Origin of the sequence: Stutzerimonas kunmingensis (genome assembly GCF_002929225.1) — a bacterium.
Lineage (GTDB): Bacteria > Pseudomonadota > Gammaproteobacteria > Pseudomonadales > Pseudomonadaceae > Stutzerimonas.
On sequence record NZ_PISM01000004.1, the window covers coordinates 736,475 to 791,960 of the forward strand.

Genomic DNA, 55,486 nt, shown 5'->3' on the forward strand with positions numbered 1-55,486 from the left:
GCCGCCCTGGTGCATAGAATGAGGCGGCAGGTAGGGAAATGCCGCGGCGCGGTCAGCATCGCTGATCGTAGGGATTGGCGTGCGCGGCTCCTGTCCAGTGCCAACGCCGGTGACCGGTGGGTGAGCCATTGAACTGTGATCCATGCTGCTGTGATCGCGATGATCCATGCCGCCTTGGTTCATGGGCTCATGGTTCATCTGGCTGTGATCCATCTGCCCAGGATCCACCTGGCGCTGGTCCGCTGGCGCAGCGTGCCCGGCGTGTCCGGAATGATCCATGGCCTGCTGCGCCTGGCTCGCCGTCGCAGCCAGTGCGAGGGCGATGGCGACCGGCAGTGTCTTAATGATCATGCGGCTTGCCTTGTTCGGGGCCCTTTGGCAGGTCCTTCTGCATCTTTCCGTTGCCCATGCTGCCGTGATCCATGTGGTCGGAACCCATATGCTGGTCGTGCATGTCCTGCATCTTGTCGTGGTCCATGCCCTGCATCATGTCGCCCTGCTTTTGTCCGGGCTTGGGCTGGCTGGCCTGCGGCGCGGCCTGTTCGGCTGGCGCGTTGGCGGGATGATGACCATCGTGCTCACTCTGCGCGTAGACAGTGTTGAGGCCGAACGTCGCAGCCAGGCCGAAGGCGAGCAGGGCGGTGCGCTTGATTGTCTTCATGGTTTTCTCCGTCATTCTTCTACGCGGACTTCGCGGAACATCCCGAGGTCCATGTGCATCAGCATGTGGCAGTGGTAGGCCCAGCGACCGAGGGCGTCGGCGGTGACGCGATAGCTGCGTTTCGAACCCGGTGGCATGTCGATGGTGTGCTTGCGCACCTGGAAATTGCCGTGTTCGTCCTCCAGATCGCTCCACAGCCCGTGCAGGTGGATGGGGTGGTGCATCATGGTGTCGTTGACCAGGACGAAGCGCACCCGCTCGCCGTACTTGAGGCGGATTGGCTCGGCGTCGGCGAAGGGAATGCCGTCGAATGACCAGGCGAAGCGTTCCATATGGCCGGTCAGGTGCAGTTCGATGGTGCGCGTCGGCTCACGGCCGTCCGGATCGGCGAAGGTGCTGTGCAGGTCGGCATAGGTCAGCACGCGCCGGCCGTTATCGCGCAGGCCTATGCCGGGATCGTCCAGCTTGGGCACCGGCATCATGGTCTGCATGTCCACCAGCGGGTTGTCGGTTTCGCTGGCCGGATGCGTCTGCATGCCGCCGCCGGACGAGCCGTGGCCCATGGTGGCGTGGTCCATCTGGCCATTCATCTCATTCTGATTCATCGCGCCGTGATTCATGTCGCCATGCCCGGCGTGAGGATCGTCGCTCGGCGCAGGCGCAGCAGCCTGGCCGTGGGCGGCATGATCACCGTGGCCCATGTCCTCCATGCTCAGTTCAGGGCGCGGGTCGGGTGCGGGCACCGGCGCTTGCAGACCATCTTGCACGGCCAGGGTGCCGCGGGCGTAGCCGCTGCGGTCCATGGACTGGGCGAACAGGGTGTAGGCGTCCTGGCTGCCGTCCGGCTCGGCGATCACGTCGAGGGTTTCCGCCACGGCCAGGCGCACTTCGTCCACCTGCACCGGTTCGATGTTCTGCCCATCTGCGGCGACCACGGTGAGCTTGAGACCGGGAATGCGGAAGTCGAAATAACTCATCGCCGAGCCATTGATCAGGCGCAGGCGGATGCGCTCGCCTGGCTGGAAGAGGCCGGTCCAGTTGCCGTCCGGCGCCTGGCCGTTGAGCAGGTAGGTGTAGGTGGCACCGCTGATGTCGGCGAGATCGGTCGGCGACATGTTCATCTTCGCCCAGGCCCAGCGCTCGCTGACGGTGTCACTCCAGCCGTTGTCGGCGACATCGTCGATGAAATCGCCAAGGGTGCGCCGGCCCTGGTTGTAGTAGTCCGAGCGCTTTTTCAGCTTGGCCAGTACCCGCGCCGGGCTTTCGTCGGTCCAGTCGGAAAGGAACACCACATAGTCGCGATCGTAGCTGAAAGGCTCCGGCTCCTTGGGATCGATGATCAGCGCGCCATAGACGCCCAGCTGTTCCTGAAAACCGGAGTGGCTGTGGTACCAGTAGGTGCCGCTCTGGACGACCTTGAAGCGGTATTCGTACATGCCATCCGGCGCGATGCCGGCGAAGCTGAAGCCGGGTACGCCGTCCATGTTGGCCGGCAGCAGGATGCCGTGCCAATGGATGGAGGTGTCGTGGGGCAGCCGGTTGCGCACGCGCAAGGTCACGGTGTCGCCCTCGCGCCAGCGCAACAATGGGCCGGGGATGCTGCCGTTGATGGCCATGGCAGTGCGGCGCTTGCCGGTGAAGTCCACGCTCATGGAGTCGATGGTGAGGTCGAACTCGGTGCCGCTGAGCACCGTCGGCTGACCTGGGCTGGTCAGCGCCCAGACGGGCTGTTGCCACAGCCCGAGGCCAGCGACGGCGCCGCCGGCAGCCAGGCTTTTGACGAAGGTGCGCCGAGAACTGGTCAATTGCATGCGGGTCCTGTTCGGTCGATCGAATTGTTGGTTTGCCGCCGCGCAGGCGCGACGTTGCAACGCTTGTGACAAGCACCATAGCGCGGTGCATCTGTCAGCGACCTGAAGCGAAAATTACGATTTTGTCAGCTGGCAGCGTGGCCAGCCCCAATCGGGCTGGCCCTGCCGGAGATGCCGAGCGGCATCGCGTATCCTGATGGCAGCGCGGCTTAGCGAACCGGCTGCGCGCCGAGATAGTCGCGGAGCACCAGATCGCGGCCCTTGGTGGTCAGGCCGATCACCTGGTACTGCTGGTGCGGCTGGCCATAATCCATGCCCGGCGAGCCCGCCGGCATGCCCGGTACGGCAACACCGGCGAGATCGTCGCGCTTCTGCAGCTCATGAATCGCCGCAACCGGAACGTGGCCTTCGACAAACTTGCCGTCAATCACACCGGTGTGGCATGAGCCCAGGCGAGGCGCGACACCCAGCTTCTGCTTGACCGCCGACATGTTGCTTTCGACGTGATCGCGCACCTCGAAACCGTTGGCCTCCAGGTACTTGATCCAGTCCTTGCAGCAGCCGCAGTTGGCATCGCGGTGCACATCGATGACATCCGCGGCGTGGGCCATGCCGGACATCAGCAGAGCGGCGAGTGCGGTGAGGTAGAGTTTCATGGGCTTCTCCAGAGCGATGTTCAGTTGCAGCCGCAACCGCATCCGGTTTTGCGGGGCGTCGGGGCAGGCGAGTCGGTGGTGACCTCGGCAGGGTAACCGGCTTCGTCGAGTGCGGCGATCAGCTCCGCGCTATCGGCCGAGCCGTCTATCCGGGCGACCCCGGCGGCCAGATCGACCTCGACGCGCTCGACACCCGCCAAGGGCTGTAGCGCCGCGGTTACATGCCGAACGCACGCGCCGCAGGTCATGCCGGATACCTTGAGTTGAATGCTGGTCATGGGATGGTCCTCGGTTAGCCAGTTTGGTAGCACTGGCTTGATGCTCAACCTTGACGCGATGGCAAGGTCAAGCCTCATTTTTCTGGGTACCACGCTAACCCCGGCGGCCTGACAAGAGGCTGATCGTAAGATTACTTTTTTGTCAGCTTCGTGGCGTCCCAGCTGCGGGCACTGCCACACTTGCGGCGTCGCCACCGAAGGAACTCGCCGCCATGAAATTGCTGGTCGCTGAAGACGAACCGAAAACCGGCATGTACCTGCAGCAGGGGCTGAGCGAGGCCGGCTTCACCGTCGACCGCGTCACCAGCGGCACCGACGCGCTGCAGCATGTGCTGAGTGCGCCTTATGACCTGCTGATTCTCGACGTGATGATGCCGGGCCTGGATGGCTGGGAAGTGCTGCGCCTGGTGCGGGCGTCGGGCAACGAGGTGCCGGTGCTGTTTCTGACCGCGCGCGATCGCGTCGAGGATCGCGTCAAGGGGCTGGAGCTGGGCGCCGACGATTATCTGGTCAAGCCGTTCGCTTTCTCCGAACTGCTGGCGCGCGTGCGCACCCTGCTGCGACGAGGCAACGCGGCGGCCTTGCAGACCCAGTTGAAGATCGCCGATCTGGAGGTCGATCTGCTCAAGCGTCGCGCGGTGCGGGCCGGCCAGCGTATTGACCTGACTGCCAAGGAATTCGCCCTGCTGGAACTGCTGCTGCGTCGGCGCGGCGAGGTGCTGCCCAAGTCGCTGATCGCTTCCCAGGTGTGGGACATGAATTTCGACAGTGACACCAACGTCATCGAGGTGGCAATCCGTCGCTTGCGTGTGAAGATCGACGATGGTTTCGAGCCCAAGCTGATCCACACCGCACGGGGCATGGGTTACATGCTCGACGAGCCGGACGCGCCATGAAGCGGCTGTCGCTGACCGCGCGGCTGAGCCTGATGTTCATGCTCGCGGTGACCGGCGTGCTGGCGGCGGCCGGCTATTTCTTCAGCCAGCTCAGTGAGCATCACTTCGACGAATTGGACCGCCATACGCTGCACGAAAAGCTCGAGGCAAGCCGACGCCTGCTAGGGGAGCTGGACGACCTGCAGAACTTCGAGCGCGTTCGCCCACAGCTGCAGGCGCTGCTCGGCGGGCACAGCGAGATGCGCGGTTTCATTTTCGATGAACGCGGTGCACAGCTGTTTCCTCAGCCGGGCGTTGATGAAGCGGAACCGCCGTTACTCGAGCTGATCGGCCGGGAGGCGGGAGAGCTGACACTGGACGGCCACGTCTGGCGTGGCGAGGCCGGGCATGTCGCGATCGGCGCGCAGCGGCTGACCTTGCTGATCCTGCTCGATGTCACCGCGCACAAGGCCTTCTTCCATACGTTCAGCGGCTGGCTATGGTCGGCGCTGGTGCTCTGTGCCTTGCTCAGCGGGCTGCTCGGCTGGCTGCTGGTGCGCAGCGGCTTGCGACCGTTGCGCGAGGTGACCCAGGTGGCCGCCTCCGTCTCGGCCAAGTCGCTGCGCGAGCGCATCCCCGAAGAGTCGACACCGGCCGAGCTGCAGCAGCTGGTGCAGGCGTTCAACGCCATGCTGGCGCGACTGGAGGACGCCTTCGTGCGGCTGTCGAACTTCTCCGCCGACATCGCCCACGAGCTGCGCACACCGCTGAGCAACCTGATGACCCACACCGAGGTGGCGCTGACCCGCGCGCGTACGGTGGATCAGTACCAGGACAACCTGCATTCGAATCTGGAGGAGCTGCAGCGCATGTCCCGGATGATCGACGACATGCTGTTCCTCGCCAAGGCAGATAACGGGCTGATCGTGCCGGACGCCAAGCCCGTCGCGCTGGAGGCGTTGTGCGCGCAGCTGCTGGACTATTACCAGCTCTCGGCGGACGAGCGCGGGGTGCGCTTCGAGCTTTCCGGTGCCGGCACCATTCAGGGCGATCTGTTGATGCTGCGCCGGGCGCTGTCGAACCTGCTGTCCAATGCGCTGCGTTACACGCCAGATGATGGAGTGATCCGGGTGCAGATCGAGGGCGCCGTCGACAAGGTGGCGCTCAGCGTGGCCAACCCCGGCGCTATGATCGAGCCAGAGCATCTGGAGCGACTGTTCGACCGCTTCTACCGGGTCGACCCGGCGCGCCGCGAAGGCAGCCCGAGCAATGCCGGCCTGGGCTTGGCAATTACCCGCTCCATCGTCCAGGCCCATCAGGGCCGAATCCACTGCAGCTCCGCGCAGGGCTGGACGACCTTCCGCCTGGAATTCCCTGGCTAAGCGCGTGCTCAGCGCTGCAGCGGCACCGTCAGCGATACGCGCAGGCCGCCGGCTTGGCTGTCGAAGATGAGGGTGCAGTCGAAGCGTTGCGCGATCGCCTGGACAATGGCCAGGCCCAGGCCGCTGCCACTGCTGGCGGCGTGTCGCCAGAAGCGGCGGGTCAGGTGCTCGAGATGCTCGGCGGCGATGCCCGGGCCCTGGTCGCGTACTTCGAAGCGTACTCGCTCGGCTTCAGGCTGCAGGGTCAGCGTGACGGCGCTGCCCGGCGCGGTGTGGCGCTGGGCATTTTCCAGCAGGTTGCGCAGCGCGGCGATGGCCAGCACCGGCGGCATGGCCAGCGGCGTGTCGGGCAGGTCTGCCGGGACCTGCAACAGGATTGGCGCGCCGTCACCGCCACTGGCGTCCTGAATCGCCAGCCGCGCGACCTCGGCGGCCGTGCACTGCAGGCCATCGTCGAAATCCAGACTGCCTTCTACCCGGGCCAGCAACAGCAACTGCTCGAGCGTGCGCTGCAGGCGGTCGGCGCCGGCCTCGGCGTTCGCCAGCGCCTGTTCGGCGGCGGCGCCTTCGGTCATGCGTGCTACCTGCAGGTGGGTCTTGATCGCCGTCAGCGGGCTGCGCAGTTCGTGGGCGGCGTCGCCGGTCAGCCGGCGTTCGCGTTCGATGGCCTGGGCGATGCGCTGGAACAGCTGGTTCTGCGTCTGCACCAGCGGCAGCAGTTCCGGCGGCAGGCCTTCGACCGGCAAGGGTTCGAGGGAGTCGGCGCTGCGTCGGGTCAGTGCCTCGCGAATCCGCCGCACGGGCGCCAGCCCTCGGCCCAGGCCAAGCCAGAGCAGACCCAGGCTGCCGAGCAGGGCGACCGCCACCGGCAGCGCCGCCGCCAGCAACACCGAGCGTTTCAGCGCGGCACGCTCATCCAGGCGGTCGGCCGTGGTGATGCGCAGCTCGCCTTGCACCAGGGTGAAGCTGCGCCAGGGCACGCCGTCGATCAACTGGTCGCGAAAGCCGTTCTGCTCGGCGTCCAGCTGCTGGTCGGGCGCACTGTGGCTGCGCGCCAGCACCCCGCCACGCAGCGAGCTGACCTGGCAGGCCAGGCCGTTGGGGATGCCCAGTTGCTCGGCGCTCAGACGCTGCGGCGGGCCGTCGCCGGGCACCGGCTGCGGCAACTGCACCAGCAGACCGGCGACCATGCGCGCCGAGGCCGCCAGGCGCTGGTCGAGCGAGAGCATCATCTGGCTGCGAAGATCGACCAGCATCCAGGTCGCAGCCAATGCCCAGAGCAGCACGAAGGCCGAGCCGAGCATCAGGGTCAGGCGCAGACGCAGGCTCATGGCGCGTCCTCGTCGCCTGCGAGGCCGAGGCGATAGCCGAGGCCTCGGACGGTTTCGACGATGCCGCTGCCGAGCTTGCGGCGCAGATGGTGGATATGCACGTTCAGCGCGTTGCTCTCGACGTCGTCGGCAAAACCGTAGACCGCGTCCTTGAGCTGCTCGCTGCTGAGCACCCGGCCCTGGTTGTTGAGCAGCGCCTGCAGCAGTGCCTGTTCGCGGCGCGACAGGTCGACGAGGCGGCCGTCCAGGCGTGCTTCGCAGCGGCTCGGGTCGTAGCTCAACCGGCCATGTTCGATGAGGTTGACGCTGCGGCCGGACATGCGCCGCATCAGCGTGTGCAGGCGCGCGGCCAGCTCGCGCAGGTCGAACGGCTTGAGCAGGTAGTCGTCGGCACCCGCCTGCAGGCCGGTGACCCGGTCGCTGACCGCATCGCGCGCGGTGAGCACCAGCACCGGTAGTTCCAGACCCTGTTGGCGCAGGCGTCGCAGCAGGGTGATGCCGTCTTCGTCGGGCAGGCCGAGGTCGAGGATCAGCACATCGAAGTGCGCCGCACGCAGCAGGGCTTCGGCATCCGCCGCGGTCGCAGCATGGTCGACGATCAAGCCCTGGGCATTGAGCCCGGCGACGATGCCGCTGGCGATCAGTACATCGTCTTCGGCAAGCAGCACGTGCATGGGTAGGGTCCGCAGAAAAAGCTCAAGGGTGGACCTTAGCGATTAAGGCAGCGTTATGCAGCCCGTACCACGGTGTTAATGGCGCGTTAATCCCGTCGCGGCATGCTGCGCGGCAGTCATTTCTCGGCCAGGACTCTCATGCGCATATTGGTTCTTCTGCTGTTTCTGTTGGCGCCCGGATTGGCGCTGCCGGCCGGTGGGCTGTTTGGCGGCAACTCGCAGGATGATTTTCTGCCGGTGGACGAGGCGTTCGCGCTGACGGTCAGCCCGCAGGAGAACGGCGCGACGCGGCTGCACTGGCGGATCGCACCGGGCTATTACCTCTATCAGCAGCGCCTGCAGTTCGACGGCCTGCCGCCGAAGCGCCAGCCGCCCCTGCCCGAGGGCGAGGCCTACAGCGACGAGTTCTTCGGCGACTCGCAGATCTACCGCGACAGCCTCGAACTGCTGATCCCGCCGGGCGCGGAGAACAGTGTGCGTCTCGGCTGGCAGGGCTGCGCCGATGCCGGGCTCTGCTATCCGCCGCAGACCCGCGAGGTGTCGTTGACTGGCAACGGCACGGCGGCAGCGCCTGGGCTGGCCGAAGATCAGGCACTGGTCAGCGGCCTCGAAAATCAGGCACTGGCCTGGAGCCTGCTGGTCTTCTTCGGCCTCGGCTTGCTGCTGGCCTTCACCCCCTGTTCGCTGCCGATGCTGCCGATCCTGGCGGGCATCGTGGTCGGCAGCGGTGCCACCTCGCGCCGTGGTTTTGCCCTGGCGGTGACCTACGTAGTCAGCATGGCGCTGGTCTACGCCGGGCTCGGTGTACTGGCGGCGCTGCTCGGCGCCAACCTGCAGGCGGCGCTGCAGCAGCCCTGGCTGCTGACCAGTTTCGCCGTGCTGTTCGTGTTGCTGGCGCTGCCGATGTTCGGTTTGTTCGAGCTGCAATTGCCGGTGGCGCTGCGGGATCGCCTGCAGCGTGTCGGTGATCGCCAGCGCGGGGGCAGCCTCGCGGGGGCCGGCGCGCTGGGCGTGCTCTCCGGCCTGCTGGTCGGCCCCTGCATGACCGCGCCACTGGCCGCCGCGCTGCTGTTCATCGCACAGAGCGGCAGTGCGCTGCAGGGTGGCCTGGTGCTGTTCGCGCTGGGCCTCGGCATCGGCACGCCGTTGCTGTTGCTGGTGACGGTCGGCCAGCGTTTTCTGCCCAAGCCGGGCGCCTGGATGGACCGGGTCAAGGTGGTATTCGGCTTTCTCTTCCTCGCGGCCGCGCTGTTCGTTGCGCGTCCGTTGCTGGCCGACTGGCTATGGCTGGGCCTGTGGGGGGCGCTGCTGGTGGTGCTCGCCACCGCCTTGCTGCATGTGGCGCAGGCAGTGCGACGCCAGCGCGTGCTCTGTCAGGCCAGCGGCATTCTGCTGGGCCTGTGGGGCGCAGCGATGCTGCTCGGTGCCGCCGGCGGTGCGGACGATCCACGCCGGCCGCTGGCGATCTATGCCGGCGGTGGGGCGGGTGCCATCTCCGCCGACGCTCACGCGCTCGGTTTCAGCGATCCGTCCGTGCTGGATCGTGAGCTGGCAGCGGCCAAAGCGCAGGGCCAGTGGGTGCTGATCGATTACTACGCCGACTGGTGCGTCTCCTGTAAGGTCATGGAGAAGGAGGTCTTCGGCAATGCCGAGGTGCAGGCGAGCCTGGACGGCGTGCGCGTGCTGCGCCCCGACGTGACCCGCAGCGACGCCGCAAGCCGCGAATTGCTGGACCGTTACCAGGTGCTCGGCCCGCCGACGCTGCTGTGGATCGGCCCGGATGGCGTCGAGCGCCGCGAACGCCGCATCACCGGTGAGGTCGGTGCCGGGGACTTTCTGCAGAACTGGAACCAGACCCGGGAGCGAGGTTGATGCTGACTGTGAATATCGGGCCGCTGGCCCTGGCGGTGCCCCATGTATTGCTGCTAGGCAGCCTGCTGCTGGCGACCCTGACCGGCTGGTGGGTCGGCCGCCGCAGCGAGCGCAACCCGGAGCGGCAGCTGTTTCGCCTACTGCTGGTGGCGCTGCTGGTGGCTCGCCTGGCCTTTGTCGCGCTGTACTGGGCGTACTACCGGGATGACTGGCTAAGCGTCATCGATATCCGTGACGGTGGCTTCATCGCCTGGCCCGGGCTGGTCGCTGCGCTGGCGTTGGGCATCTGGTGGGGCTGGCGCGACCGCGAACTGCGCAAGCCGCTGGGTATCGCGCTGACGGTGGGAATCCTCAGCTGGGGCTTCAGTAACCTGGCCTGGCACTCCTTCGAGCAGGGCACGCGGCTGCCGGGAATGGCCCTGCGCGACAACCAGGGGCGTCCGGTGGCGCTGGAGGATTATTCAGGTCAGCCACTGGTCATCAATCTCTGGGCGACCTGGTGCCCGCCGTGCCGGCGCGAGATGCCGGTACTCGCCGACGCCCAGGCACGGGAAAGCGACACCCTGTTTCTCTTCGTCAATCAGGGCGAGGGGGAGGGGGAGATCAACCGCTTCCTGGAAACCGCAGGGCTGAGTCTCGATAACGTCCTGCTCGACAGTGGCGGGCGTCTCGGGCAGCACGTGGGCTCCACGGCGCTGCCGACCACGCTGTTCTACAACGCCGATGGCCGCCAGGTCAGCAGCCATCTTGGTGAACTCTCGCACGCCAGCCTGGCGCGCGCGCTGGAAAAACTGAAAGAGGAAGCTGCGCAGTGATTCGATTCAAGCCGTTACCCTACCTGCTGGCCGGCGTCAGCCTGCTGGCCCTGCCCATGGCGCAGGCCGAGGAATTGCCGGAGGCGATCAAGGCCGTCGAGGCGCGTGGCGCCGAGGTCGTCGGCCGTTTCGAGGCACCCGGCGGGCTCAAGGGCTATGCCGCGCGTTACAACGGGCAGGGCATGGCGCTGTATCTCACCCCGGATGGCGAGCACGTGCTGATCGGTAGCCTGCTCGATGCAAAAGGCGATGACCTGACCCGCGCGCACCTGGAGAAGCTGGTCTACGAACCCCTGGGCAAGGAAATGTGGACGCGCATGGAGAACAGCACCTGGATCGCCGACGGCAAGGCCGACGCGCCGCGCATTATCTACATGTTCAGCGACCCTAATTGTCCGTACTGCAATATGTTCTGGAAGCAGGCCCGGCCCTGGGTCGAGTCCGGCAAGGTGCAGTTGCGGCACATCATGGTCGGCATGCTGCGCGCCGACAGCGCCGGCAAATCCGCCGCGCTGCTCAGTGCCAAGGATCCTCAGGCAGCGCTCAACGAGCACGAGGCGGCCGGCAAGGCGAGCAAGCTCAAGGCGCTGGTTAAGATCCCGGCAGAACTGGAAGAACAGCTCACCAACAACCTGATGCTGATGAGCGAACTGGGTGCCCAGGCGACTCCGGCGATCTTCTATCTCGACGACAACGACCGTCTGCAGCAGCACCAGGGTGCACCGCAGCCGGATGCGCTGGCGCAGATCATGGGGCCACGCTGAAGGACTGCTGTGGGCAAGGGAAGGCTGGTCGCTGAGCTGTTTCGCGGCACATCCGCTTCAGCACGGGGCGGCGTTTCACAGCGAAGCGACTATCCGCTGTAGACATCATTGGGTGGGGCGCCATCAGAACAGATGGCGTGGCAGCCAGACGATCATCACCGCGCAGAAGACGCTGAGACCGATGCAGAACCACAGGAAGCGCCGCTGCCGGCGCTCCGGGGCGCTGTCGGCGTGTTCCGGCAGCGGCATGCCGCAGTTGCCGCATTCGGCTTGCTTCGGCGGGTTGTCCTGCTGGCAGTACAGGCATCTGGGCATGGCGGTGCTCCTCTCGGTCGGTAAAGCCTGACACGGCGGAAAAATCGCAGGCTTTGACGACGATCAACTCACTCGAACTGCTCGAGCCGCTGGCGATCGAGGATAGCGATCTGCCGGCCTTCCTGGGTGATGATGCTCTCGTCGATCAGTCGCCGAATGATCCGCGAAAACGTCTCCGGCTGGATCGACAGGTGCCCGGCCACCAGCTGCTTGGCCATCGGTAGCTCGAAGCTGTTGCTGCCGTCCTTCACTCGCGCCAATTGCGTCAGCAGATAGCGCACCACGCGGTGGGTGGCGTTCTTCAGCGACAGCGTTTCGATCTCGTTGATGCGCTGGTGCAGGCGCACGCAGAGCTTGCCGAGCAGGGCGAAGGTGAGGCGCTGGTTGGCTTCCAGCAGGCGCATGTAGGCCGCGTTGGAGAACCGGTAGACCTGCGACGGGCAGACCGCCTGGGCCGAGGCCACATAGTTGGGCGTGTCCATCAGCATCATGGCTTCGGCAAAGGTCTGGCGGTTGCCGATGACCTCGAAGACCTTCTCCTGGCCGTCGGGCGTCAGGCGGTAGACCTTAACCGCACCGGAGATGACGAAGTAGAAGTTGTGTGCCGGCTCGCCCTGGTGGAACAGGTTGTCACCCTTGTCGAGGTTGAGCAGTTGGCTGGCATTGAGCAGTTCTTCCATCTGCTCTTCATTCAGCGGTTCGAACAGGTGGTGGCTGCGGAGAATCTGGTGGTGTACGCGGTGAAGCACCATGCAAGGCGTCCTGTTTCAATTGAACAACAACAAACGTCGGCCTTCAGCCTAGCGCATGTGATGGGCGATGACGCAGGTTAGAAGTTGATGACGGTCATGATCTGGCCATACGCGGCTCGGTACCGCGTCGGCGATCAGTGCAGATGAGCGACGAATCCGTCACGCCATACCGGCTCGGCAAACAGCTGCGGATAACGTTCCAGTGCGTCGAAAATGCGCTGCAGGCCCTGTTCACGCTGCTCGGCATCGGACAGCGCCTCGGCGCCCTTGAGCAGGTCGATCAACAGGCCATGCAGCGCATTGTCAGCGGCTTCCGGCAACTTGCAGTTGGCGATGAGGTAGCTGGTCGCCGCTTCGATGTCGCGTTGCAGCGCGGCCGCCGACTCGTCACTGACCGGCTGGCCGGGGGCACTTGGCATGCTGCGTTGCACGGCTTCGTGGATACGGGTCATGCCTTCGCGCAGAGCGGCGTCGGTGGCCCAGCGCTCGCCTGGCGTAGCTTGGGCGGCGACGGGCGTTGGGTGGCTGTGATCGTGTGCAGTGGCCGCCTGCGCTGTGCCGACGGCCATGCTCAGGGCGAAGCTGCTGGCCAGAGCGACGACCGAGGCCATTGCCACGCCCCAGGCGATAGGTTGCAGATACTGTTTCATGACTGAGCCACCTCGATACGTTGTACGCCTTCGTCGCTCGCTGTCGGCGCGGTCATTTCCGCGTTACGGAACAGCACGTTGTTCTCCAGGTGGATGTGCTGCATCAGGTCGCTGCGCATCTCCTCCAGCCCGCGATACAACGCGCGCCAGGTATTGCATGCGTTGGCCGGCGGGGTGATGTCGTTGGTCAGCGCCGCCAGCTGCTCCAGCGCATTGCCGTGCTCCTGATGCTCGTAGCGCATTACCGAGATCGGCCCCTGTGCCTGCGGGAAGCGCATGCCGCGCTGTAGCATCGGGAAGAGAATCTGTTCCTCCTTCAGCATGTGGCTTTCCAGCTCCTGCTGCATATGCCACAGGTGTTCGGCGAGACCGTTGGGGCATTCGGGGCGGCTGCCATGGACCTGTTCGACCCGGCTGGCCAGGCGAATCAGCTCCGGGAACTGGTCGCGATGCCGCTCATGGAAGCGCGCCAGGATGTATTCGATCAGCTGGCCAGCGGGCTCGGCGCGCCAGTCCTTCTCGGATTCTTCCGGCTCGAGGGCGAGCAGGGCGCCGGCGATGATGTGCGGATCGACATCGATTCGCGCCGCGGCGTCGCGCAGCGGCAGGTCGCCACCGCAGCAGAAGTCCAGGCGGAACTGGCGGAATACCCGGGTGGCACCCGGCACCGAACAGGCGAGATTGCCGAGGGTCTGGTCGATTAGGTCGGTGGTCATGGCAGTGGTCCTGATGGATATGACCAGTCCATCGCAACAGCCGTGCCAGGCACCGACACCGCGGAAACTGGCGACTGCGACACGCTGCTGGTGGAAATTACCCGAAGCGGTTATGGTTCGAAAAACCATGAGGGTATCCAGCACCATGATGGCTGACGCACTGCTTGCCGACCTGACCACCGAATTGCCCAACGCGGTGCGCCTGCAACGTCTGGTGCACACCCTGCACCAGCACTTTCGCTGCGGTGCCGTCGTGCTGCTGCGCCTCGACGAGGACAGCCTGCGCCCGCTGGCGGCGGTAGGGCTGGTGCAGGAGGCGCTGGGCCGGCGCTTCGTCGTGGCGCAGCATCCGCGTTTAGCGGCGATCCTCTCCCAGCGCGAGCCGACCTGGTTCGAGCCCGACAGCCGCCTGCCGGACCCCTATGACGGTTTGCTCGACGAGCACATCGGCGAGCCGTTGCCGGTGCATGACTGCATGGGCGTCAGCCTCTACGTCGAAGGCAAGCTGTGGGGTGCGCTGACACTGGATGCGTTGCATGCCGGCACCTTTGGCGATGATGCCCGCTGCGACCTGCAGCGCTACACGCTGGTGATCGAGGCCGCGGTGCGGGTTACCCGGCTGGAGCATGAGAATCGCGGTCTGCGCCTGGCGCGTAGCGATGTGATGGAAGCCGCACTCGATCATGGTGATGGCGAAATTCTCGGTCAGAGCGATGTGATCCGCGAACTGCTGCGCGAATTGCAGGTGGTGGCCGATTCCGAATTGCCAGTGCTGCTGCTGGGCGAGACCGGTGTCGGCAAGGAGCTGTTCGCGCGCTGGCTGCATCGGCATTCGCGGCGGCGCAACAAGCCGCTGGTGCACGTCAATTGCGCGGCACTGCCGGAATCCCTGGCCGAGAGCGAACTCTTCGGCCATGTCAAAGGCGCGTTCTCCGGTGCCACCACCGATCGGCCCGGTCGTTTCGACGCTGCCAATGGCGGCACGCTGCTGCTCGACGAGGTTGGCGAGCTGCCGCTGACGGTGCAGGCCAAGCTGCTGCGCACCTTGCAGAATGGCGAGATCCAGCGCCTCGGTGCGGACAAGCCGCGCCAGGTCGATGTGCGCATCATCGCCGCGACCAACCGCAACCTGCGCGAAAGCGTGCGTGACGGGCATTTCCGCGCCGATCTCTATCACCGGCTGTCGGTCTATCCGGCGCCGATTCCACCCTTGCGCGAGCGTGGCAACGACGTGCTGATCCTCGCCGGGCACTTCCTCGAACTCAATCGCGCGCGGCTGGGGCTGCGCAGCATGCGACTGTCGCCGGCCGCCGAGCGCGCTCTGCTGGCCTATTCCTGGCCGGGCAACGTGCGCGAGCTGGAGCATGTGGTCAGCCGCGCGGCGCTGCGCCTGCTCAGCCGTGGCGCGTCGCGCAGCGAGATCCTGACGCTGGAGCCCGATCTGCTGGATCTGGACAGCCATGCCGTCGGTGTGGTCGCGGCGCAGGTGGCCGATGAGCCGGTAGTCGCCGACGAGGTGCTGCCGCTGCGCTACACCGTCGATGCTGCCCAGCGCCAGGCCATCGTCCGGGCGTTGGAGGCCAGCGGCGAGAGCTGGGCGCAGGCCGCCCGCCTGCTGGATGTCGACCCGAGCAACCTGCACAAACTGGCGCGACGGCTAAAGCTCAAGTAGCGCCCGTCGGCCAGCGAGAGTCGCAGACGACCAGCCATGGTCTAACCTCACATCACCACGCGAGGAGAGCTCCATGGCACTGGACCAGAACGAATTCGAAGCGCTGTTGAGCGAGGCGCAGGCCTTCGCCGAGCGCGCCGCCAGCGAAAACAATCCGCTGCACTATCGCGACGCCTTCGCTGCGAGCCTGAAGGCCATACGCCTGCTTGGTGAGGAGTCCGGCGCGTGGCGGCAGATGGTCGCCCGTGCCACCGAGGAATTCGAGGGCGACGAGGGCATTTGAGGCAATTGCTCGCCAGCCATGGCACGGCTGGCGCGCACCTTCCGCTGCATTTCGTCGCAGTCGCGACGTCCGAGCAAACTTGACCCCTATCAATGCTGGCCAATGGTCAGCTGCCTAGACTGCCGGCTGTTTTCCGTTCAGCCGAACGACCGCCACGCCATCGGTGCGTGGCGCGCATGTACCCGAATGTCTAGGAGTTGTCATGCACCTGGTCTGCCCGGCAGGAAGCCTGCCCGCGCTCAAGGCCGCCGTCCAGCAGGGCGCCGATGCCATCTATGTCGGATTTCGCGACGACACCAACGCCCGCCATTTCGCCGGCCTCAATCTCGATGAAAAGCAGCTCGACAAGGGTCTGCAGCTGATCCGCGAGAAGGGCCGGCAGCTGTATATTGCCGTCAACACCTATGCCCAGCCGGACGGCTGGAATCGCTGGCAGCGCGCCGTGGATCAGGCCGCCGACATGGGCGTGGATGCGCTGATCGCGGCCGACCCCGGCGTGCTCGGCTATGCCAGCAAGCGCCATCCCAAACTCAATCTGCATCTGTCGGTGCAGGGGTCGGCTACCAGTGCCGCCGCGCTGGGCTTCTATCAGCAGCGCTACGGAATCAGCCGCGCTGTGCTGCCGCGGGTGCTTTCGCTCAAGCAGGTCAAGCAGGTCGCGGCGAGCAGTCCGGTGCCGATCGAAGTGTTCGCCTTTGGCAGCCTGTGCATCATGGCCGAGGGTCGTTGCCATCTGTCTTCGTACCTTACCGGCGAATCACCCAATCTCTGTGGCGTCTGCTCGCCGGCCAAGGCGGTGCGCTGGAGCGAGGAGCCGGAAGGGCTGACCTCGCGCCTCAACAATGTGCTGATCGACCGCTACGCCGAAGGCGAATCGGCTGGTTACCCGACGCTGTGCAAAGGTCGCTTCATGGTCAATGGCCAGCGCTTCCACGCGCTGGAAGAACCCACCAGCCTGAACACCCTGGATCTGATCCCCGAGCTGTCCGCCATCGGCGTCACCGCGATGAAGATCGAGGGCCGCCAGCGCAGCCCGGCCTATGTCGAGCAGGTCACTCGGGTCTGGCGCGCGGCGCTGGACAGCTATCTCAAGGCGCCGCAGCGCTACGTGGTCGAACCCGGCTGGCGGCAGGTGCTGGATGGCCTCTCCGAAGGCTCTCAAACCACCCTGGGTGCCTACCACCGGGCCTGGCAATGAACGAGGAGTCACCCATGAAACTTTCTCTGGGCCCGGTGCTGTTCTACTGGGATCGCCAGCAGACGCTGGACTTCTACGCCAACATGGCCAGCCAGCCGCTGGATGTTATCTACCTCGGCGAAACCGTTTGCTCCAAGCGCCGCGCGCTGATGCTCGATGACTGGCTTGGTCTGGCCCGTGATCTGGCTGAGGCCTCCTCGGCGCAACTGGTCTTGTCCGGCCTGACCCTGGTCGAAGCCGCTTCCGAGCTATCAAGCCTGCGTCGCCTGTGCGACAACGGCGAGCTGCTGGTGGAAGCCAACGACATGGGCGCGGTGCAGCTGATGTCCGAGCGCAAGCTGCCCTTCGTTGGCGGCCCGGCGCTGAATCTCTACAACGGCCACGCCCTGGCCGAGCTGGTGGCCAGCGGCATGACCCGCTGGGTGCCGCCGGTGGAAGCCTCCGGCAAGCTGATCAAGAGTGCCCGCGCGCAACTGCAGGAGCTGGGCGTGGCGCTGCCGGAAATCGAGATATTCGCCTACGGTCATCTGCCGCTCGCCTATTCGGCGCGCTGCTTCACCGCCCGTGCCGAGAACCGGCCGAAGGACGACTGCCAGTTCTGCTGCCAGAACTATCCCGAGGGCATTCCGCTGCTGAGCCAGGAGGGTGAGGCGCTGTTCACCATCAACGGTATCCAGACCATGTCCGCAGCGGTCAGCAACCTGCTCGCCGACTACGCGGGCCTGGTCGACAGCGGTGCCGATCTGCTGCGCCTGAGCCCGCGTGCTGCCGGTATGGACGAGGTGATCGCTGCCTTCGATGCGGTGCGCAAGGGCGCGCTGCCGCCGCTGGCGGTGGACGGTTGCAATGGGTATTGGCATGGCCAGCCGGGCATGCTACGCGCCGAGGAGGCCGGATTATGCTGAATCCACGTGCCCATCTGGTGAATCTCGGCGGGCGGCTGTTGCCGCTTGCGGCCAAGACGCCATTCCTGCTCCAGCGCCTGGCGCTGGAGCGCAGCCTCAATCAGGTATTCGCCGAAGCACTGAGCGACGGCGCCTTCGATGTGCTTGACGGCCACTGGATGAAGCTCGAAGTCGCCGACCTCGGCCTTGCCTGGTGCCTGACCTGCGAGCGCGAGCAGCTGCGCATTGCGGCGCAGGCACCGGTGGAGGTGACCATTCGCGGCAACTGGCGCGAATTCCTGCTGTTGGCCAGCCGTCAGGAAGACCCGGACACGCTGTTCTTCCGCCGCCGGCTGGTTATCGAGGGTGATACCGAGCTGGGCCTGGCGATCAAGAATCTGATCGACAGTCTCGACCCCGACACGCTGCCGAGCTGGCTGTGGAAACTGCTGCAGGGTGCCGGTGAGGAGGTAGCGGCGGCCGGCCGGGCACAGGCGGCCAGAGCCTGACCGATTGTTCCGCCCGCAGCCGTCGCAAACTGCCTGCGCCCGCAAGGCTCAGGCTGGCGGACCGCCCCGACGATTCGCTGTAGCAGCGAGCCTGCTTTGGATAGCGTCCGGAGGCGGGCCGAGGTATTGGCACCGACCCCGGCGCGGCGCAACAGTGCGGGGGACGGCAGGGCGCGCTACCCGCTGGAACGAACTGTTCTGCGATTCCAGCGACACGCTCAGTCCGTGGGTTTCAGGCCGTGCGCAGCTGCATCCGGTCACTAGCGATAATGTCTTTCATGTCATCGAACAGCGCGCTGATCTCCTCCTCGCTGCAGTCTTCCCGATAACGCTTGCGCAAGCCGTAGCTGCTGAGGGTGATGTGCACGTCGGGTGTCACGCCGTGCTGCGCGAGGCAGGCTCGGGCGCAATGCATCGGGCAGCCGTCGATGGCGAGAATGGGGCGGCCGGAGTTGGCTTTCTTCACCAGCGCTGCAACGCGCCCGCCGACGCCGGCGATGCAGGACATTTCCGCCAGCCCGGCGCGATCGAGGCGCACCGCCAGGGTGTTGGCCAGCTGCGCGACATTCGAGCAACCGGAGCATGAATAGACCAGGGGCGCAGGCGTTGTGGTGATCATCGCGTTTTCCTGACGGTGGCGTGACGCGGGTCATTTTCCAAGGCGCGCCGTCGACTGGCTTTGACAGCAATCAAGATCACTGGGGCGTTCTGCCGCAGGTCACTCGTCATAGGCGGCGAGCTTGCGGTTGTCGAGAATCTCGATGCGTCGCCGCTGGACCGATATGGTCCCGGCGTCGATCAGCCGATGCAGGATGCGCGAGAAGGTTTCCGGCTGAATGCCCAGTTTCGACGCGATCAAGCGTTTCGGCACATCGAGCACCACCACGCCGCTGTCGTCCTGCTGCGATTGCGCGAGAAAGCGCACCACTCGATGGCTGGCGTTGGCCAGGGTGAGGGTGTCGATCTCGGTCATACGCTGGTGCAGCCGAATGCTCAGGGTGGCGAGGATGTCCAGGCAGATATCCGGGTGCTGCTCGAGAATGCGCCGGTAATGCGGCCCGTTCAGGCTCGCCACCAGGCTGGCCTTTAGCGCGGTGGCGCTGACCGGATAGCTCGGCGTGCCCTTGAACAACAGCGCTTCGGCGAACGATTCACCGGCACGCATCACTTCCACCAGCTTCTCTTGCCCGTCGCAGACTACGCGGTGCAGCTTGATCTGGCCGCTGAAGAGGAAATAGAAGCGGTCGGCCTTATCGCCCTGATGAAACAGCGAGGCCCCCGCAGGCAGGCGCTTCAGGTTGGCAGAGGTGCACACCTCCTGTAACGCCGCCTCGGGCAGTCGGCTGAACAGATGGTGGCGGCGCAATTCCGCGACCAGGGTTTTTTCAGTGAGCATGTGTCCTCCCCCGGACTGAACCGGGTTTATCAGCCTGCATCCTAGGAGCCCGGTGTCCGCCGCTTCCTTGATCACGGACAAGAGTGTCGGCCATGAGCCGTCGGCGCCGTCCGGCGATCACTTGCCCGTGCTTGACGATGATCAATTCGGTAATGAGGTTCCACCTCTAAAGTCACGCCATATTGTGTTTTCGGTGAATAAATTCACTACATATGGTTATGGAGGCGTTGATGCCCAGGCAGGCAGAGGTGGCGAAACCGGTTTCACTGCGCAAGCGCGATGGCCGACTGGCGGCGTTCGAAGTGGACAAGATCGAGCGCGCCATCGCGGCGGCAGGCGCGGCGACCGGCGAGTTCGAGGTGGCAATGGCGCAGGCATTGGCCGAGGCCGTTCGTCAGCAACTGGCCCATCGCACGGCGGTGGAGGTAGAGCAGGTGCAGGACGGCGTCGAGCGTGCCCTGATGGCAGCCGGCTACTTCGATACCGCCCGGGCCTACATCGTCTACCGCGAACGCCATGCGCGTCTGCGCCGAGATCGCAAGGTGGTGGTCGACGTCGCCGCCTCGATGAACGAATACCTCTCCCGCGAAGACTGGCGGGTGCGCGCCAACGCCAACCAGGGCTACTCACTCGGCGGGCTGATCCTCAATGTGTCTGGCAAGGTCACCGCCAACTACTGGCTGGACGAGGTCTACAGCCCGGAGATCGGCACGGCGCATCGCGAAGGCGATCTGCATATCCATGACCTGGACATGCTCGCCGGCTATTGCGCTGGCTGGTCACTGCGGACCCTGCTCAATGAGGGCTTCAACGGGATTCCGGGGCGGGTTGAGGCCGGCCCGCCCAAGCATCTGTCCAGCGCGCTGGGGCAGATGGTCAATTTTCTCGGCACGCTGCAGAACGAGTGGGCCGGCGCGCAGGCGTTCAGCAGCTTCGATACCTACCTCGCACCGTTCGTGCGCAAGGACAACCTTGGCTTCGCCGAAATCCGCCAGGCCATTCAGGAGTTCATCTACAACCTCAACGTGCCGTCGCGCTGGGGCACGCAGACCCCGTTCACCAACCTGACCTTCGACTGGGTCTGCCCGGAAGACCTGCGCGAACAGATCCCCTACATCGGCGGCGAGGAGATGCCCTTCGCCTACGGTGAGCTGCAGGCCGAGATGGAGCTGATCAACCGTGCCTATATAGAAGTGATGCAGGCCGGTGACGGCCTCGGCCGGGTTTTCACCTTCCCGATCCCGACCTACAACATCACCCACGATTTTCCCTGGGACAGCGAGAACGCCGAGCGCCTGTTCGAGATGACCGCGCGCTACGGGCTGCCGTACTTCCAGAACTTCCTCAATTCGGACATGCAGCCGAACCAGGTGCGTTCGATGTGCTGCCGCCTGCAGTTGGACGTGCGCGAGCTGCTCAAGCGCGGTGGTGGGCTGTTCGGCTCTGCCGAGCAGACCGGTTCGCTGGGCGTGGTGACGGTGAACTGTGCACGCCTGGGCTATCTCTTGCGCGGTGACAAGGCGGCGCTGCTCGAGCAGCTGGATGCGCTGCTGGACATGGCGCGGCAGAGTCTGGAGGTCAAGCGCAAGGTCATCCAGCACCATATGGATGCCGGGCTCTACCCCTACACCAAGCGTTATCTGGGCACACTGCGCAATCACTTCTCCACCATCGGGGTGAACGGTCTGCACGAGATGGTGCGCAATTTCACCGACGACACCGAGGGGCTGCAGACCGCTGCCGGTCGCGCGCTGGCGATCGAGGTGCTCGACCACGTGCGGGCGCGGCTGGTGCAGTTCCAGGAAGACACCGGGCACCTCTACAACCTTGAGGCGACGCCGGCCGAAGGCACCACCTATCGTTTCGCCAAGGAAGACCGCAAGCGCTTCCCCGACATCCTCCAGGCGGGTTCGGCCGAGGCGCCGTACTACACCAACTCCTCGCAACTGCCGGTCGGCTTCACCGACGACCCCTTCGAGGCCCTGGAGCTGCAGGACGAGCTGCAGTGCAAGTACACCGGCGGCACTGTGCTGCACCTGTACATGGCCGAGCAGATTTCCTCGGCCGAGGCCTGCAAGAAGCTGGTACGCAATGCGTTGTCGCGCTACCGCCTGCCGTACCTGACGGTAACGCCCACCTTCTCGATCTGCCCGGTGCACGGTTATCTCGCTGGCGAGCACGAGTTCTGCCCGAAGTGCGATGAGGCGCTGCTGCACAAGCAGCAAGCCGAAGCGGCCGTGGCGGTCTGAGCTGCGATCCCGTGTCACGCCGCTCCAAGAGGTGCGGCGCCGCATAATCAACCCTAAGCAAAAGGAGCGTCACCATGAACCCAGCCAGCCAACTGCCCCAGGACCAGCGCCAACGTTGCGAAGTCTGGACCCGCGTGATGGGCTATCACCGCCCGGTTACCGCATTCAATCCGGGCAAGCAGTCCGAGCATCGCGAGCGCCTGCATTTCACTGAAGCAGCGGCGCGGTGACCGCAGCACTTCGCGTCGGGGGGCTGGTCCCCCTGACCACGCTGGATTTCCCAGACCATCTGGCCTGCGTGCTGTTCTGCCAGGGTTGCGGCTGGCGCTGCCGCTACTGCCACAACCCGCAGCTGATCCCCGCCTGCGGCAGTGAGGAAAAGCCCTGGCCGGAGATTCTCGCCTTTCTCGAACAGCGCGTCGGCCTGCTCGAGGCGGTGGTGTTCAGCGGTGGCGAGCCGACCCTGCAGACCGCGCTGCCCGAGGCCATCGCCCAGGTGCGGGCGCTGGGCTACAAGGTCGGCCTGCACAGCGCCGGCATCAAGCCGAAGCTGTTCGCCAACATCCTGCCGCTGGTGGATTGGGTCGGTTTCGACATCAAGGCGCTACCCGAGCACAGCAGCGCGATCACCGGCGTGGATGGCAGCGGCAAGGCCAACTGGAAGAGTCTCGAACACCTGCTGGAAAGCGGCGTCGAGCATGAGTGCCGGACCACCGTGCACTGGCAACTGTTCGACGCCAACATGCTGTGGGACATGGCTCAGCGCCTGCGCCGGCTGGGTGTCGAACGCTTCGCCGTGCAGTGCGTGCGCACCGCGCGCATGCTCGACGACAGCCTCGCCGAGAGCCGCGCACCCTACGATCAGCAGCGCCTGTGGGAACGGCTGGACCAGCTGTTCCCTTCGTTCGTTTTGCGAGGTTAGGTGTATGTGGGCCGCAGCGGGCGGCCCACTCAATGCCTCATCGACCTCAGCTCCAGCCCCAGAACTGTAGCCACCAGCCATAGCCCACCAGCGCGCAACCGGCGTTGACGCAGGCGAACGCCACTAGCCGGCGCAGGCCGTTGCCGCCGTGACGGCTGATCACGTTCCAGGCCAGGTACAGACTCCACGCCACGGCGCCGATCAGCAGCGCGGCGCGAGCCGGTTGCGCCCAGGCCAGCAGGAAGCCCTCGTAGCGCAGCAGCTTGACCGTGGTGGCGGACAGGCCGAGAAACAGCCCGGCGCCACCCAGCGGCACCAGTGCCAATGCGAGGTGCTGGAACACATTGTCGCCACGGCGCATCACCCGCACGGCCGCACGCAGCAGCAGCCACAGCGCGCCGCCAACGAGCAACGAGGCACCGAAGATGTAGGTGAGGATCACGGCGCCATCGAGCCAGGTGAAGGCATCGTTGGCCTGCGGATAATGGGTCAGCAGCCACCAGGGCGCGTTGGCTTCCAGCGGCCAGAAGATGTCGCGATCTACCAGCCATTCCGCCGCGGCCTGCTTGAGGGTGATGAACCAGGGACTGACCGTCCACTGGAAGGCGCCCATGGCCAGACCGATCACGCCGAACAGCAACAGGGTGCTGTCCCAGTGATCGCTTTGCTGCTGACCGCCGACGATGAGGATTTCAGAATTGGGCGAACGGGCGCTCAGCTGCACTGCACCGCGCTGGCTGCTGCAGCGGCCACAGGCATGGCAATCGGCATTGCCCTGCATGCGACGGATGTCAATCAGCGGGGCGCAGTTGGGTGTCGGCAGGTGCGGTTCGCGATTTTCCAGCCAGCGCTGTTCGTCGACCTTGTAGTGCACCGGCGCCAAGCGGGCGAGCAGGGCGAACACGCCGCTGACGGGGCACAGATGGCGGCACCAGACCCGCTTGCCGCGGCCGTAGAGAAAGCCCACCAGCATCGCCGCGACGGTGGAGCCGCCGAGGATCAGCAGTGCCGCCTGGGCATAGTCATAGACGCTGATCAGCTGGCCGTAGACAGTGGTGAGGATAAAGGCGATGGTCGGCCAGCCGCTCCAGCGTACCCAGCGCGGGGTGCGTTTGTTCAGCCCGCGCCAGCTGATCCACTCGCTGAGCGAGCCTTCGGGGCAGAGCACGCCGCACCACAGGCGGCCGAAGAAGATCATCGACAGCAGCACGAAGGGCCACCACAGGCCCCAGAAGATGAACTGCGCCAGTACCGTCAGGTTGTCGAGCATGCCGGCTTGGGCCGGCGGCAGATCAAGAAAGGCGGGGATCACCAGCAGCGTCAGGTAGAACCCCACCACCAGCCATTGCAGCGTGCGAATGGCTTTCGCATGCTGGCGCAGCAGGTCACCGAGTCGCGCCAGCCACGGCGCCTGGGTGATCATGCTGGCCTCGCAGCGAGCTGCACCTGTGCCCGCGGTTTGAGCCATGCCCACGCGGCGAGCCAGTAAAGGCCCAGAACTACCGCGGCGGCCAGCGAAGGCATGGCGCGATAGCCGGTGAGGCCGGCCAGGGTGCCGCCGAGCGCGCCGCCATCATCCAGCAGGGCCGAGGTATCCCAGAGCGGATCGCCGAACACCGTGTACAGCACTTCCGGTACGTCCATACCCATCAGCTGGCCGCTGAAGCGATCCAGCGCGGCCATCAGCAATGCGCCGCCGAGCAGCAGCAACATCACTTCGCTGACCTGGAAAAAACGCCGCCAGCTGAAGTAGCGGCTGCCGGCCTGCAGGGCTGCATAGCTGAGTAGGGCGAGGACGAAACCGAGTACACCGCCGATGACGAAGCGGGTGAGGTCCATACCCGCCTGCTGGTTACCGATGCCGTAGAGGAACACCACCGTCTCGCTGCCTTCGCGACCGACGGCGAGCATGGCCAGCAGCAACAGGCCGATGCCGCTGCCCTGGCTGAGCTTTTCCGCGGCGCTGTTCTGCAGGCTGCTCTTCAGCGTGCGGCCATGCTGATGCATCCAGCCGACCATGTGCAGAATCAGCAGGCTGGCTACCAGCAGCATCGCGCACTGGAACCATTCGCCACCGCTGCCCGCCAGCCAGTCGCCGGCCTGCAGTACGCCCCAGCCCAGCGCAGCGGCCAGACCGAGGCCGGCAGCGACACCGGCCCAGAGCATGCGCAGCGCATTGGCCGCGCCTGGTTGCTGGCGCAGCCAGGCATGCAGGATGCCGATGACCAGCAGGGCCTCGACGCTTTCGCGCCAGACGATGAACATGGATTGGCCCATGGGACTCTCCTCAGAAAAGCAACTACTTGGCGACGATCTCGCCTTCGGGAAGATCCATATGGAATTCGTCGAAGAATGGATAGCGGCCCGGCTTCAGCGGGTGGATCACGACGAAGGAGGTCACCCCGGGGGACAGCACCTTCTCGACGCGTAGCGGGGTGCTCTCGAACTCGGTCGGCCCGCTGCCGGCGTTGTGCACGATGATCTTGAAGCGCTGGCGGGCAGGGACTTCGATGGTCGCTGGCTCGAAGTGGCCGTCACGTATGGTCAGCTCGTACGTCGGCAGCGCGGCCTGCGCCGGGCTCGCGAGCCCGACCAGTAGCGGCAGCACGCCGAGCAGCGATTGCCCGGCGCGACGCATCAGTAGCCCCCTTTCTTGCCGATGCCGGCGTAGGTGAATTCGTACGTCAGCTCGCAGCCTTCGAACCAGGGGGCGACGCCGGTTTCCTTGTCGGTGTGGCGACCGAACATGGCGTGCCCCGAGCCTGGCGGCAGGATCTTGTAGGTCAACTGGTACTTGCCTGGGCCGAGCAGCTTGACGTTGTCACCGTAGTGCGGGCCGTCGTTTGCCACCATCGGATGGAAATCGCCTTCGACGACTTCGTCGGAACCCTTCTTGCGCAGCGTGTAGTGGATGCTCAGGTATGGCACGAAGCTGCCTTCCTGCCAGCCGTTGCGGTTGTCTTCGGTGGCGCTGATATCGGCTTCGAGATGTACGTCGGACTCGGCCGCGGCACGCATCATGCCCGGTGGGTCCATTTCGACCGGCTGCAGATACACCGCGCCGACCTCCATGCCGCCGCACTGCTGCGGTTCGCCGATGGGGTATTCCTTCGCCTGGGCGAGCGGGGTGAGCAGCAGGGTGGTGATGGCCAGTGTGGCGGGGATGCGCATTGGGAATTCTCCGGAAACAGAAAAGGACGGAGCGAAGATTGCACTTGCGCTTCCGAATGATAATGATTCGCGTCAATTTCCCAAGAAATATTTTGTTACCAGTGCCTGAATGCAAAGCTGTATGCCGCTGCAGACGGCTGTTTGCGGGCGCTGCAGGCTAACTGCGACAGGTCGTCACAGTGGCACTTGGTGTGGGTGTGCAGGGTGCAGCGACCCGAACCGGCGCCGAACGAATCCTCTAAGATGGTGCACCTTTCGTATCCGGGGACTTCATGCAACCGCCCGTCTCACTCGACGCCCGTACCGCGCGGATTTTGCCGTGGCTGGTGGCCATCGCCTTCTTCATGCAGACGCTGGACGGCACCATTCTCAATACCGCGCTGCCCGCCATGGCGCGCGATCTGGCGGAAAACCCGCTGCGTATGCAGGGCGTTGTGATCGCCTACATGCTCACGGTGGCGTTGCTGATTCCGGCATCCGGCTGGATTGCTGACCGCTTCGGTAGCCGGCGGATCTTCGTGACCGCCATCGTGCTGTTTTCCGTGGGCTCGCTGTTGTGCGCGTTGTCTACCAGCTTCAACCAGCTGGTGGCTTCCCGCGTGCTGCAGGCGCTGGGCGGAGCGCTGATGCTGCCGGTGGGGCGGCTGGTGGTGCTGCGGGCATTTCCGCGCAGCGACTTCGTGCGGATCATGGCCTTTATCGCGCTGCCAGGACTGGTCGGCCCGTTGCTCGGGCCAACCCTGGGTGGCTGGTTGGTGGAGTACGCCTCCTGGCACTGGATATTCCTGATCAATCTGCCGGTGGGCGTGATTGGCTGCATCGCCGCGCTGCGCTTCATGCCCGATCTCAAAGGGCCCGAGCGGGTGCGCTTCGATACCCTCGGCTTCCTGCTGTTCGGCGCAGCGATGGTGCTGGTCACCATCGCGCTGGAGGGGCTCGGCCAGATGCACATGTCGCATGCCCGCGTGATGCTGCTGCTGTTCGGCGGCGCAGCGTGCATGGCGGCCTACTGGCTGCGCGCCGGGCGCATCGATGCGCCGCTGTTCAGCCCCAAGCTGTTCCATACGCGCAGCTTTGCGGTGGGCATCTTCGGCAACCTGTTTGCCCGGCTGGGTGGTGGCGCGCTGCCGTTCCTGTTGCCATTGCTGCTGCAGGTGGCGCTTGGCTATTCGCCGGCACAGGCCGGGATGAGCATGATTCCGCTGGCCTTGGGTGCGATGGCAGTGAAATCGATGGCCAAGCCGATTATCGACCGTCTCGGTTATCGCCGCCTGCTGATCGGCAACACCCTGTTGCTTGGCGGCCTTATCGCCAGCCTGGCGACGATCGATACGCAAACGCCGACCTGGCTACTGCTGGTGCATCTGGGTCTGATCGGCATGGTCAACTCGATGCAGTTCACCGCGATGAACACCGTCACCCTGGTCGGTCTTAGTCATGCCGACGCCAGTAGCGGCAACAGCCTGCTGTCGGTGGTGGTGCAGCTATCAATGAGCCTTGGCGTCGCCACCGCCGGTGCGCTGCTGGGAGGCTTCACCGTGGACGACGCGCAGGGCAGCGAGGTGCTGCGGGCATTTCAGCTGACGTTTCTCTGCGTCGGCGGTATGGCGATGCTCGCTGCCGCATTGTTCCTGCAGCTGGAACATCGCGACCCTGGCCATGACGACGATGTGCGGCGACCGGTGGACGTCGGCGAGTAATCCTCTGTCGACCTGTAAGGAATCACGATAGGTGGTCGCAGTGTCGCTGCGTCATGCTGGCACATCGCCGGGCGGCCTGCGTGGTCTATAGCCGTCCTTCACTAGCAGATGGCGGCAATGACCTGCTGCAAATGTTTACCTGTGCAAGTAAACATTATCGACCTGTCGTCATAAGCTACATATCGTTGAGCCTCTGGAAGCGGCATTGCGCCGCAAGCAAAGGAGCGAAACGATGAGTGCAATGAGCCTCGCCTGGCTGCTGATCGGCACCTCGCTGTGCGGCGTGATGGTGCTACTGGTACTGCTCTGGCTGCTATGGATGGGCCGGCAGAGCCAATGCCGAGAACTGGAAGTGCTGCGCGAACTGCTGGATGGCCTTGGTCAGGTGATCGTGCGCCTGGAGCAGGACAAGGCTGAGTTGACTTCCGGGCTGCGGGCGGAAAAGGCGCAAGCCGCCCAGCTACGTCGTCAGCTAGAACTGCTACGTCGTTGAGGGTGGTGATTTTGTTGTTTTAACAAACATATTTCTTCGAAATCGTCCCGCTCGTCGTTATGATGCCGCCTGATTTTTTATAAAAACTACAAATCAGGAGGTTTTCATGCATCCCGTAGTGGTCGAAGTCACCCAGCGCCTGATCGAGCGTAGCCGGCCTACGCGCGAAGCCTATCTCGCCATGGTTCGCGGCGCTGCCAGTGCCGGGCCTGCTCGCAACGGCGCGCAATGCGCGAACTTCGCCCATGGCGTTGCCGGTTGCGGCGCGCAGGACAAGCAGCGCCTGCGGCTGCCGGATGCGGCCAACATCGCCATCGTCACGGCCTACAACGACATGCTCTCGGCGCATCAGCCCTATGAGGACTACCCTGAGCTCCTGCGCCAGGCGCTGCGCGATATCGGCTCGGTGGGGCAGGTGGCCGGCGGTGTGCCGGCGATGTGTGACGGTGTCACCCAGGGCGAGCCGGGCATGGAGCTGGCCATTGCCAGTCGCGAGGTGATCGCCATGAGCACCGCGGTGGCGCTGTCGCACAACCTGTTCGATGGGGCGCTGCTGCTCGGCATCTGCGACAAGATCGTTCCCGGACTGCTGATCGGTGCGCTGCGCTTCGGGCATCTGCCCGCTGTGTTCGTGCCGGCCGGGCCGATGCCGTCCGGCCTGGCCAACAAGGACAAGGCCGCGGTGCGCCAGCGCTATGCCGAAGGCAAGGCAGGTCGCGATGAGCTGCTGGCGGCGGAAATGCAGGCCTATCACAGCCCTGGCACCTGTACCTTCTACGGCACCGCCAACACCAACCAGATGCTGATGGAGGTCATGGGCCTGCACTTGCCGGGCTCTTCCTTCGTCAACCCGGGCACGCCATTGCGCGATGCGCTGACCGCCGAGGCCGCGCGGCAGGTCACTCGACTGACGCCACAGGGCGGCAGCTTCACGCCGCTCGGTGAGCTCGTCGACGAGCGCGTATTGATCAACGCCATCGTCGCGCTGCATGCCACCGGCGGCTCGACCAATCACACCCTGCACATGCCGGCCATCGCCCAGGCGGCGGGCATCCAGCTGACCTGGCAGGACATGGCCGACCTTTCCGCAGTGGTGCCGACGCTGGCGCGGGTCTATCCCAATGGTTCAGCCGACATCAATCACTTCCATGCCGCGGGCGGCGTCGCGCTGCTGGTGCGCGAGCTGCTCGCGGCCGGCCTGCTGCACGAGGATGTGCATACCGTGATGGGGCGCGGCCTCAATCGCTACACCCAGGAGCCCTTCCTCGAAGACGGTCGGCTGACTTGGCGTGAAGGCGCTGCGGCGAGCCTGGACGAAAGCATCCTGCGGCCGGTCGCGCGGCCGTTTTCGGCCGAAGGCGGGCTGCGGGTGATGAGCGGCAATCTCGGTCGTGGTGTGATGAAGGTGTCCGCCGTGGCGCCCGAGCATCGGGTCGTGGAAGCGCCGGCGCGGGTCTTTGCCGATCAGCTGGAGCTGGTCGAGGCGTTCAAGGCGGGCGAGCTGGAGCGCGACGTCGTTGCAGTGGTGCGCTTCCAGGGGCCGCGCGCCAACGGCATGCCCGAGCTGCACAAGCTGACGCCCTATCTCGGTCTATTGCAGGACCGCGGTTTCAAGGTCGCGCTGGTCACCGACGGGCGCATGTCCGGTGCGTCGGGCAAGGTGCCGGCGGCGATTCATGTGTGCCCGGAGGCAATCGATGGCGGCCCGCTGGCGCGCGTGCGCGACGGCGATCTGCTGCGCGTGGATGGGCAGAGCGGGGTGCTTGAGGTGCTGGTCGATGCCGTCGAGCTGGCCGATCGATCGCCGGCTGCTGCGCCGCCTGTGGGTGTGCAGGGCTGCGGGCGCGAGCTGTTCGGCTTTATGCGCTCGGCGTTCAGCTCCGCCGAGCAGGGCGCCAGCGTGTTCACTGCGGGGCTGGAGACGCTGCGATGAGGCTGGCGCTGGTCGGAGATATAGGCGGCACCAATGCGCGTTTCGCGCTGTGGCGCGGCTCGCAGTTGGAGGCGGTGCAAGTGCTGGCTGCGGCGGACTTCGAAACCCCGGAGCAGGCAGTCGAACATTACCTGTCAACGCTCGGCCTGGCGCCGGGCAGCATTCGCGCCATGTGCCTGGCCTGTGCCGGACCGGTCAAGGGCGAGCAGTTCACGTTCACCAACAATCACTGGCGGCTGACGCGGCGCGACTTCTGCGGTGCCCTGCAGCTGGACGAGCTGCTGCTGATCAATGACTTCGCCGCGATGGCGCTGGGCATGACGCGGGTAAGCGAGACGGGGCGGCGCATGATCTGTGCTGGCGAGGCCGAGCCCGATGCGCCGGCGCTGGTTATCGGGCCGGGCACCGGGCTTGGCGTCGCCGCGTTGCTGCCCTTGGGTGGTGGCAGCTGGCGCGCGCTGCCGGGGGAGGGCGGACACGTCGATCTGCCCGTGGCGGATGCGCACGAGGCGGCGCTGTGGCAGATGCTGTTCGCCCAGCTTGGCCATGTGCGCGCGGAAGACGTGCTCAGTGGCGGTGGCCTGTTGCTGCTCTATCGTGCGGTCTGTGCCCTGGCCGGTTTGATGCCGCGACTGGCGTCGCCGGCTGAGGTCACGGCGGCTGCGCTCGCTGGTGATCATGTCGCGGTGGCGACCCTGGAGCAGTTCTGCGTGTGGCTCGGGCGGGTCGCCGGCAACAACGTGCTCACGCTCGGCGCGCGCGGTGGGGTGTATATCGTCGGTGGTGTGGTGCCGCGTTTCGCCGATTTCTTCGCGGCCAGTGGTTTCGCCCGCGGCTTCGCCAGCAAGGGTTCCATGAGCGGCTATCTCGGCGATGTGCCGGTGTGGCTGGTCACCGCTGACTATCCGGGGCTGGAGGGCGCCGGGGTGGCGCTGGAGCAGGCGCTGGCGTGCTGACGTGGCGGTATTGGGCGTGGTGATGGCGGGATGTTGTTATAGCAACATCCCGTGTCTTGTGCGGACTTGGTTGCTTTAGCCCGGCTCTTCATCCGCCGGGTAGCGGCTGGCATTGAGGCTTTCCTTCACCTTGCGCAGATGCGGCTGGAAATCCACTCCGCGGCGCAGGGTCATGCCGGTGGCGAGCACGTCGAGTACGGTGAGCTGGATGATGCGTGAGGTCATCGGCATGTAGATGTCGGTGTCCTCGGGCAGCGGAATGTTCAGGCTCAGCGTGCTGGCCTGCGCCAGTGGCGAGCCGGCGGCAGTCAGGCCGAGTACCGAGGCGCCGTTCTGCCGCGCGATACGTGCCACCTCTACCAATTCGCGGGTGCGCCCGGTGTAGGAAATGATCACGAACAGCTCGCCGGTATGCGCCACCGAGGCCAGCATGCGCTGCATCAGCACGTCCGAATGCGCGGTTACTGCCAGGTTGAAGCGGAAGAACTTGTGCTGCGCATCCAGTGCCACCGAGGCTGAGGCGCCGAGGCCGAAGAAGTGGATCTGCCGGGCCTGGATCATCAGGTCGACGGCTCGGCTGACCAGCTGCGGATCGAGGCTCTGGCAGGCGCTGTCCAGCGAGGCGATGGCCGAGCCGAAGATCTTGCGCGTGTATTCCGCCGGGCCGTCGTCGGGCTCCACCGCCTGACTGACGTAGGCGGCGCCGCTGGCCAGGCTCTGCGCCAGCTGCATCTTCAGTTCCGGGTAGCCGCTGACGCCGAACGAGCGACAGAAGCGATTCACTGTCGGTTCGCTGACCTGCGCGGTCTGCGCCAGGGTGGCGATGCTGAAGCGGGTCGCCTGCTGCGGATTGCGCAGGATCACCTCGGCGACCTTGCGCTCGGCCTTGTTGAGGTCTTCGATGCGGCGCTGGATCTGCTCGAGCAGGTTGTGTACGCGGTCCATGTCGGTCCTGATGCGGCTTGCCAAAGGGGTGGCCTATGCTACTGAGCGAGATGCGGAGCGACCATAGGAATCTTGTTTTGCAGTAAATGTTGTTTTTATTACTACATTGAACTTGAATAACAGGGCATCGCCGTGTATTCATAGTGCAGTTTTAGTAGAAGAACAAACATCATGACGCCACTATCTGTCGAACCCTGCACCCTGGCGCTGTTCGGCGCCCTCGGTGATCTGGCCCTGCGCAAGCTGTTTCCCGCGCTCTATCAGCTCGATCGCGCCGGTCTGCTGCCAACCGAAACGCGCCTGCTCGCTCTGGCTCGCGAGAGCGGCGAGGCGGCAAGCCATCTGGCGTTGATCGAAGAACATCTGCGCCGCCACGTCGGCGAACGCGACCTCGATGAAGCCGTGCTGCAGCGCTTCATGGCGCGCCTGGACTACCTGAGCATGGATTTCCGCCGCGCCGAGGATTTTGCCGCGCTGGCGGACAAGGCCGGCAACGCGGATAGCATCGTCGCCTTCTTTGCGACGCCGGCATCTGTCTACGGTGCGATCTGCGCCGGGCTGGCCGAGGCGGGCCTGGCCGAGCGCACCCGCGTAGTGCTGGAAAAGCCCATCGGCCACGACCTGGAGTCGTCCCGCGAAGTGAACGACGCGGTGGCGCGCTTCTTCCCGGAAGACCGCACCTATCGCATCGACCATTACCTGGGCAAGGACACGGTGCAGAACCTGATCGCCCTGCGTTTCGCCAACAGCCTGTTCGAGACGCAGTGGAACCAGAATCACATCTCCCACGTGGAGATCACCGTTGCCGAAACCGTCGGCATCGAAGGCCGCTGGGGCTACTTCGACCAGGCCGGCCAGCTGCGCGACATGATCCAGAACCACCTGCTGCAGCTGCTCTGCCTGATCGCCATGGACCCGCCCAGCGACCTCTCGGCCGACAGCATCCGCGACGAGAAGGTCAAGGTGCTCAAGGCGCTGGCGCCGATTGCGCCAGAACATCTTGGCCAGCAGCTGGTGCGCGGCCAGTACGTCGCCGGCAGCATCCTTGGCCGCCACGTGCCGGGCTATCTGGAGGAAGAAAACTCCAACACCCAGAGCGACACCGAAACCTTCGTCGCGCTGCGGGCGGAAATCTGCAATTGGCGCTGGGCCGGCGTGCCGTTCTACCTGCGTACCGGTAAGCGCATGCCGCAGAAGCTGTCGCAGATCGTTATCCACTTCAAGGCGCCGCCGCACTACATCTTTGCCCCGGAACAGCGCCAGCTTATCGGCAACAAGCTGATCATCCGCCTGCAGCCGCAGGAGGGCATCTCGCTGCTGGTGATGACCAAGGACCAGGGCCTGGACAAGGGCATGCAGCTGCGCAGCGGCCCGTTGCAGCTGAATTTCTCGGAAACCTACAAGAGCCCGCGCATCCCCGATGCCTACGAGCGACTGTTGCTCGAAGTGATGAAGGGCAACCAGAACCTCTTCGTGCGCAAGGACGAAATCGAATACGCCTGGAAGTGGTGCGACCAGCTGATCGACGGCTGGCAGCGCGTCGGCGCCCCACCCAAACCTTACGCAGCAGGCAGCTGGGGACCGGCTGCTTCGATTGCCCTGATCAGCCGTGATGGCAGGAGTTGGTATGACGATCTCTAATCTCGATCTGCCGGTGCAGACCCTGGGTTTCAGCCTTGGTGACGCCGAGCAGCTGGCCGGCGAACTGGCGCTGACCGTGAGCAACGCTCTGCGCGGCGCGATTGCCGAGCGTGGCGCGGCGACGCTGGTGGTTTCCGGCGGCCGCAGCCCGATCGCCTTCTTCGAGCGCCTCGCGCAGCAGGAACTGGATTGGGCCAAGGTCACCGTCAGCCTCGCCGACGAGCGCTGGGTGCCGGTCAGCCATCCCGACAGCAATGAAGGCCTGCTGCGTCGCCACCTGCTGCAGGGGCCGGCCGCCGCGGCGCGCCTGGTCGGCCTCTACCAGAGCGCGACAAGCCTCGAGCAGGCCGCTGATCGTGCCGATGCCGTATTGGCTGAACTGCCGCCAATCGACGTGCTGGTGCTGGGCATGGGTGAAGACGGCCACACCGCCTCGCTGTTCCCCGACAGCCCGAATCTGCAGCAGGCGCTCGACCCGCGTGGCACGCGGCGTTGCCTGCCGATGCAGGCGCCGACCGTGCCGCGCCAGCGCCTGAGCATGACCCTGGCGTTGCTGGCCAGCGCGCGGCTGACGCTGCTCGCCCTGCATGGTCGCGGCAAACTGGCCACGCTCAATCAGGCCCTGGCTGGCGAGCCCTACGAAGCGATGCCGATCCGCGCCTTCCTCGCCCGTCCCCTCGAAATCTACTGGTGCCCCTGAGGCCGCAAGGAATTATCCATGACATCTATCCAAACCAGCGTTGACGCCATGAACGACAAGATCGCCCTGATCGACAAGTGGTGCAGCGCTGCGCGCATCCTGCCGGTGATCACCATCGAGCGTGAGGCGGACATCCTGCCGCTGGCCGATGCTCTGGCCGCCGGTGGCCTGCGCGTGCTCGAGATCACCCTGCGTTCGGCGCTGGGCCTGGGCGCCATTCGCCTGCTGCGCGAGCAGCGCCCGGAGCTGATCGTCGGCGCCGGCACCGTGCTCGACGCCAACATGCTGGAGCAGGCCGAGGCCGCCGGTGCACAGTTCATCGTCTCGCCCGGCAGCACGCCGGCGCTGCTCGAGGCCGCGTTGCAAGGGCCGCTGCCGCTGCTGCCGGGCGTCGCCAGCGCCTCGGAAATCATGCTCGGCTACGCCATTGGCTATCGCCGCTTCAAGCTGTTCCCCGCCGAGATCTGCGGCGGCGTGGCAGCGCTCAAGGCGCTGGGCGGGCCGTTCGGTGACATCCGCTTCTGCCCGACCGGTGGCGTCAATGCGCGCAATGCGCGGGATTACCTGAGTCTGGCCAATGTGATGTGTGTCGGCGGTACCTGGATGGTCGACTCCAAGGCCGTGCGTGCCGGCGATTGGGCCGCCATCGAAAGCGCCACGCGCCAGGCCCTGCAGGCGCTGGACAGCGCGTCGGCAGCCGAACTGCCGCGCGACTTCGACCTGCGCGCCGAGCGTGCCGAGCAGCGCGAGCTGTAATCGTCCCATCCCCTCGCGGCGGGCGAAGGCCCGCCGCATCTTCCCCATCTTCTCGCTACCTGGAGGTTGCATGAGCAACGCGCGCCCGCTTTCCGAGCTTTTCCCCCGTCTGGATGAGATTCCCGAGGCCTATCGTCCGGATGCACCGGTTACGCAGCGCGATTATCTGGTCGATGGCGAGCTGATGAACTGGGACGGTCCTTTGGCCGAGGTACGCAGCCCGGTGTTCCTGCGCGAGGCGGACGGTAGCGAGCGCCAGGTAGTTCTTGGCAGTACGCCGCTGCTGGATGCCGACGCCGCGCTGCGTGCGCTGGACGCCGCTGTCGCCGCCTATGACTACGGTCGCGGTGCCTGGCCGACCATGCGCGTGGCCGAGCGCATCGCCCATGTCGAGAGCTTTCTGGCGCGCATGCGGGAACAGCGCGAGGCAGTGGTCAAGCTGCTGATGTGGGAGATCGGCAAGAACCTCAAGGATTCCGAAAAGGAGTTCGATCGCACCTGCGACTACATCGTCGACACCATTCATGCGCTGAAGGAGCTGGACCGCAGCTCCAGCCGCTTCGAGCTGGAGCAGGGCACGCTCGGCCAGATCCGCCGCGTGCCGATGGGCGTGGCGCTGTGCATGGGCCCGTACAACTACCCGCTGAACGAAACCTTCACCACGCTGATCCCGGCGCTGATCATGGGCAACACGGTGGTGTTCAAGCCGGCCAAGTTCGGCGTGCTGCTGGTACATCCGCTGCTCGAAGCCTTCCGCGACAGCTTCCCGGCCGGGGTCATCAACGTCATCTACGGTCGCGGCCGCGAGACGGTCAGCGCACTGATGGCCAGCGGCAAGATCGACGTGTTCGCCTTTATCGGCACGCACAAGGGCGCCGCCGACCTGAAGAAACTGCACCCGCGCCCGCACCGCCTGCGCGCCGCGCTGGGGCTGGATGCGAAGAACCCGGGCATCGTCCTGCCGCAGGTCGATCTGGACAATGCCGTGGAGGAGGCCGTGACCGGCGCGCTGTCGTTCAACGGCCAGCGTTGCACGGCATTGAAGATCCTCTTCGTGCATGAGGCGGTGCTCGATGGCTTTCTCGAACGCTTCGCCGCTCGCGTCAACGCGCTCAAGCCGGGCATGCCCTGGGAGCCAGGCGTCGCGCTGACGCCGCTGCCCGAGCCGGGCAAGACCGATTACCTGCATGCCGTGCTCGAAGACGCCGTGGCCAAGGGCGCGCGAGTGGTCAATGCCGGCGGCGGCGAGTCGCACCAGACCTTCTTTCATCCGGCGGTGCTGAGCCCGGTTGATTCGTCCATGCGTGTCTATCACGAAGAGCAGTTCGGCCCGCTGGTGCCCGTAGTGCCGTACCGCGACCTGCAGGAAGTAATCGACTATGTGACTGCCTCCGACTACGGCCAGCAGCTGTCGATCTTCGGCAACGATCCGGCGCAGGTCGGCGAGCTGGTCGATGCCTTCGTCAACCAGGTCGGTCGCATCAACATCAATGCCCAGTGCCAGCGCGGGCCGGATAGCTATCCGTTCAACGGCCGCAAGAATTCGGCCGAGGGAACGCTGTCGGTACACGATGCGCTGCGGGTGTTCTCCATCCGCACCCTTGTGGCGACCCGCTTCAACGAGGCCAACAAGCAACTGGTCGACCAGATCATTCGTGACCGCCAGTCGAGCTTCCTGACCACCGATTACATCTTCTGACGGAGCTTTTCATGGCCTCGCCCGTGCTCGACCAACCGCTGTTGCTGGGCATGATGCGCCTGCTGGAATACCCCGAGCTGGGTGAGCCCCAGGCATTGCTGGGCTTTATCGAGCGCTGCGTCGAGCGTGGGCTGAACGGTTTCGACCACGCCGACATCTATGCCGGCGGGCAATGCGAGGCGCACTTCGGTGCGGCCTTGCGCCTGGCACCGGGGCTGCGCCAGCGCCTGCAGATCATCGGCAAGGCCGATATCGTGCCGGCCGGGCAGGAATGCTCGCGCTGGCGGGTCAAGCACTACGACACCAGTGCTCGCTATCTGCGCCAGGCGGTGGACGGCAGCCTGACGCGGCTGGGTGTCGAGCGGCTCGACGGCTTTCTGCTGCATCGCCCGGACCCGCTGCTGCAGGTCGACGAGGTGGCCGACACGCTGAACGAGCTGATCGCCAGCGGCAAGGTCGGCTGGGTCGGGCTCTCCAACGCCGGGGTGTTGCATTGCCAGGCATTGGCGCAACGCGTGCCGCTGCGCTGCAACCAGATCGAACTCTCGTTGCAGGCCCAGCAAGGGGTATGGGACGGCGGTTTGCATGCCTTGCAGGCCGCGGGTCTGCAAGTGCTGGCCTGGTCGCCGATGGCCGGTGGGCGTTTCGGCGAGCGACTGCGCAGTGCGCTCGAAGAAGTCGCCGCGGATCGGGGCGCAACGGCCAATCAGGTGGCGCTGGCCTGGCTTCGGGAATTGCCCGGCCGCCCGTTGCCGATCCTCGGCAGCCTGCGCTGGGAACGGATCGAGGAGGCGCTGCACGGCGCTGAATTAGAGCTGGACCGTCCCGCCTGGTTCTACCTGAGCGAAGCGGCCCGCGGGCATGAGGTGGCGTAGGCAGGGGCTCATCTGTCCGCTATCCAAGGTGGAAAATGCTTCGCAGTTTTCCACCCTACGGGGTGGTTCGTAGGGTGGATGACGCTTCACCCATCCACCGCGTGGCATTCGCGATGGGACCGCATCGGCTACATCTTTGATGACCATACCCACGCTCCGGCGCGGACACGGGAGCTGCTGATGGTTCCACGCTGGAGCATGGGACCAACATCGATCTCCGTTCAGCAATCAGTAAACCTGCGATCGACGGGCGCTGCGAGTGGTCCAAAACAGTGCGCCGCTGTGCTAGGGTCGCGTCCGCCGCGGGACGACCCGCTGGCATGTCGACTCGTGCGGGGACGACCCTGCAGTTGATGGAGTCATCGTCATGCATTCGGCCTGGATCATGCTGATCGTAGCCGGCCTTCTGGAAGTGGGTTGGGCCATTGGCCTCAAGGCTTCCGAAGGCTTCACCCGCCCGCTACCCAGCGTGCTCACCATAGCGGCCATGGCTGGCAGCTTTTTCCTGCTCGCGCGTGCCATGCAGGTTCTGCCGGTGGGTACCGCCTACGGCATCTGGGTCGGTATCGGCGCATTGGGTACCGTGCTGCTGGGCATTCTCATCTTCGGCGAAAGCGCCTCGCCCGCGCGGCTGGTGAGCGTGCTGCTGTTGCTGGCTGGGCTGGTTGGTCTGAAGCTGAGCGCCTGAGGAGTCTCTGCGGCGCTCACTGCCGAACGTGTGCCCGTCAGTCCTGCAGCTTCAGATGCGATATATCCGGCACCACGGCGGTGGTGTCGCGCGGCTTTTCGCCCATGTCGCTGCCCACCGGGGCAAGGCTGAACTGAGAAAGATCCACGCGCGGCGCCTCTGGCTCGGGCCGGGCGTCCTGCAGGTCGACGCCGACCGGCGCAATACCGAAGTCCGGTGCCTCGACGTCGGCGAAGGCTGCCATGTATTCGTCACGCGGCGTCACCTTGAGTGTGGCCGGAGCGTCGCTCGTTTTTCCTGCGCTGCTCTCGGTGCTGGCCGCGCTGGTCGCCGTCGATGCCGGAGGCGGCGCCAGTTCGATTTCCTCCACATCGACGGGCAGCGGTTTGAGTTCTACCTGCGCGCCGGCACGCTCCATCGCCTGGCGATATTTTTCGGCCGCGGCGAAGTCCAGATTCTGCTTGATCACGATGCGCCGGCCGGAGAACAGCAGCGCGATACGCTGGGCGTCGGCCTGGAACAGCTTGGTCAGGTTGGCCTCGACCTGCTCGAGCTTGGCGCCCGGGAGCAGTTGGCCGGAAAAGGCGATCTCGTAGAGACTCATGGTGCGGTTCCTTTTGTAACCGATGCCAGTGATCGTGGAGGCGGCGGGGCGCCTCGGGACGGAAACGTAAGCGAGGTGGCGATGATCTGGCAAAGCGCAAACTGCTGCACTCGCCGGTGTCACAAGTTTGCATGCCGCTATAGCGTCAGGGTAGCGGTGCGAGCAGGGCGTCGATGTCGCGTTCGCCAAGCTGCAAGCTGCCGTCGACTGCACCTTCGAGTACACCGGCCGCGAGTTCGGCCTTGCGCGCCTGCAACTCGCGGATGCGCTCCTCGACGGAGCCGCGGCTAATAAGACGATAGACGAAGACCGGCTTGTCCTGGCCGATGCGATAGGCGCGGTCGGTCGCCTGGTTCTCCGCAGCGGGATTCCACCAGGGATCGTAGTGGATCACCGTATCCGCCGCCGTCAGGTTGAGCCCGGTGCCACCGGCCTTCAGGCTGATCAGGAACAGCGGCACTTCGCCGGCCTGGAAGCGCTCGACCGGCGTGCGTCGATCATCGGTCTCACCCGTCAGCTTGACGTACTCGATGCCGCGCTTGTGTAGCGCCTGCTCGATCAACGCCAGCATCGAGGTGAACTGGGAAAACAGCAGCACCCGCCGGCCTTCGCTCATCAGCTCGTCGAGCATCTCCAGCAGGCTGTCGAGCTTGCCGGAGCTGCTGCCGCGTGCGGCTCGTGCCGACTCACCCTTCAGCAGGCGCAGGTCGCAGCAGACCTGACGCAGCTTGAGCAGCGCCTCGAGGATGACCATCTGGCTGCGCGCGAGTCCCTTGCGCTCGATCTCGTCGCGCACCTTGCGATCCATTGCCAGCCGCAAGGTCTCGTAGACCTCGCGCTGGACGTCATTCAGTTCGACCCAGTGGACGAACTCGTTCTTGGCCGGCAGCTCAGTGGCTACCTGTTCCTTGGTGCGCCGCAACAGGAACGGCCGAATGCGGGCGCGCAGGTGCGCCAGTCGTGCATCGTCGCCGTGTTTTTCGATCGGATTGCGGTACTCCTGGGTGAAGCTTTTGGCGTCTCCAAGCCACCCGGGCATGAGGAAGTGGAATAGCGACCAGAGCTCGCCGAGGTGATTCTCCAGCGGTGTGCCGGTCAGGCACAGGCGCTGCCGGGTCTGCATTTCGCGTACGGCCTGGGCCGCTTTGCCGGACGGGTTCTTGATGTGCTGCGCCTCGTCGAGAATGAGTAGGTGCAGCGGCTGCTCACGCAGTGCGGCTATGTCGCGCGTCAGCAGCGCATAGCTGGTCAGCAGTAGATCGTGCTCGCCAAGTTCGCCGAAGTGTTTCTGCCGGGTGCTGCCCTTGAGCGTCAATACCCGTAGCTGCGGGGCGAAACGGCTGGCCTCGTCCTGCCAGTTGGGAATCAGGCTGGTCGGCATCACCACCAGCGCCGGACGATCGAGCCGTCCTGCCTGCTTTTCGGCGAGGATGTGGGCAAGGCTCTGCAGCGTCTTGCCCAGGCCCATGTCGTCGCCGAGGATGCCGCCCGCGCCCAGCTCGCGCAGGGTCTGCATCCAGGCCAGACCCTGCAGCTGATAGGGGCGCAGCGTGGCGTTGAGTGCATCCGGTGCCGGGCATGCCTGCGCGCTCGGGCTGTTCAGTCGCTTGGCGAACCGCCGCAGCCGTTCGCCCCCTCGCCAGTCTGGCCTGAGTTCCTCCAGCCCGGCCAACCGCGCGCCGTCGGCTTTGCTCAGCCGCAGCGAGGCGCCATCCATCGGCTCACGCAGGTACAGCTCGCCGAGGGTTGTCAGAATCGGCTTGATTCGGGCGAACGGCAGGGCGACCTGCAGGGTTTGCCCGTCACGCTGACCCGGTCGATCGAGCTGGACGCGCAGTTGCTCCTCGTCGCTGCGCTGAGCGAGGGCGCGCGGCGTCAGCAGCTGGGGGTTCTGGCGGATCAGGCGCAAGAGCACCGGCAATATGCCGATGCGCTGGCCTTCTACGACGATGCCCAGATCAAGATCGAACCAGTCGTCATCGGCTGCCTCGTCGATTTCTGCGTACCAGCTGTCGATGGCCGTCAGGTCATAGGCGAAGCCTGGATGAATGTCGATCTGCCAGCCCTGGCGGCGCAGTTCGGGCAGATGCTGCTGAACGAAACCGAGCCAGGCTTCTTCACCGGGCAACTGGAACATTTCCGCCGAGTCTTTCGGCAGCGCCTGACTCTGGCGCAATGCCGGGCGAAAGCCGAGCTGCTCCAGTTGCTTGCGCAGTGCCTGTTCGGCCTGGGCGTGGCGGGCGATCAGCTGCAGCTCGTCACCGGCCAGATGGCGGATGCGCTCGCCGTCGCGTTTGCCATGGACGCAGGCATCACCGTAGATGAACGACAGCCCGGCGCGGTGCTGATGCTCGCTGACCATGCGCTGGTTGCCGGGCTGGTAATTGATTGCCAGGTGGCTGCCGAGGCTGAGCAGCGCGACTGGGCGCAGGTCGTCGATCAGTCGTTCCTTGCGGGGAACCAGAGGAGGGGCCAAGGCTCAGCTCCTCACTGCAAATGCGAGATGCGCCAGACCAGTCTCGGGCTGGGAAGCGCGAGGGAGCTTGCTCATAACCGCTTCAGTTCGATCAGCAGCCCGAGGCTGTCGTGATCGATATAGGTCAGCCGGCCAGGCACCAGGCGCACCCGCTGCGTCAGGCGTTCGCTGCTGAGCAGCTCTCCGTAGTCGCCGAAACGGTTGACCCAGAAGGTCATGTCCGTCTGCATGTAGCGCCCGGGCCTGATTGTTAGCAGTCCTTGAATAGGGTAGTGCTCGAAGTGGCGCTGCCCCTGGTGCAGCGCGATGGTTGAGGCCTTTTCGCTGACCGCCTGCTGCCAGGCGCGTTGCAACAGCACCTGGTAGCCCTGGTCTGGCGTAAGCCTGGCGGCGATATGCTCCAGGGCTGGCTGGCGTTCGGCGCGCCTGTCCAGCACCTGCGCACTATCGGCCCAGTCGTAGGGAGCGTGCTGGCTGGCTTCCAGTGGCGGGGCGTGGCGAAACAGGATCAGCTCGACGCGATATAGCGCCTCGGCGTGAGCCTGAGGCGCCAGCAGCGTCAGCAGCAAGACTAGATAGCGAAGTGGCATCTACGATCCTTGCTCATTGGGCGCCAGCCGCTCGAGCAGCGCTTCCAGCGTATTGAAGCGTTCCTCCGGGCGTTCCATCGGCACCTGGAATTTGAACAGCGTGGCGCCTTCGAACTTGTAGCGATTCGGCTGACTCTGGATCAGCTTGATCAGCACCATCGGGTCGACCGAGGTGTCGGCCGAGAACTCGATGCGCCCACCCTGCGGGCCTGCGTCGATCTTGGTAATGCCGAGCTTTTCCGCCTGCAGCTTGAGCAGTGTCAGGCGCACCAGGTTCTTCGTCGGTTCCGGTAGCAGGCCGAAGCGGTCGATCATCTCCACCTGCAGTTCTTTCAGCCCGTCTTCGTCGGCCGCATTGGCAATGCGCTTGTAGAGGATCAGGCGGGCATGCACATCCGGCAGGTAGTCTTCCGGGATCAGGGCTGCCAGGCGCAGGTTGATTTCCGGCCCGCCGCCGAGCGGCTGCTCCAGATTCGGCTGCTCGCCCTTGCGGATCGCCTTGACCGCGCGCTCGAGCATTTCCATATAAAGGGTGAAGCCAACCGCCTGGATCTGCCCGCTCTGACCCTCGCCGAGAAGCTCGCCGGCGCCGCGGATTTCCAGGTCGTGGGTGGCGAGGACAAAGCCTGCACCGAGGTCCTGGGCATTGGCGATGGCCTCCAGGCGCTTCTGCGCGTCATCGGTCATTGCCTTGCGGGTCGGGGTCAGCAGATAGGCATAGGCTTGGTGGTGGCTGCGGCCTACCCGGCCACGCAGCTGGTGCAGCTGCGCCAGGCCGAACTTGTCGGCGCGCTCGATGATGATGGTGTTGGCGCTGGGCACGTCGATGCCGGTTTCGATAATGGTCGAGGCCACCAGCACGTTGAAACGTTTGTGGTAGAAGTCGCTCATGACCTGTTCGAGGTCACGCTCGCGCATTTGCCCGTGGCCGATCGCGACGCGTGCCTCCGGCACCAGTGCCTGCAAGTCGGCGGCGCATTTCTCGATGGTCTTCACGTCGTTGTGCAGGTAATAGACCTGGCCGCCGCGCAACAGCTCGCGCAGCAGCGCCTCCTTGATCACGGTGTTCTGCTGTTCCATGACGAAGGTGCGAACCGACAGCCGGCGCGCCGGCGGCGTGGCGATGATCGAGAGGTCGCGCATGCCGGCGATGGACATGTTCAGCGTGCGTGGAATCGGCGTGGCGGTCAGCGTGAGGATGTCCACTTCACTGCGCAATGCCTTGAGCTGTTCCTTCTGGCGCACGCCGAAACGGTGTTCCTCGTCGATGATGACCAAGCCCAGGTTGCTGAACTTGACGTCATCCTGCAGCAGCTTGTGGGTGCCGATGAGAATGTCGATCTTGCCCTCGGCCAGCTCGGCGATGGCGCTCTGCACTTCCTTGGCGGATTTGAAGCGGCTCATCACCTCGACCCGCACCGGCCAGTCGGCGAAGCGGTCGCGGAAGCTGTTGTAGTGCTGCTGAGCGAGCAGGGTGGTCGGCACCAGTACGCCAACCTGCCGGCCGCCATGGACGGCGATGAAGGCGGCTCGCATGGCCACCTCGGTCTTGCCAAAGCCGACGTCACCACAGACCAGACGATCCATCGGCTTGGCCGACAGCAGGTCCTCGCGTACCGCGTCGATGGCGGCCTGCTGATCGGGCGTTTCTTCGAACGGAAAGCCTGCGGCGAACGTTTCGTAGTCGACCTGCGGGTCCTTGAAGGCATAACCCTCGCGTGCGGCGCGGCGGGCGTAAATATCCAGCAGCTCGGCCGCGACATCGCGGACCTGCTCGGCCGCCTTACGCTTGGCTTTCTGCCAGGTTTCCGAGCCGAGCCGGTGCAGTGGCGCGAGCGCGTCGTCGCTGCCTGTATAGCGGGCGATCAGGTGCAGGCTGGCGACCGGTACGTAGAGCTTGGCATCCTCGGCGTACTGCAGCAGCAGGAATTCCTGCGCCTGGCCTTCGATCTCCAGAGTGACCAGGCCCTGGTAGCGACCGACACCGTGATCGATGTGCACCACCGGCGAGCCTTCGCGCAGCTCGGTGAGGTTCTTGATGACGTTCTCGCCACCGTCGCGACTCTTCTCGCGTCGCCGGCGCTGCATGACGCGCTGACCGAACAGCGGGCTTTCCGCGACCAGTGCGACGTCGTCCAGTTGCAGGCCTTCGTCGAGCGGAGCGATGGTGATCGCCAGGCGCTCCTGGCTGGCGAGGAATTCCTCCCAGCCTTCGACTTCTTGCGGGCGCAGCTTCAGACGGGCGAGCAGCTCCAGCAAGACTTCGCGGCGGCCGGCTGATTCGGCAGTAAACAGCACACGCCCGGCATATTCGTCGAGGAAGCGTCGCAGCTTGCCCAGCGGTTCGCTCGCCTTGGCCTCGATTGCCAGTTCCGGCAGGGCCTGCGCGGTGAAGCGTTCGCGGCCGATGCCAGGCTCGACATCCTGTTGGCTGGCGACCACACGCGGCCAGAGCTTGAGCCGAGCGAAGCAGTCCTCCACCGGCATGAACAGTTCGGCCGGCGGCAGCAGCGGTCGCTCGGGGTCGACGCGGCGTTCTTCGTAGCGATTGCGAACGTCGCTCCAGAACTGCTCGGCGGCCTGCTCGATGCCGGGCAGGGAGAACACCTGGCTGTCTTCAGGCAGGTAGTCGAAAAGCGTCGCGGTTTCTTCGTAGAACAGCGGTAGGTAATACTCGATGCCCGCTGGGGTGATGCCGGTAGAGAGGTCCTGGTAGATCGGGCAGCGGCGGAAGTCGACGTCGAAACGCTCGCGAAAACGCGCGCGGAAGCCGGTGACTGCCTCCTTCTTCAGGGGGAACTCGCGTGCTGGCAACAGGCGGATCGACTCGACCTTGTCGATCGAGCGCTGGTTCTCCGGATCGAAGGTGCGCAGTGTCTCGATCTCGTCATCGAACAGGTCGATGCGGTAGGGCAGGGGGCTGCCCATGGGGAACAGGTCGATCAACGCGCCGCGCACGGCGAACTCGCCGTGCTCGTACACGGTGTCCACGCAGCGATAGCCGGCTGCTTCCAGGCGCAGGCGCATCTGCTCCACATCCAGCTTCTGCCCGACGTCCAGCACCAGGCTCGAACCCAGCAGGAAGCGCTTTGGCGCTAGCCTGTGTAGGGCGGTGGTGATCGGCACTACCAGCACGCCGTGGCTCAGCTCCGGTAGTTGGTAGAGGGCGGCAATGCGCTGGGAGACGATGTCCTGGTGCGGCGAAAAGATGTCGTAGGGCAGCGTTTCCCAGTCAGGAAAATGCAATACCGCCAGCTGTGGCGCGAAGAAGGCGAGTTCTTCCTGCAGGCGCTCGGCGCTCTGGCTGTCGGCAGTGAGCAGGAGCGTGAAGCGTTTGGCGTTGCTGGCTGCTTCGGCAATCGCCAGGCTTAGCGCAGCTCCTGGAAGATTGCCCCAATGTTGCTTGCCGCTGGCGGCAGGCAGGGGGGGAAGGCGCAAGACGGACACGAGTGGGCGTGGCTCCGATCAAAAAATAGGCCGCCGGGATTGTAACTATCGAGGCGCTTGGCTGTCAGTGTTTCGTCCGCTGCAGATTGCCGGCGCTAGGGTGCGCCGTCATAATGTAGCCCCTTTTCTCAGCCCCTACATGTTGGAAGGAACTGCCCGTGACTCAGAAGCCCGACCAGTGTCTTGGTGAATGGATTGACCGCGAAGCGCTCGCCGAAGCGATGATTCCGCTGATTGGTCAGCTGTATCGCAACAACAACGTGGTGACTTCGATCTACGGCCGTGGCCTGATCAATCGTTCGGTGATCGCCATCCTCAAGGCACACCGTTTCGCCCGTCACCGCATCGCCGACGAAACCGAGCTGTCGGTGCACGACACCTTCCAGATCCTCAAGACGATGAGCGAAATGAACCTGGGCGCCGCTTCGGTGGACCTGGGCAAGCTGGTCGCCAAGTACAAGGAAGTGGGCAACGGTCGCAATCTTGAGCAGTTCGTCCGTGAAGAGCTGGCTGAGGTGGCCGATAAGCGTCACGCCGCAGCTGGTCACAAAGGCACTGACGTGGTTCTTTACGGTTTCGGCCGTATCGGTCGTCTGCTGGCGCGTATCCTGATTGAGAAAACCGGTGGTGGCGACGGCCTGCGCCTGCGCGCCATCGTCGTGCGCAAGGGCGCGGACAACGATCTGGTCAAGCGTGCCAGCCTGCTGCGTCGCGACTCGGTGCATGGTCCTTTCGATGGCACAATCACCATCGACGAAGAGAACAGCACCATCACCGCCAACGGCAACCTGATTCAGGTGATCTACTCCAACGATCCGTCTTCTGTGGATTACACCCAGTACGGCATCGAAAACGCACTGCTTGTCGACAACACTGGCAAGTGGCGTGACGCCGAAGGCCTGGGTCAGCACCTCAAGTGCCCGGGTGTTGCTCGCGTCGTATTGACCGCGCCGGGCAAGGGTGAGCTGAAGAACATCGTGCATGGCATCAACCATGGCGACATCACCGCCGATGACAAGATCATCTCCGCTGCATCCTGCACCACCAACGCCATCGTGCCGGTGCTCAAGGCGGTGAACGATCAGTACGGCATCGTCAACGGTCACGTGGAAACGGTGCATTCGTACACCAACGACCAGAACCTGATCGACAACTTCCACAAGGGCAGTCGTCGTGGTCGCAGCGCTGCGCTGAACATGGTGATCACCGAAACGGGTGCCGCCACCGCTGCAGCCAAGGCGCTGCCGGTGCTCAAAGGCAAGCTGACCGGCAACGCGATCCGCGTCCCGACGCCGAACGTGTCCATGGCAATTCTCAACCTGAACCTGGAGAAGGCCACCAGTCGCGAAGAGATCAACGAGTACCTGCGCCAGATGGCCATGCACTCGGATCTGCAGAAACAGATCGACTTCGTCAACTCGCAGGAAGTTGTATCCACTGATTTCGTCGGATCGCGCCATGCCGGCGTGGTGGATGCCGAAGCGACCATTTGCAACGACAACCGTGTCGTGCTTTACGTCTGGTACGACAACGAGTTCGGCTACAGCTGTCAGGTCGTGCGGGTGATGGAAGACATGGCGGGGGTTAACCCGCCAGCCTTCCCGCGCTAAACGCTGCGGACGGTGAAATCGAAACGGGAGCCTCGGCTCCCGTTTCGCGTTTCTGGGCGGTAGTAGTAGCGCGAGCTGCCGGGGTTGAGCGGCCGAGCGGTCGGCTCGATTTCGTGCGCCGCTAATTTTGCTTCTCTTGTTTCGAGTCAAAAATCCGCAATGCTTGGGTGGTCAGTCAAGGTCCGCGACCTCTATAATCGGGCGGATTTTTTACCTGGGTCCGCGACATGGTGTCGCGTCAATAACGTATTGGCGCGCGCGGCGCAATCCTACTTTGCGCCATGCCGCTGGGTCTGCAAAAAAAGCTTTCTAAAATCAGTGGTTAGGCAAACCGATGATCAATATAAAACGAGGGCTTGATTTGCCCATAGCCGGTGCGCCGGCGCAGCGTATCGAGGCCGGCAGGCCGGTGCGCAGCGTCGCCGTCGTCGGCTTCGACTATCCGACCATGAAGCCAACCATGGCTGTTCAGGTCGGTGATCGGGTTAAGCTGGGGCAGATACTTTTTTCCGACAAGAAGTCCGAAGGCGTGCATTACACCGCGCCCGGCGCCGGTGTCGTCAGTGCAGTTCACCGCGGCGAAAAGCGCGTGCTGCAATCGGTGGTCATCGACCTCGAGGGCGATGAAGAAGTCACCTTCACGAGCTATTCGCCAGCCCAGCTGGATGGTCTGAGCAGCGAGCAGGTGCGTGAAAACCTGCAGCAGTCAGGCCTGTGGACCGCACTGCGCACGCGCCCGTTCAGCAAGGTGCCGGCCGTCGATGCCACGCCTGCCTCGATTTTCGTGACCGCGATCGACACGCATCCGCTGGCAGCCGATCCGGCGATCGTCATCGCTGAACAGCCCGAAGCCTTTGAAGCCGGGCTCAAGGTCCTGACCAATCTGGCCAAAGTGTTCCTGTGCAAGGCGCCAAATGCCTCGTTGCCAGGCGAGTCCCTGGCCAAGGTTCAGGTCGAAAGCTTCAACGGTCCGCATCCTGCCGGGTTGGCTGGTACCCACATCCATTTCCTCGACCCGGTAAGTGCCAGCAAAAGCGTCTGGACCATCGGTTATCAGGACGTGATTGCCGTGGGCAAGCTGTTCACCAGTGGGCGTTTGTCGGTGGAGCGCGTTGTCTCCCTGGCCGGCCCGGTGGTCGAGCAGCCACGTCTGGTACGTGCCCGTCTCGGTGCCAACCTCGACGAACTGACCGCTGGTGAGCTGCAACCCGGAGCCAATCGCGTCGTTTCTGGCTCGCTGCTGGGTGGTCGTACCGCCCATGGTGCGTTCGCCTACCTTGGTCGCTACCACCAGCAGGTTTCCTGCCTGCGTGAGGGCAAGGAGCGCGAGATGCTCCATTACATGCGCCCGGGCGTCGACAAGCATTCGATCCTCAACATCTATATCTCCAAACTGATGGCCGGTAAGAAGTTCGCCTTCTCGACCTCCACCAACGGCAGCCCACGGGCGATGGTGCCGGTAGGTAACTACGAAGAGGTCATGCCGCTGGACGTCCTGCCGACCCAGTTGCTGCGTGCACTGATCGTGGGTGACACCGAAGTGGCGCAGAAACTCGGTTGCCTGGAGCTGGATGAAGAAGATCTGGCGCTGTGCAGCTATGTCTGTGCCGGGAAATACGAATACGGCCCGATCCTGCGGGACAATCTGACCCGCATCGAGAAGGAGGGTTAAGGCATGGGCATTCGCGCATTCCTCGACAAGATCGAGCATCATTTCGAAAAAGGCGGCAAGTACGAGAAGTGGTACGCGCTTTACGAAGCGGCCGACACCTTCCTCTATCGTCCCGGCAGCGTCACCAAGACCACGGCCCACGTGCGCGACGGCATCGACCTCAAGCGCATGATGATCACCGTCTGGATGTGTACCTTCCCGGCGATGTTCTTCGGCATGTGGAACACCGGCTACCAGGCCAACCTGATCTTCGCGCAGAGCCCTGATCTGCTCGCAGCTCAAGAAGGCTGGCGCTTCGGTCTGATCGGCGCACTGGCGGGCTTCGATCCGAACAGTCTCTGGGATAACTTCATCCAGGGCGCAGCCTACTTCCTTCCGATCTACGCGGTGACCTTCATCGTCGGTGGGTTCTGGGAAGTGCTGTTCGCTTCGATCCGCAAGCATGAGGTCAACGAAGGCTTCTTCGTTACGTCCGTGCTGTTTGCCCTGATCCTGCCGCCGAGCATTCCGCTATGGCAGGTCGCGCTGGGTATCAGCTTCGGCGTAGTAATCGGCAAGGAAATCTTCGGTGGTACCGGCAAGAACTTCCTGAATCCGGCGCTTACTGCGCGGGCGTTCCTGTTCTTCGCCTACCCGGCACAGATGTCCGGTGACGGCGTCTGGACTGCGGTCGATGGCTATGCCGGCGCCACTGCGCTGAGCCTCGGCTTTGCCGGCGGTATCGAAAATGTGATCGACAACGGCATCACCTGGATGGACGCCTTCGTTGGCACCATTCATGGCTCGATCGGTGAAACCAGCACGCTGGCAATCTTCATCGGCGGCGTGATCCTGATCGGTAGCAAGATCGCCTCCTGGCGCATCGTTTCCGGTGTGATGCTCGGCATGATCGGTCTGAGCTTCCTGTTCAACCTGATCGGTTCGGACACCAATCCGCTGTTCGCCATGCCCTGGTACTGGCACATGGTCGTCGGTGGCTTCGCCTTCGGCATGATCTTCATGGCGACCGACCCGGTTTCGGCCTCCATGACCAATACCGGTAAGTGGGTGTTCGGCATCCTGATTGGTGTGATGGTCGTGCTGATCCGCGTGGTCAACCCCGCCTTCCCGGAAGGCATGATGCTGGCGATCCTGTTCGCCAACCTGTGTGCGCCGCTGATTGACCATTTCGTCATTCAGGCCAATATCAAGCGGAGGCTGGCACGTAATGTCTAGTCAGAAAGAATCCACCGTTCGCACGCTGACGGTAGCCCTGTTGGTCTGCCTGGTGTGCTCCATCTTCGTGGCTGGCGCCGCCGTGGCGCTTCGCCCGACTCAGCAGGAAAACCGCCTGCTGGACAAGCAGCGCAGCATTCTGGCGATCGCCGGGCTGGGCGAGGCGGGAATGTCCGGTAATCAGGTCAAGCAGTTGTTCAACGAACGCATCGTTGCCCGCCTGGTCGATCTGGAAACCGGCAAGTTCAGCGACGAATTCGAAGCCAAGACCTTCGATCCGCTCGCCGCGGCCAAGGATCCTGCACTGTCCGAGGCCCTGCCGAGCGAAGAGGATATTGCCTCGATCAAGCGTCGCGAGCGTTACAGCACCGTTTATATCGTCGAAGGGCAGGGCGAGGGCGAGATCGATACGCTGATCCTGCCTGTGCGTGGCTACGGTCTCTGGTCGACGCTATACGGCTTCATGGCGGTCGAGGGTGACCTGAATACGGTAGCCGGCTTCGGCTTCTATCAGCACGGCGAGACCCCGGGTCTCGGCGGCGAGGTAGACAATCCGAAGTGGCGCGGCATGTGGCCTGGCAAGGAACTGTATGACGACAACGGCAACCTGGCGGTGCAGATCGTCAAGGGCGGTGTCGACCCTCAGAGCCCGAAAGCCGACCACCAGGTCGATGCCCTGGCCGGTGCGACCCTGACCAGCAACGGTGTCAACTCGCTGTTGCACTTCTGGTTGGGCGAGAACGGCTTCGGTCCATTTATCGCTAATCTGCGCGCTGGGGAGGCTTGATCATGTCGCAACCCACTGTCAAAGAAGTTCTGCTCAATCCGATCTTCAATAACAACCCCATCGGCCTGCAGATTCTCGGAATCTGCTCGGCGCTGGCGGTCACCTCCAACCTGAACACGGCGCTGGTGATGTCTGTCGCGCTGACGTTGGTGGTGGCGTTCTCCAATCTGTTCATTTCGATGATCCGCAGCCAGATCCCCAACTCGATCCGCATGATCGTGCAAATGGTGATCATCGCCTCGCTGGTGATCCTGGTGGATCAGGTGCTCAAGGCCTACGCGTTCTCGCTGTCCAAGCAGCTCTCGGTGTTCGTCGGTCTGATCATCACCAACTGCATCGTGATGGGGCGTGCGGAAGCCTTTGCCATGCAGAACCCGCCAATGCTGTCGTTCTTCGACGGTATCGGTAACGGTCTGGGCTATAGCGCCATGCTGATTGCACTCGGCTTCATTCGCGAGCTGACTGGCGCTGGCAAACTGATGGGTTACACCATTCTGCCGGTGGTCAACGACGGCGGTTGGTATCAGCCCAACGGTATGATGCTGCTGCCGCCTTCGGCATTCTTTCTGATCGGCCTGTTCATCTGGGGCATTCGTGCCTGGAAGAAGGAGCAGGTTGAGAAGCCTGCCTTCAAGATGGCGCCGCAAGTCTCGAACAAGGAGGCTTACTAATGGAGCATTACATCAGCCTGTTCGTCCGCGCCGTGTTCATCGAGAACATGGCCCTGGCGTTCTTCCTCGGCATGTGTACCTTCATTGCGATTTCCAAGAAGGTGGAAACAGCCATCGGCCTGGGCATCGCGGTCATCGTGGTGCAGGCCATCACCGTGCCTGCCAACAACCTGATCTACACCTACCTGCTGAAGGCCGGTGCTTTGTCTTGGGCCGGACTGCCTGAAGTGGACCTCAGCTTCCTCGGTCTGCTGAGCTACATCGGCGTGATCGCGGCCATCGTGCAGATCCTCGAGATGACCCTCGATAAGTATGTGCCGAGCCTCTACAACGCGCTGGGTGTATTCCTGCCGCTGATCACCGTGAACTGCGCCATCATGGGTGGCACGCTGTTCATGGTCGAGCGCGACTACAACCTGGGCGAGAGCGTGGTGTATGGCATGGGCTCCGGCCTGTCCTGGGCGCTGGCCATCGCTTTGCTGGCCGGTATTCGCGAGAAGCTGAAATACAGCGATGTTCCGGATGGGTTGCAGGGTCTGGGTATCACCTTCATCACCATCGGACTGATGTCGCTGGGCTTCATGTCTTTCTCTGGCGTACAGCTGTAAGGACGGGACGAACTGATGAGTTACGAAATTTTCCTCGCCATCGGTATGTTCACCGCCATCGTGCTTGCGCTGGTGGTGATCATCCTGGCTGCACGCGCCAAGCTGGTATCCAGCGGTGACGTGTCCATCGAAATCAATGGCGAACGGACCATTACCGTGCCCGCCGGCGGCAAGCTGCTGCAGACCCTGGCTGCCAACAATATCTTTCTCTCGTCCGCCTGTGGCGGCGGTGGTACCTGCGCGCAGTGCAAGTGCATCGTCGAGAGCGGTGGTGGCGAGATGCTGCCCACCGAGGAGTCGCACTTCACCCGTCGCGAGGCAGGCGAGGGCTGGCGCCTGTCCTGCCAGACTCCGGTCAAGGCGGACATGAAGATCGAAGTGCCGGAAGAAGTCTTCGGCGTGAAGAAGTGGGAATGCACCGTCGAGTCCAACCCCAACGTCGCGACCTTCATCAAGGAACTGACACTCAAGCTGCCGGAAGGCGAGAACGTCGACTTCCGCGCTGGTGGTTATGTGCAGCTCGAGTGCCCGCCGCATGAAGTGCGTTACCGGGACTTCGACATTCAGGAAGAGTATCGCGGCGACTGGGACAAGTTCGACCAGTGGAAGTACGTGTCGAAGTGTGACGAGACCGTCATTCGCGCCTACTCCATGGCCAACTATCCGGAAGAGCGTGGCCTGGTGAAGTTCAACATCCGTATCGCCTCACCGCCGCCAGGCCGTGACGATATTCCGCCGGGCAAGATGTCATCCTATGTCTTCAGCCTGAAGCCGGGCGACAAGATCACCGTTTACGGACCGTTCGGCGAGTTCTTCGCCAAGGACACCGACGCCGAGATGGTCTTCATCGGTGGTGGTGCGGGGATGGCACCGATGCGCTCGCACATCTTCGACCAGCTCAAGCGCCTGAAGTCCAAGCGCAAGATGAGCTTCTGGTATGGCGCGCGCTCCATGCGCGAGGCCTTCTACGTGGAAGAGTACGACCAGTTGCAGGCGGAGAATCCGAACTTCCAATGGCATCTGGCCCTGTCCGATCCGCTGCCGGAAGATAACTGGGATGGCCCGACCGGCTTTATCCACAACGTGCTGTACGAGAACTATCTGAAGGATCATCCGGCTCCGGAAGATTGCGAGTTCTACATGTGCGGCCCGCCCATGATGAACGCATCGGTGATTAAGATGCTCACCGACCTCGGCGTCGAGCCGGAGAATATTCTGCTCGACGACTTCGGCGGCTAGCATGACCCGAGCGTCACTGCAGGCTCTCCATGCTGTCGTGTACCTCCGGCCCGTCATCGCTGTCGCTCTCGCGGCAGCCCTGACGGGCTGTCTGTTTCAGGACAGGGTCGAGGTCATCAGCGGCCCAACGATGGGCAGTACCTATACCGTCAAGTACGTAAGCAGCGGCGACGTCCCGTCCAGGGAGGAGCTGCACGGTGAAGTCGAGGCCATTCTCGGCGATATCGACAAACAGCTGTCCACCTACCGAAGCGATTCCGATGTCGAGCGCTTCAATGCGCTGCCCGCCGGAAGCTGCGAGCCGATGCCGGATACGGTGCGCGAATTGGTCGCAGCGGGCGATCAGCTATCGGCCGACAGCGATGGCGCGTTCGATCTTACACTCGAGCCATTGCTGAACCTTTGGGGCTTCGGTCCGCAAGGTCGTGCCGAGCAGGTTCCATCCGCGGCGGATATCGAGGCGGCGCGGGCGTTGACCGGCCATCGGCATCTACGTATCGATGGCGATCAGTTGTGCAAGACGGTGGCGCTGCAGCTGGACTTCAACAGCATCGCTGCCGGTTATGCGGTTGATCGCGTTGTCGATCGTTTGAAGGCGCTCGGCGTAAAGAGTTACCTCGTTGAGATCACTGGCGAGCTCAGGGCTGAGGGCCGCAAGCCCGATGATTCTCCGTGGCGCATAGCCATTGAAGCGCCCAGGGATGACCAGCGGGTTGCGCAGAAGATCGTCGAGCTCGATGGTCTGGGCGTATCCACCTCCGGCGACTATCGAAACTATTTCGAGCAGGACGGCCGGCGTTATTCACATACCCTGGACCCGCAAAGCGGCAGACCGATCGAGCATCACCTCGCTGCGGTGACGGTCATCGATAAATCGACTTTGCGTGCTGACGGGTTGTCTACCGCGTTGATGGTGCTCGGCCCCGAGCGGGGGCTGGCACTGGCAGAGCGTAATGCGATCGCCGCGTTCTTCGTCGTGCGCGAGGGGCAAGGCTTCGTAACAACGAGCACCAAGGCTTTTGACGAGCTGTTCGGTGCGGGAGTAGAGCAATGACTTGGTTACTGGTTTTTCTGGTGATGCTGCTTGTGGTATTCGGCATGGCCATCGGCGTGATCATGGGACGCAAGCCCATCGCGGGTTCCTGCGGGGGTATCGCCAATCTGGGCATCGAGAAGGAGTGCTCCATCTGTGGCGGTAGCCGCGAGAAGTGCGAAGAAGTGAACGAGGCGAAGAACGCGGGTAACGCCGATCTCGCCTACGACGCCACCAAGCGTTGATGTGAACCTTTGCGCGTCCAGGCAGCCCTGAGCGGACTTGCCTGGCCGGGCTCGCTGACGGGCACGGCGCGCGCAGAGCTTGAAAGAAGTGGCTGGTTTGCGTCTTTGGACATCGGCGAATTCGTTGACAGCAGCGGCGTCTCCCGCTGCGTTTTCAGGAGTGTATATGGCGGTCTATAACTACGATTTGGTGGTATTGGGTTCCGGTCCGGCCGGGGAGGGCGCGGCAATAAATGCCGTCAAGGCGGGACGCAAGGTCGCCGTGGTAGATAACCGTCCGCTGGTTGGGGGCAACTGCACACACCTGGGCACCATCCCGTCCAAGGCCTTGCGCCATTCGGTACGGCAGATCATGCAGTACAACACCAACCCGCTGTTCCGCCAGATCGGCGAACCACGCTGGTTCTCCTTTCCGGACGTGCTGAAGAGTGCCGAGAAGGTCATCAGCAAGCAGGTCACTTCCCGCACGAGTTACTACGCGCGTAACCGCATCGATACCTTCTTCGGGACTGCCAGCTTCTCCGATGAGCAGAGCGTCGAAGTGGTCTGCCTCAATGGCATGGTGGAAAAGCTGGTTGCCAGTCAGTTCGTCATCGCCACCGGCTCGCGCCCGTATCGACCGGCTGATATCGACTTCAATCACCCGCGTATCTACGACAGCGACACCATTCTTACTCTCAGTCACACGCCGCGCCGGATGATCATCTACGGGGCCGGCGTCATCGGTTGCGAATATGCATCAATCTTCAGCGGTCTGGGCGTGCTGGTCGACCTGATCGACAACCGCGAGCAATTGCTCAGCTTCCTGGATGACGAGATTTCCGATGCGCTCAGCTATCACCTGCGCAACAACAACGTGCTGATTCGCCACAACGAAGAGTACGAGCGGGTCGAGGGGCTGGAGAACGGCGTGATCCTGCATCTCAAGTCGGGCAAGAAGATCAAGGCAGACGCATTCCTCTGGAGCAACGGACGTACCGGCAATACCGACAAGCTCGGGCTGGAGAACATCGGGCTCAAGGCTAACAGTCGTGGTCAGGTCCAGGTTGATGAGCACTACCGCACCG

Annotated in this window: 55 protein-coding genes (2 of these 55 cut by a window edge); 33 read left to right on the forward strand and 22 right to left on the reverse strand. The window is 64.2% G+C overall.

What is annotated here, in order from left to right:
- The 5 genes from CW305_RS04530 to CW305_RS04550 all read right to left on the reverse strand — a co-directional run.
- On the reverse strand, positions 1 to 351 hold the 5' portion of the coding sequence (locus CW305_RS04530) for a copper resistance protein B (RefSeq protein WP_104097210.1). Its footprint begins 624 nt before the window's first position; 351 of the gene's 975 nt are visible here — the first part of the coding sequence; its start codon is at positions 349 to 351; its stop codon lies beyond the left edge, outside the window.
- Positions 341 to 661 (reverse strand): hypothetical protein, encoded by a 321-nt coding sequence (locus tag CW305_RS04535; RefSeq protein WP_104097211.1) that lies wholly within the window; start codon positions 659 to 661, stop codon positions 341 to 343. The genes CW305_RS04530 and CW305_RS04535 overlap by 11 nt, the downstream gene beginning before the upstream one ends.
- Before the next feature lie 11 nt (positions 662 to 672).
- Positions 673 to 2,472, reverse strand: coding sequence for a copper resistance system multicopper oxidase (locus CW305_RS04540; RefSeq protein WP_104097212.1), 1,800 nt, complete (start codon positions 2,470 to 2,472; stop codon positions 673 to 675).
- A gap of 209 nt (positions 2,473 to 2,681) precedes the next feature.
- The gene (locus tag CW305_RS04545; protein WP_104097213.1) at positions 2,682 to 3,128 is read right to left on the reverse strand and encodes a DUF411 domain-containing protein; all 447 of its coding nucleotides are present in this window, start codon (positions 3,126 to 3,128) and stop codon (positions 2,682 to 2,684) included.
- A gap of 20 nt (positions 3,129 to 3,148) precedes the next feature.
- Complete coding sequence (locus tag CW305_RS04550) at positions 3,149 to 3,406, reverse strand: heavy-metal-associated domain-containing protein (protein ID WP_104097214.1); 258 nt, start codon at positions 3,404 to 3,406, stop codon at positions 3,149 to 3,151.
- A 212-nt stretch (positions 3,407 to 3,618) separates the two neighbouring features.
- On the opposite strand from CW305_RS04550, the gene CW305_RS04555 reads away from it, so the two are divergent.
- Positions 3,619 to 4,302: a heavy metal response regulator transcription factor gene (locus tag CW305_RS04555; RefSeq protein ID WP_003283788.1), complete on the forward strand. Its 684-nt coding sequence runs from the start codon at positions 3,619 to 3,621 to the stop codon at positions 4,300 to 4,302.
- Positions 4,299 to 5,663 carry a heavy metal sensor histidine kinase gene (locus CW305_RS04560; protein ID WP_104097215.1) on the forward strand — a complete coding sequence of 455 codons (1,365 nt, stop codon included), beginning with the start codon at positions 4,299 to 4,301 and terminating at the stop codon, positions 5,661 to 5,663. Before CW305_RS04555 ends, CW305_RS04560 begins: the two co-directional genes overlap by 4 nt.
- An 8-nt stretch (positions 5,664 to 5,671) precedes the next feature.
- On the opposite strand, the gene CW305_RS04565 is transcribed toward CW305_RS04560, so the two are convergent.
- Both CW305_RS04565 and CW305_RS04570 read right to left on the reverse strand, forming a co-directional pair.
- Positions 5,672 to 6,994 carry a sensor histidine kinase gene (locus tag CW305_RS04565; protein ID WP_104097216.1) on the reverse strand — a complete coding sequence of 441 codons (1,323 nt, stop codon included), beginning with the start codon at positions 6,992 to 6,994 and terminating at the stop codon, positions 5,672 to 5,674.
- A complete protein-coding gene (locus tag CW305_RS04570) occupies positions 6,991 to 7,668 on the reverse strand; it encodes a response regulator (RefSeq protein ID WP_023446765.1) in 678 nt (225 codons plus the stop codon). Before CW305_RS04570 ends, CW305_RS04565 begins: the two co-directional genes overlap by 4 nt.
- A 138-nt stretch (positions 7,669 to 7,806) precedes the next feature.
- On the opposite strand from CW305_RS04570, the gene dsbD reads away from it, so the two are divergent.
- The 3 genes from dsbD to dsbG are packed head-to-tail and all read left to right on the forward strand — an operon-like array spanning position 7,807 to position 11,119.
- On the forward strand, positions 7,807 to 9,540 hold the full coding sequence (gene dsbD, locus CW305_RS04575; RefSeq protein ID WP_104097217.1) for a protein-disulfide reductase DsbD: 1,734 nt from the start codon (positions 7,807 to 7,809) through the stop codon (positions 9,538 to 9,540).
- Entirely contained in the window at positions 9,540 to 10,355 is an 816-nt protein-coding gene (locus CW305_RS04580; protein WP_104097218.1) for a TlpA family protein disulfide reductase, read from the forward strand. The genes dsbD and CW305_RS04580 overlap by 1 nt, the downstream gene beginning before the upstream one ends.
- Entirely contained in the window at positions 10,352 to 11,119 is a 768-nt protein-coding gene (gene dsbG / locus CW305_RS04585) for a thiol:disulfide interchange protein DsbG (protein WP_104097219.1), read from the forward strand. The genes CW305_RS04580 and dsbG overlap by 4 nt, the downstream gene beginning before the upstream one ends.
- 123 nt (positions 11,120 to 11,242) lie before the next feature.
- Here dsbG and CW305_RS04590 read toward each other — a convergent pair whose 3' ends face one another.
- The 4 genes from CW305_RS04590 to ytfE all read right to left on the reverse strand — a co-directional run bounded on the left by CW305_RS04590 (position 11,243) and on the right by ytfE (position 13,552).
- A complete protein-coding gene (locus CW305_RS04590) occupies positions 11,243 to 11,434 on the reverse strand; it encodes a hypothetical protein (protein WP_003299701.1) in 192 nt (63 codons plus the stop codon).
- Between the two features lie 68 nt (positions 11,435 to 11,502).
- Positions 11,503 to 12,186 (reverse strand): Crp/Fnr family transcriptional regulator, encoded by a 684-nt coding sequence (locus tag CW305_RS04595; protein WP_003299699.1) that lies wholly within the window; start codon positions 12,184 to 12,186, stop codon positions 11,503 to 11,505.
- Between the two features lie 134 nt (positions 12,187 to 12,320).
- Positions 12,321 to 12,836 carry a hypothetical protein gene (locus tag CW305_RS04600; protein ID WP_014820942.1) on the reverse strand — a complete coding sequence of 172 codons (516 nt, stop codon included), beginning with the start codon at positions 12,834 to 12,836 and terminating at the stop codon, positions 12,321 to 12,323.
- Positions 12,833 to 13,552, reverse strand: coding sequence for an iron-sulfur cluster repair protein YtfE (gene ytfE, locus CW305_RS04605; RefSeq protein ID WP_104097422.1), 720 nt, complete (start codon positions 13,550 to 13,552; stop codon positions 12,833 to 12,835). The genes CW305_RS04600 and ytfE overlap by 4 nt, the downstream gene beginning before the upstream one ends.
- Before the next feature lie 145 nt (positions 13,553 to 13,697).
- Between ytfE and norR the strand changes: the two genes are divergently transcribed.
- From norR to ubiT, 5 genes are all read left to right on the forward strand, one after another.
- A complete protein-coding gene (gene norR / locus CW305_RS04610; protein WP_104097220.1) occupies positions 13,698 to 15,224 on the forward strand; it encodes a nitric oxide reductase transcriptional regulator NorR in 1,527 nt (508 codons plus the stop codon).
- A 73-nt stretch (positions 15,225 to 15,297) separates the two neighbouring features.
- Positions 15,298 to 15,507, forward strand: a complete 210-nt coding sequence (locus tag CW305_RS04615) for a hypothetical protein (protein ID WP_003299695.1) — start codon at positions 15,298 to 15,300, stop codon at positions 15,505 to 15,507.
- Between the two features lie 202 nt (positions 15,508 to 15,709).
- Positions 15,710 to 16,705, forward strand: a complete 996-nt coding sequence (gene ubiU, locus CW305_RS04620; RefSeq protein ID WP_104097221.1) for a ubiquinone anaerobic biosynthesis protein UbiU — start codon at positions 15,710 to 15,712, stop codon at positions 16,703 to 16,705.
- Between the two features lie 14 nt (positions 16,706 to 16,719).
- Positions 16,720 to 17,610 (forward strand): U32 family peptidase, encoded by an 891-nt coding sequence (locus CW305_RS04625; protein ID WP_003299692.1) that lies wholly within the window; start codon positions 16,720 to 16,722, stop codon positions 17,608 to 17,610.
- Entirely contained in the window at positions 17,604 to 18,098 is a 495-nt protein-coding gene (ubiT, locus tag CW305_RS04630) for a ubiquinone anaerobic biosynthesis accessory factor UbiT (protein ID WP_003279700.1), read from the forward strand. Before CW305_RS04625 ends, ubiT begins: the two co-directional genes overlap by 7 nt.
- 232 nt (positions 18,099 to 18,330) lie before the next feature.
- Here ubiT and CW305_RS04635 read toward each other — a convergent pair whose 3' ends face one another.
- Both CW305_RS04635 and CW305_RS04640 read right to left on the reverse strand, forming a co-directional pair.
- On the reverse strand, positions 18,331 to 18,717 hold the full coding sequence (locus CW305_RS04635; RefSeq protein WP_003299688.1) for a putative zinc-binding protein: 387 nt from the start codon (positions 18,715 to 18,717) through the stop codon (positions 18,331 to 18,333).
- Positions 18,718 to 18,816: 99 nt separating this feature from the next.
- Positions 18,817 to 19,494 carry a Crp/Fnr family transcriptional regulator gene (locus CW305_RS04640; RefSeq protein WP_003299686.1) on the reverse strand — a complete coding sequence of 226 codons (678 nt, stop codon included), beginning with the start codon at positions 19,492 to 19,494 and terminating at the stop codon, positions 18,817 to 18,819.
- 230 nt (positions 19,495 to 19,724) lie between these two features.
- Between CW305_RS04640 and CW305_RS04645 the strand changes: the two genes are divergently transcribed.
- The 3 genes from CW305_RS04645 to CW305_RS04655 all read left to right on the forward strand — a co-directional run bounded on the left by CW305_RS04645 (position 19,725) and on the right by CW305_RS04655 (position 22,665).
- A complete protein-coding gene (locus CW305_RS04645; RefSeq protein WP_104097222.1) occupies positions 19,725 to 21,743 on the forward strand; it encodes a ribonucleoside triphosphate reductase in 2,019 nt (672 codons plus the stop codon).
- Positions 21,744 to 21,817: 74 nt separating this feature from the next.
- Positions 21,818 to 21,973: an anaerobic ribonucleoside-triphosphate reductase gene (nrdD, locus tag CW305_RS04650; protein WP_003279708.1), complete on the forward strand. Its 156-nt coding sequence runs from the start codon at positions 21,818 to 21,820 to the stop codon at positions 21,971 to 21,973.
- Positions 21,970 to 22,665, forward strand: a complete 696-nt coding sequence (locus tag CW305_RS04655) for an anaerobic ribonucleoside-triphosphate reductase activating protein (RefSeq protein WP_104097223.1) — start codon at positions 21,970 to 21,972, stop codon at positions 22,663 to 22,665. Before nrdD ends, CW305_RS04655 begins: the two co-directional genes overlap by 4 nt.
- A 46-nt stretch (positions 22,666 to 22,711) precedes the next feature.
- Here the strand turns inward: CW305_RS04655 and CW305_RS04660 are convergent, their stop codons facing one another.
- Genes CW305_RS04660 through CW305_RS04675 form a run of 4 tightly spaced genes read right to left on the reverse strand, consistent with a single transcriptional unit; the run spans position 22,712 to position 25,836 of the window.
- Positions 22,712 to 24,088, reverse strand: coding sequence for a 4Fe-4S binding protein (locus tag CW305_RS04660; RefSeq protein WP_104097224.1), 1,377 nt, complete (start codon positions 24,086 to 24,088; stop codon positions 22,712 to 22,714).
- Positions 24,085 to 24,942, reverse strand: a complete 858-nt coding sequence (locus CW305_RS04665) for an FTR1 family iron permease (protein ID WP_104097225.1) — start codon at positions 24,940 to 24,942, stop codon at positions 24,085 to 24,087. Before CW305_RS04665 ends, CW305_RS04660 begins: the two co-directional genes overlap by 4 nt.
- 22 nt (positions 24,943 to 24,964) lie before the next feature.
- Positions 24,965 to 25,303, reverse strand: coding sequence for a cupredoxin domain-containing protein (locus CW305_RS04670; RefSeq protein ID WP_003299677.1), 339 nt, complete (start codon positions 25,301 to 25,303; stop codon positions 24,965 to 24,967).
- Positions 25,303 to 25,836 (reverse strand): iron transporter, encoded by a 534-nt coding sequence (locus tag CW305_RS04675; protein ID WP_042926189.1) that lies wholly within the window; start codon positions 25,834 to 25,836, stop codon positions 25,303 to 25,305. The genes CW305_RS04670 and CW305_RS04675 overlap by 1 nt, the downstream gene beginning before the upstream one ends.
- 272 nt (positions 25,837 to 26,108) lie before the next feature.
- Between CW305_RS04675 and mdtD the strand changes: the two genes are divergently transcribed.
- The 4 genes from mdtD to CW305_RS04695 all read left to right on the forward strand — a co-directional run bounded on the left by mdtD (position 26,109) and on the right by CW305_RS04695 (position 30,918).
- Positions 26,109 to 27,536: a multidrug transporter subunit MdtD gene (mdtD, locus tag CW305_RS04680; RefSeq protein ID WP_104097226.1), complete on the forward strand. Its 1,428-nt coding sequence runs from the start codon at positions 26,109 to 26,111 to the stop codon at positions 27,534 to 27,536.
- A gap of 232 nt (positions 27,537 to 27,768) precedes the next feature.
- Positions 27,769 to 28,029 (forward strand): hypothetical protein, encoded by a 261-nt coding sequence (locus tag CW305_RS04685; RefSeq protein WP_003299674.1) that lies wholly within the window; start codon positions 27,769 to 27,771, stop codon positions 28,027 to 28,029.
- Positions 28,030 to 28,135: 106 nt separating this feature from the next.
- Positions 28,136 to 29,962, forward strand: coding sequence for a phosphogluconate dehydratase (gene edd / locus CW305_RS04690; protein WP_104097227.1), 1,827 nt, complete (start codon positions 28,136 to 28,138; stop codon positions 29,960 to 29,962).
- Positions 29,959 to 30,918 (forward strand): glucokinase, encoded by a 960-nt coding sequence (locus CW305_RS04695; protein ID WP_104097228.1) that lies wholly within the window; start codon positions 29,959 to 29,961, stop codon positions 30,916 to 30,918. The genes edd and CW305_RS04695 overlap by 4 nt, the downstream gene beginning before the upstream one ends.
- A gap of 75 nt (positions 30,919 to 30,993) precedes the next feature.
- On the opposite strand, the gene CW305_RS04700 is transcribed toward CW305_RS04695, so the two are convergent.
- A complete protein-coding gene (locus CW305_RS04700) occupies positions 30,994 to 31,863 on the reverse strand; it encodes a MurR/RpiR family transcriptional regulator (protein WP_101274836.1) in 870 nt (289 codons plus the stop codon).
- A 171-nt stretch (positions 31,864 to 32,034) separates the two neighbouring features.
- Here CW305_RS04700 and zwf point away from each other — a divergent pair, with 171 nt between their 5' ends.
- From zwf to sugE, 6 genes are all read left to right on the forward strand, one after another.
- Complete coding sequence (zwf, locus tag CW305_RS04705; protein WP_104097229.1) at positions 32,035 to 33,504, forward strand: glucose-6-phosphate dehydrogenase; 1,470 nt, start codon at positions 32,035 to 32,037, stop codon at positions 33,502 to 33,504.
- Positions 33,491 to 34,204 (forward strand): 6-phosphogluconolactonase, encoded by a 714-nt coding sequence (gene pgl, locus CW305_RS04710; RefSeq protein ID WP_023446746.1) that lies wholly within the window; start codon positions 33,491 to 33,493, stop codon positions 34,202 to 34,204. Before zwf ends, pgl begins: the two co-directional genes overlap by 14 nt.
- An 18-nt stretch (positions 34,205 to 34,222) precedes the next feature.
- Complete coding sequence (locus CW305_RS04715) at positions 34,223 to 34,960, forward strand: bifunctional 4-hydroxy-2-oxoglutarate aldolase/2-dehydro-3-deoxy-phosphogluconate aldolase (protein WP_104097230.1); 738 nt, start codon at positions 34,223 to 34,225, stop codon at positions 34,958 to 34,960.
- Positions 34,961 to 35,030: 70 nt separating this feature from the next.
- Positions 35,031 to 36,659, forward strand: a complete 1,629-nt coding sequence (locus CW305_RS04720; protein ID WP_104097231.1) for an NADP-dependent glyceraldehyde-3-phosphate dehydrogenase — start codon at positions 35,031 to 35,033, stop codon at positions 36,657 to 36,659.
- 11 nt (positions 36,660 to 36,670) lie between these two features.
- Positions 36,671 to 37,534, forward strand: a complete 864-nt coding sequence (locus tag CW305_RS04725) for an aldo/keto reductase (RefSeq protein ID WP_104097232.1) — start codon at positions 36,671 to 36,673, stop codon at positions 37,532 to 37,534.
- Between the two features lie 367 nt (positions 37,535 to 37,901).
- Complete coding sequence (gene sugE / locus CW305_RS04730) at positions 37,902 to 38,222, forward strand: quaternary ammonium compound efflux SMR transporter SugE (protein ID WP_014820923.1); 321 nt, start codon at positions 37,902 to 37,904, stop codon at positions 38,220 to 38,222.
- Positions 38,223 to 38,259: 37 nt separating this feature from the next.
- Here sugE and CW305_RS04735 read toward each other — a convergent pair whose 3' ends face one another.
- The 4 genes from CW305_RS04735 to mfd all read right to left on the reverse strand — a co-directional run bounded on the left by CW305_RS04735 (position 38,260) and on the right by mfd (position 45,339).
- A complete protein-coding gene (locus CW305_RS04735; protein WP_104097233.1) occupies positions 38,260 to 38,826 on the reverse strand; it encodes a hypothetical protein in 567 nt (188 codons plus the stop codon).
- 145 nt (positions 38,827 to 38,971) lie between these two features.
- Positions 38,972 to 41,302, reverse strand: coding sequence for a DEAD/DEAH box helicase (locus tag CW305_RS04740; RefSeq protein ID WP_104097234.1), 2,331 nt, complete (start codon positions 41,300 to 41,302; stop codon positions 38,972 to 38,974).
- A 71-nt stretch (positions 41,303 to 41,373) separates the two neighbouring features.
- Positions 41,374 to 41,892, reverse strand: a complete 519-nt coding sequence (locus tag CW305_RS04745; protein WP_104097235.1) for a CsiV family protein — start codon at positions 41,890 to 41,892, stop codon at positions 41,374 to 41,376.
- A complete protein-coding gene (gene mfd, locus CW305_RS04750) occupies positions 41,893 to 45,339 on the reverse strand; it encodes a transcription-repair coupling factor (RefSeq protein WP_003299660.1) in 3,447 nt (1,148 codons plus the stop codon).
- Positions 45,340 to 45,497: 158 nt separating this feature from the next.
- Here mfd and CW305_RS04755 point away from each other — a divergent pair, with 158 nt between their 5' ends.
- From CW305_RS04755 to sthA, 10 genes are all read left to right on the forward strand, one after another.
- Positions 45,498 to 46,949: a glyceraldehyde-3-phosphate dehydrogenase gene (locus CW305_RS04755; RefSeq protein WP_003299659.1), complete on the forward strand. Its 1,452-nt coding sequence runs from the start codon at positions 45,498 to 45,500 to the stop codon at positions 46,947 to 46,949.
- A gap of 334 nt (positions 46,950 to 47,283) precedes the next feature.
- A complete protein-coding gene (locus CW305_RS04760; RefSeq protein WP_104097236.1) occupies positions 47,284 to 48,621 on the forward strand; it encodes a Na(+)-translocating NADH-quinone reductase subunit A in 1,338 nt (445 codons plus the stop codon).
- Positions 48,622 to 48,624: 3 nt separating this feature from the next.
- Positions 48,625 to 49,836, forward strand: coding sequence for an NADH:ubiquinone reductase (Na(+)-transporting) subunit B (locus tag CW305_RS04765; protein WP_104097237.1), 1,212 nt, complete (start codon positions 48,625 to 48,627; stop codon positions 49,834 to 49,836).
- On the forward strand, positions 49,829 to 50,623 hold the full coding sequence (locus CW305_RS04770; RefSeq protein WP_104097238.1) for a Na(+)-translocating NADH-quinone reductase subunit C: 795 nt from the start codon (positions 49,829 to 49,831) through the stop codon (positions 50,621 to 50,623). Before CW305_RS04765 ends, CW305_RS04770 begins: the two co-directional genes overlap by 8 nt.
- On the forward strand, positions 50,620 to 51,294 hold the full coding sequence (locus CW305_RS04775; protein ID WP_172602757.1) for an NADH:ubiquinone reductase (Na(+)-transporting) subunit D: 675 nt from the start codon (positions 50,620 to 50,622) through the stop codon (positions 51,292 to 51,294). The genes CW305_RS04770 and CW305_RS04775 overlap by 4 nt, the downstream gene beginning before the upstream one ends.
- On the forward strand, positions 51,294 to 51,902 hold the full coding sequence (gene nqrE / locus CW305_RS04780) for an NADH:ubiquinone reductase (Na(+)-transporting) subunit E (protein ID WP_014820916.1): 609 nt from the start codon (positions 51,294 to 51,296) through the stop codon (positions 51,900 to 51,902). The genes CW305_RS04775 and nqrE overlap by 1 nt, the downstream gene beginning before the upstream one ends.
- A gap of 12 nt (positions 51,903 to 51,914) precedes the next feature.
- Positions 51,915 to 53,141: an NADH:ubiquinone reductase (Na(+)-transporting) subunit F gene (gene nqrF, locus CW305_RS04785; RefSeq protein ID WP_172602804.1), complete on the forward strand. Its 1,227-nt coding sequence runs from the start codon at positions 51,915 to 51,917 to the stop codon at positions 53,139 to 53,141.
- A 130-nt stretch (positions 53,142 to 53,271) separates the two neighbouring features.
- Positions 53,272 to 54,195 carry an FAD:protein FMN transferase gene (locus CW305_RS04790; protein WP_104097423.1) on the forward strand — a complete coding sequence of 308 codons (924 nt, stop codon included), beginning with the start codon at positions 53,272 to 53,274 and terminating at the stop codon, positions 54,193 to 54,195.
- The gene (gene nqrM / locus CW305_RS04795) at positions 54,192 to 54,419 is read left to right on the forward strand and encodes a (Na+)-NQR maturation NqrM (protein ID WP_003283705.1); all 228 of its coding nucleotides are present in this window, start codon (positions 54,192 to 54,194) and stop codon (positions 54,417 to 54,419) included. Before CW305_RS04790 ends, nqrM begins: the two co-directional genes overlap by 4 nt.
- 166 nt (positions 54,420 to 54,585) lie before the next feature.
- A protein-coding gene (sthA, locus tag CW305_RS04800) for a Si-specific NAD(P)(+) transhydrogenase (protein WP_003299651.1) crosses the window boundary here: on the forward strand, positions 54,586 to 55,486 show its 5' portion. It continues 494 nt past the right edge of the window; 901 of the gene's 1,395 nt are visible here — the first part of the coding sequence; it begins with the start codon at positions 54,586 to 54,588; its stop codon lies off the right edge, out of view.

Coding starts and splice junctions, on each gene's coding strand:
- CW305_RS04535 (WP_104097211.1), bottom strand. CDS start 661: ATGAAGACAATCAAGCGCACCGCCCTGCTCGCCTTCGGCCTGGCTGCG.
- CW305_RS04540 (WP_104097212.1), bottom strand. CDS start 2,472: ATGCAATTGACCAGTTCTCGGCGCACCTTCGTCAAAAGCCTGGCTGCC.
- CW305_RS04545 (WP_104097213.1), bottom strand. CDS start 3,128: ATGAAACTCTACCTCACCGCACTCGCCGCTCTGCTGATGTCCGGCATG.
- CW305_RS04550 (WP_104097214.1), bottom strand. CDS start 3,406: ATGACCAGCATTCAACTCAAGGTATCCGGCATGACCTGCGGCGCGTGC.
- CW305_RS04555 (WP_003283788.1), top strand. CDS start 3,619: ATGAAATTGCTGGTCGCTGAAGACGAACCGAAAACCGGCATGTACCTG.
- CW305_RS04560 (WP_104097215.1), top strand. CDS start 4,299: ATGAAGCGGCTGTCGCTGACCGCGCGGCTGAGCCTGATGTTCATGCTC.
- CW305_RS04565 (WP_104097216.1), bottom strand. CDS start 6,994: ATGAGCCTGCGTCTGCGCCTGACCCTGATGCTCGGCTCGGCCTTCGTG.
- CW305_RS04570 (WP_023446765.1), bottom strand. CDS start 7,668: ATGCACGTGCTGCTTGCCGAAGACGATGTACTGATCGCCAGCGGCATC.
- dsbD (WP_104097217.1), top strand. CDS start 7,807: ATGCGCATATTGGTTCTTCTGCTGTTTCTGTTGGCGCCCGGATTGGCG.
- CW305_RS04580 (WP_104097218.1), top strand. CDS start 9,540: ATGCTGACTGTGAATATCGGGCCGCTGGCCCTGGCGGTGCCCCATGTA.
- CW305_RS04590 (WP_003299701.1), bottom strand. CDS start 11,434: ATGCCCAGATGCCTGTACTGCCAGCAGGACAACCCGCCGAAGCAAGCC.
- CW305_RS04595 (WP_003299699.1), bottom strand. CDS start 12,186: ATGGTGCTTCACCGCGTACACCACCAGATTCTCCGCAGCCACCACCTG.
- CW305_RS04600 (WP_014820942.1), bottom strand. CDS start 12,836: ATGAAACAGTATCTGCAACCTATCGCCTGGGGCGTGGCAATGGCCTCG.
- ytfE (WP_104097422.1), bottom strand. CDS start 13,552: ATGACCACCGACCTAATCGACCAGACCCTCGGCAATCTCGCCTGTTCG.
- norR (WP_104097220.1), top strand. CDS start 13,698: ATGATGGCTGACGCACTGCTTGCCGACCTGACCACCGAATTGCCCAAC.
- CW305_RS04615 (WP_003299695.1), top strand. CDS start 15,298: ATGGCACTGGACCAGAACGAATTCGAAGCGCTGTTGAGCGAGGCGCAG.
- ubiU (WP_104097221.1), top strand. CDS start 15,710: ATGCACCTGGTCTGCCCGGCAGGAAGCCTGCCCGCGCTCAAGGCCGCC.
- CW305_RS04625 (WP_003299692.1), top strand. CDS start 16,720: ATGAAACTTTCTCTGGGCCCGGTGCTGTTCTACTGGGATCGCCAGCAG.
- ubiT (WP_003279700.1), top strand. CDS start 17,604: ATGCTGAATCCACGTGCCCATCTGGTGAATCTCGGCGGGCGGCTGTTG.
- CW305_RS04635 (WP_003299688.1), bottom strand. CDS start 18,717: ATGATCACCACAACGCCTGCGCCCCTGGTCTATTCATGCTCCGGTTGC.
- CW305_RS04640 (WP_003299686.1), bottom strand. CDS start 19,494: ATGCTCACTGAAAAAACCCTGGTCGCGGAATTGCGCCGCCACCATCTG.
- CW305_RS04645 (WP_104097222.1), top strand. CDS start 19,725: ATGCCCAGGCAGGCAGAGGTGGCGAAACCGGTTTCACTGCGCAAGCGC.
- nrdD (WP_003279708.1), top strand. CDS start 21,818: ATGAACCCAGCCAGCCAACTGCCCCAGGACCAGCGCCAACGTTGCGAA.
- CW305_RS04660 (WP_104097224.1), bottom strand. CDS start 24,088: ATGATCACCCAGGCGCCGTGGCTGGCGCGACTCGGTGACCTGCTGCGC.
- CW305_RS04665 (WP_104097225.1), bottom strand. CDS start 24,942: ATGGGCCAATCCATGTTCATCGTCTGGCGCGAAAGCGTCGAGGCCCTG.
- CW305_RS04670 (WP_003299677.1), bottom strand. CDS start 25,303: ATGCGTCGCGCCGGGCAATCGCTGCTCGGCGTGCTGCCGCTACTGGTC.
- CW305_RS04675 (WP_042926189.1), bottom strand. CDS start 25,836: ATGCGCATCCCCGCCACACTGGCCATCACCACCCTGCTGCTCACCCCG.
- mdtD (WP_104097226.1), top strand. CDS start 26,109: ATGCAACCGCCCGTCTCACTCGACGCCCGTACCGCGCGGATTTTGCCG.
- CW305_RS04685 (WP_003299674.1), top strand. CDS start 27,769: ATGAGTGCAATGAGCCTCGCCTGGCTGCTGATCGGCACCTCGCTGTGC.
- edd (WP_104097227.1), top strand. CDS start 28,136: ATGCATCCCGTAGTGGTCGAAGTCACCCAGCGCCTGATCGAGCGTAGC.
- CW305_RS04695 (WP_104097228.1), top strand. CDS start 29,959: ATGAGGCTGGCGCTGGTCGGAGATATAGGCGGCACCAATGCGCGTTTC.
- CW305_RS04700 (WP_101274836.1), bottom strand. CDS start 31,863: ATGGACCGCGTACACAACCTGCTCGAGCAGATCCAGCGCCGCATCGAA.
- zwf (WP_104097229.1), top strand. CDS start 32,035: ATGACGCCACTATCTGTCGAACCCTGCACCCTGGCGCTGTTCGGCGCC.
- pgl (WP_023446746.1), top strand. CDS start 33,491: ATGACGATCTCTAATCTCGATCTGCCGGTGCAGACCCTGGGTTTCAGC.
- CW305_RS04715 (WP_104097230.1), top strand. CDS start 34,223: ATGACATCTATCCAAACCAGCGTTGACGCCATGAACGACAAGATCGCC.
- CW305_RS04720 (WP_104097231.1), top strand. CDS start 35,031: ATGAGCAACGCGCGCCCGCTTTCCGAGCTTTTCCCCCGTCTGGATGAG.
- CW305_RS04725 (WP_104097232.1), top strand. CDS start 36,671: ATGGCCTCGCCCGTGCTCGACCAACCGCTGTTGCTGGGCATGATGCGC.
- sugE (WP_014820923.1), top strand. CDS start 37,902: ATGCATTCGGCCTGGATCATGCTGATCGTAGCCGGCCTTCTGGAAGTG.
- CW305_RS04735 (WP_104097233.1), bottom strand. CDS start 38,826: ATGAGTCTCTACGAGATCGCCTTTTCCGGCCAACTGCTCCCGGGCGCC.
- CW305_RS04745 (WP_104097235.1), bottom strand. CDS start 41,892: ATGCCACTTCGCTATCTAGTCTTGCTGCTGACGCTGCTGGCGCCTCAG.
- CW305_RS04760 (WP_104097236.1), top strand. CDS start 47,284: ATGATCAATATAAAACGAGGGCTTGATTTGCCCATAGCCGGTGCGCCG.
- CW305_RS04765 (WP_104097237.1), top strand. CDS start 48,625: ATGGGCATTCGCGCATTCCTCGACAAGATCGAGCATCATTTCGAAAAA.
- CW305_RS04770 (WP_104097238.1), top strand. CDS start 49,829: ATGTCTAGTCAGAAAGAATCCACCGTTCGCACGCTGACGGTAGCCCTG.
- nqrE (WP_014820916.1), top strand. CDS start 51,294: ATGGAGCATTACATCAGCCTGTTCGTCCGCGCCGTGTTCATCGAGAAC.
- CW305_RS04790 (WP_104097423.1), top strand. CDS start 53,272: ATGGGCAGTACCTATACCGTCAAGTACGTAAGCAGCGGCGACGTCCCG.
- nqrM (WP_003283705.1), top strand. CDS start 54,192: ATGACTTGGTTACTGGTTTTTCTGGTGATGCTGCTTGTGGTATTCGGC.